The following is a 57671-nucleotide window of genomic DNA, read 5'->3' on the forward strand; positions in this document are numbered from 1 at the left end:
GATGGAATGAGTTGCCTGCATCAACATGATGGCAGCTCTCTCTTCGGCGCAGAGATGGTGATAGCAATGAGTCATGACAACACCTTAGCTAACAGTTCGGGTGTTGCACTTGGTTATCGAGACCGCCATAGGTCGGATTACGCCGAAAGCACGCAATTTATGTCGGAGAATGATGTTCGGGGCATCGTTGATGAACAGGCTTTGAGCGAGGAACTGGAAGGACTTCTCAGTGATGAGGATTTTGCTGAGCTCTCAGAAAAAATGATGTCGGATGCCACCGACAAGCTGAAAGATAAAGATGCACTTGTGGATAAAATCTACTCTTCGATGACTGGTGAGAAAGGGGATGAGTATCTTCTGGCAATAAAGGATCTGGACGATGATGGTTTGCAACAGCAGGCCCAGGACCGGATGCACAACGACCTGAGTGTGTTGGCAACACTGGACCCAGAGAAGGCGGAGGAAGCTCAGAACCAGATTACCGCCAAGAGCCTGACCATGGACGTTGGCGGCGCCATGGACGAGATTGACGACGAATATGGTAGCGGGGATATTAGCGCGGAGAGTGAGGATCGTGCAGAGCAGGTTGCCAGCGATCTCGTCAAACCGATGCTGACTGGCATTATCTACTCCAATTTTGGCCTCCAGGCGAGTACGCGCGTCTGGCAGGCGATCGATTCCCTGAAGGCTGGTGATGACGGAAAGCCGGCTGGCTTCGATAAGTTGACCGATAAGGAAAAGGAGCAGTTCAATAAAATAAAGATCGTCAAAGACGTTCTGACGGATGCTTTGAAGGAGGAAGCGCTGAAAGGGACGAAGGCCGGTAAGCTGGACTTTGGTGATGTCAGCGATCGTGTCGACAAAGCCGTGAAGGATGCAGGCCTGAAAGATTCGGATAAGATTACGAAAGAGCTAAAATCGGGTTTTAAAACCTTCATTGACCGAGAGGCAACCTTTGCCCTTGGCGGGCTGGTGGCGTTGGCAAATGCCATCTACCGACGTTCCGGAGATGATTTCGGCGATTCTCCCGAAGAGCGCATGGCTGTTGCGCGCGGAATACTCGTTTTCATTGGCTGTACACCGGGTACTCTGAATACGCTTGATTATATGGGCAATGGTTTCAAGTCGCTCTTCGGTCAAAAGGGTATGATCGAAGCGCTGGGACTGGATAAGGAACTCTTCGATACCTATCAGAAAAATACCGGTACCGAAGAAAAATTCGTTCCCGACGAAAGAGTGGAAGCTCGCCAGAAGATCGACAAGGGTTGGTCTGAGCTCTCGGCACTCATGGAGATAAAAGAAGACCTAAGCGATGAACAAAAAGAAAAGGTTCAGGATGCCATCGACAAGATACAAGATGGTATTTCCGAAGAGAGAGCGCTGATTGAAAACGATCCTGATCTGACCGATGAGCAGAAGCAACAACAGCTCGATCGGAGGGATGACATTGACAAGCGTATGGACGAGGTGTCCGAAGACGTATCGAACGGAAAAGACACGGAGGCTCAAAAGGCGTTTACAGAAGCCGACGAGAGAAGACAGTTTCCCCTAAAGGCAATCGAACTCTATGATGACAGTTTGGTGAAGCAAGAGAAACTCAAACAGATTCTTTCCGCAGCGGAGTTAGAAGGTGGGCTTGATGAGTCTGATAAAAGCCGTGTGAATGGTTTGCTTAAAGATTGGAAAAAGGGTACTTCAGAGATTAGAGATCTCTACGAGAGCGCTTCACATCTCAGCGATGCCGACCGGAAGTTCTTCCTTGATGGAGTGGATGAAAAAATCAAGTACATCAATAACGTGATTGACGATATTAACGCTGACGACCTTTCCTTCAAGTATAATCAAGAGTACTTTGACGAACTGCAAAATCAAACCACAAGTGACATCCGGGATCTTGACCCGCTGAGTGATACGGCTTCCAAAGGTAGCGGCAGTGGTGACGGTGTATACGATGGTTTCAACCAAACGCTTGATAATGCCAGTGCCGCGGGACGCGGTGATCAATTCGCCATGAGTGGTGCACTGCCTCCGGGTACGGAAATACCGGAGGTTGAGGACATTGATGGTATCAATGACGACGTCAAACGCACTTCGACACCGACCGAGACCGACAAGGTCAATCTCTTTGGGCCGGCTCTCAAGGGGATCGGCTATATGACCAATTTCGGCGGTGGCATACTCGATGTCGCCGTGGCGGGTATGGGCCTGGATGCCGCGCTGCAAAATGGCGATGCGATGGACAAGGCCAACGCTTCTCTCGGTATCGTATCGGGAGCTGGATTCACGGCGGCTGGTGCCGCCGAGATTGCTGGATCGACCATCAGTCCCGGGGCGCGCTTTACACCCTTGCGGGCACTGGGTGCGGTGTCACGACTGGGCGTTGTGCCTGGATTGAATGTGGTTGGCGTGGCAGTGGGGACTGTTAGTCTCATTTTGGGTTTGGTTATCGGACAGCAAAAAAATCGAGAAAAAGCAGAGGAAGTTCTCGGTGGTTTTCAGGATCTCGATAATTATGGCGTATTGGAGGAGGACTGGGGAGGGAAACTCAACTTCCTGATTCACTCCGCCGCTGCTTTTGAAGGCCAGGAGGGCGCCGGCGATCCACCGGATTATCTTTACTATGATGATAGCTTTTACGAAGATAATAAGGATGTCATAGATCATATCGTTGACAATTGGGATGATGGAAGAGAAGGCTTGCCATCGGTATTCAAACTCGAGGATTGGCTGATAGGTAACTGGTCAGCTGGCGACGATATTGTCAGCAAGAATGACTTGAACTTTATCGCTAAATCATCTGCTGCTAGCGATATGGAGAGAAAAGCGGCACGGTTTCTGCTGGAGAACGAGGGTTTTTTCAATATGCTTGACACATTTAATAAAGGTGGAGGTGCCGACAACAAAATTAGTGGCAAGGATATTGACTCTTGGATGCAGTTCATAGGTGAACGTTCCGTCACCGACGATGATCCTATCTTTGATCGGGAAGAGCCAAGCCCACTTTATGAGGAGTTCTTTTCCGAGGATGTGCCCGTGTGGGAGGCTCAACCGGAGTTCTACGAAGCATTTCTCGAAGAGATCACGGAGAACGATAGTATCCCCGAGAATTTCTTCGAGGATCATCTTGATGAAATGGATTTGCAAGTTCACGGTAAAGACTTCTTTGAAAAGCATCAGGAAGAGATCAGTACTATTGCCGAGAGGTGGAACGACTGGAATGGTGGGGATGATATCGTAAGCAGGAAGGATCTCGAGAAAATCAGAGACGATGATGAACGATCCGATGCTGAAAGGGAAGCGGCAAAATTCCTTCTCGAGCATGAGGAGTTCTTCGATCTACTCGACACATTCCACAAGCAAGACGGTTCGGATAGCAAAATCAGCAATGCCGACCTCGATAGCTGGTTCCAGATTATCGGAGAGCGCCAAATCACAGAGGATAATCCAGTGTTCGAGCTTGAAGGTGATGATCCTCTTGATGGTCTTATTATGAACCGCAAGGGACCGTGACGCCCCCTGACCAGCCAGCTCTATCCGTGTGGCGAGCCAGGGCCCAGCAGAAAGCGAACAGGCTTGAACTGAAGCAGGCGCTGGCTCACCATTGTCAGACGCATGATCTTCGAGATTCTGGGCGAGGAGGGCCAAGGCTTCCGTCAACGCGCTTGGTCCGATGCCAAAAGCACGCATGACCTCGAAACCCTTGATTGTCGCATAGGTGTCGGGTTCTGTGTGATTGACTACCCTTTTGGTAACTCTGGCTTTTGGTTTGCCATTCTTTCATTGCCGCAATCGGTGATTGATGATGCAGCGCCTTCTGCGAGATATGGTGATTGTACAGCCAGCAGTAACGCTTCAGCGTCTGCTCCTGAACTCATAACGCCGAGTGGCCAGCACGTCGCTGATGCCGGCAGGCGCGGATCTCGGCGTCGTGGTTGCTTGTTTTATGCAACTGGACATCCATGTCCTTGCTCCCGAATGAACTGAAGTAGAAGCCCTCTTGTCGCCAGTAGAGGATAACTTCTATAGCTCATCTGATCATCCGAGACCCTACAAGTAGCCGTGTCACATTCAGCGCCTGCATCCGCCATCTCTTATTTTGCTACCCAATGGCTACAAGAGTTACGGTGCAACACAAATATATTGTTAAAATGTTACGCAGTACGGTGTGCCCATGATGTAATAAATGACATCGCAGGCAACTGCTGAAGAACTGACAGTCAGAAGGCTGGTGGCAGCGATTCCGAGTGTCATCGCAAGCAGGGTCTTCTTTATCTTATTCATTTCAATCTCCTGGGTGATGTAGTCGATTGTAATATAGAGTAGTGTCGCAAAACATACCACGACACCAATACAAGCTAGCATGGTAAGCAGGGATTGCACAAACGGCTTGCGCTATTCTGAAGCTCTTTCACCCGTCTTATTGATTCATGAAACAGGTCTGACAACGAAGATGGGTTCTTTAGCGGAATCAGTGTATTTCGACAAGAACCTGATTCCAGGGGAGGGCTGGCACCCACTACGAGAGAAACGGTATCCACCATAACGCTCTCCTGCTTTTGATGGGGTTTTATGTTTCATTTTGAAACCCACCCTTGTGGGTGCGTTGGATTTTATGGTTATTTGAGATTCGAGTTTCAAAAAAACTCATGAGGGCACTACTGATTTTTATGTCAGTAGGGCTGGAGTTCGTTCTTGACTACTAATAAGGAGAATAGCGATGAAGTTCCGAAAGGCGGGCTTGGCGGCTATAACGGCAGTGTTATTTTTCAGCGTCAGTGTGAGTGCGATGGCCCTTGAACCTGCGCACCCTGTGACTCCCGGCGGTGGTGCAGGTATTGGTGGTGGCGGTAGTCTCCAGGACCTGTATTGCGTGTTATACGGCTGTTAAAAAATTGGTTCTTCGCAGAACGGGCTGGGCTTGCGGCGTAGGCAGGATAGAGAAACGGCGGCGCAGTCGCGAGGCCGCCGTTGCTGATCATCGAGTGAAATCGACATCCCGGTTCGACGTCTGCACTGCCCGGTCTGTGGCCCGACACGAGCGCGCATCGACTGGTGGTTACCCGAGCGCTGCTTCTCGGCCTCCGATCTGGAAGTGAAGAAACACTAACCTAATGCCGGGATGGTTTACGGCTGTTTCCATGTGGTGGCCAAGTACGGGCGCGAGATATTAGACCGGGTGCGCGTCGATCATAATGTCCAGTAATTTCTCGGCGAGAAAATCCATGAATAGCCGCGCGCGTTGCGAGAGCGCGGTCTGACGATAGTAGACGACATTGATGTGCTGGGTTCGGAACCGGGTTTGCTCGGGGAGTACGTCGACGAGGGCACCGCTTCGGCGTGGGGCGAGGGTCATGTAGTCGGCGAGACAGGCGATCCCCGCACCGGACATGACAAGCGCCAGCAGCGTGGGACCGCTGGACGCCGAGAGCGAGGGTTTCACGTGAAACGGCTCGCCGCGGGCGTCGAGCAGCGGCCAGTCGTTGAGATGGTCGAGCTGGCTAAAGCCGAGCAGGCTGTGGTGCGCGAGATCACCGACGCCGCGGGGCGCGCCGTGACGCTTGAGATAATCCGGGCTGGCCAGAAGACGCAGTGGACTGTGGCCCAGCGGCCTGGCATGCAGCGAGGAGTCCTCGAGTTCGCCGATACGGATGGCGAGATCGACGCGCTGTTCCAGCAGATCGATGAAGCGGTCGTGGGTGTCGAGTTCTAGGGTGATGCCCGGATAGCGGTCGCGGAATTCGCCGACGATCGGCACGATCACGAACTGCATGAAGCTCGGTGCCGCATTGATGCGCAAGCGGCCGCGGGGCCGGTCATGGCGGTTGGCGATCGCCTCCTCGGCGTTGTCGACGGCGGCGAGAATCGAACGGGCGTGACCCAGGAACGTCTCCCCCTCCTCGGTCAGTTCCAGGCGTCGCGTGGTTCGTCTCAGCAGCGTCGTCTCGAGCTTCCGCTCCAGCCGGTTGAGTGCGCGGCTGACGCCGGAGACGGTCAGGCCGAGCTGTTCGGCGGCGGCGGTGATGGAGCCGCTGTCGACCACGGCGACAAAGGCTTGCTGCTCTTCCAGGGTGCTTTTCATCGTGTTGCTGCGTTGCGAGGTTTTGTTGATTTTAAATCAAAAGTGACTTGCTGGCAGAGTGGTTTATCGGTGGCAGTTTCTCTTCACAATGGGGTCCATCCTGCCGTGCTCGGTCATTGCCGAGTGCCGCCTAATCTACATTGATGGAGAACCATTCGAGATGAAGATCCTGTTGATCAACGGTGGCAAGCCGTTCGCCCATTCCGGCGGTGAACTCAACAATACCTTTCACGCCGTCGCCGTCGCGCAACTGATGGAGCTGGGTCACGAGCTCCGCGAGACGGTGATCGAGCAGGGCTACGATATCGACGCCGAGGTGCAGAACTATCTGTGGGCGGATGTCATCGTCTACCAGATGCCGGGTTGGTGGATGGGCACACCCTGGAGCGTGAAGCGCTACATCGATGAGGTCTTCACCGCCGGCCACGGCTCGCTCTATGCCAATGACGGCCGTTCGCGGCAGGACTCTTCCAAGCAGTACGGCAGCGGCGGCCTGCTTCAGGGCCGGCGCTACATGTTGTCGTTGACCTGGAACGCACCGCGGGAAGCCTTCGACGAGCCGGGCAACTTCTTCGACGGCAAGGGCGTCGACGGTGTCTATTTTGCATTCCACAAGTCACAGGCCTTCGTCGGACTGGAAGGGTTGCCGACGTTCATCGCCAACGACGTCATGAAGATGCCGGACGTCGAGCGCCACACCGCAGAATATCGTGAGCACCTGGAGCGGGTGTTCGGCGGGGCGAACGCGCCGACTGCCGACGCCGTCACGGAGGCCGTCGCCAACTGACCCTGGCTGAACCGCCGTGGCCGCAGCGCGAGCGGAATCGGGTATGCTGGGGTGATCGATAGCTTGCTCACTGTCGATCATTCCTGGTCTACTCGAGGTGTCTCTCATGTCTTCCGCCGCCGCACATCCTGCCGAACGGTCTTCACGTCCCACTGCTGGCGCGCTTCGGGCGCTGATCGCCGAGCTCGAGCCGATCCTCGGCGACCGGATCACCACGGGGGCGGGCATTCGCGAGCAGCACGGCCACGACGAGTCCTGGCACCATCCGGCCGCGCCGGACGCGGTCTGCTTCCCGCACTCCACCGACGAAGTCTCCACCGTGGTCCGCGCCTGCGCGACGCATCGAGTGCCGGTAATCCCCTACGGCGTCGGCACCTCTATCGAAGGCCAGGTCATTGCCGAACATGGCGGACTCAGCGTCGATCTTTCCGCCATGAACGCCATTCTCGAGGTCCGGCCGGAAGACATGGACGCCACCGTCCAGCCCGGTGTGACTCGCACTCAGCTCAACACGCATCTGCGCGCGACTGGGCTGTTCTTCTCCGTCGACCCAGGTGCGGATGCCAGCATGGGTGGCATGGCGTCGACCCGGGCCAGTGGTACCAACACCGTGCGCTACGGCACGATTCGCGACAACGTGTTGTCGATGACCGTGGTGATGCCGGACGGACGTATCGTCAAGACCGGGACGCGGGCTCGCAAGTCCGCCGCCGGCTACGATCTGACCCATCTGATGATCGGTGCCGAGGGTACGCTAGGCATCATCACCGAACTCAACGTCAAGCTACACGGGCTGCCGGAGGCGATCTCGTCGGCGACGGTGGCGTTCGAGGACGTCGCCGGTGCGGTCAACGCGGTGATCGCTTCGATCCAGTACGGCATTCCCATGGCGCGGATCGAGCTGATGGATGCGCTGGCGATGCGGGCGGTCAACCGTTTCTCCGGATTCGACTACGCCGAGAAGCCAACGCTGTTTCTGGAGTTCCACGGCACCCACGCCAGCGTGAAGGAGCAGGCTGAAACGATGCTGGAACTGTGCCAGGAGCTCGGCGGCAGCGATTTCGCCTGGGCGACGAGGGAGGAGGAGCGTCAGGCGCTATGGCAGGCGCGCCATGATGCCGCTTACGCGGCCAAGGCGCTGCGTCCGGGGATGGAGTTTCTCGCCACCGATATCTGCGTGCCGATCTCGCAGCTAGCCGAGTGCATCGAAGCGACCCAGGCAGATGTCGCCGAAAGTAGCCTGATCGCGCCGCTGCTCGGCCACGTCGGCGACGGCAATTTTCACCTGGTTGTCGCGGTGGATCGCAATAGCAAACAAGAGCTCGAGACGCTAGCGGCGTTCAACCGGCGTCTGATCGAACGTGCCCTGGCCGCCGGCGGCACCTGCACCGGCGAGCACGGTATCGGCACCGGCAAACGCGTGTACATGAAAGCCGAGCATGGCGAAGGTTGGGCGGTGATGCGAGCGATCAAGCAGGCCCTTGATCCACTCGGCATCATGAACCCGGGCAAGCTGGTGTAAGACTCGATGACCCAAGCGACACAATAGCGTGACCTGAACTAGGTGATGTCCTTTATGATATCGATAAAACACGCGAGGGCTTGGGAAAAGCCAACTCTCGCATTCCACACTAACTCCATCGGTGTGGAAATAGGAGGGTTGGCTGCCAGCAATGGTGCCATACGCCGCTGTTCAACATACTGCCTAGCGTAATGATGCGGTAAAACTCCGACGTAAACACCTGAGAGAATAAGCATGGCCACGGCTTCGACCTGCGTGGCAGATGAGAGATTCTCGAACTGACTGATCAGCTGCCGACGTTGTTCGCCGCTGACGTAACTATGCGTAACGAATTTATGAGCTTTTAAGGTTTCTAAAGTCTGCTGGTCGGCGCTATTGAATATCGGATGATTCAGGCCACAATATAGCCCGCTATGTTCTTCATAGAGCGATGCTGTCTGGAATTGATCCGATCTTTTCGCCGACGATTCTATATCGTAATTTGGCACGATAGCGCCATGAAATCTTCCAGATTGCAGTCCTTTTTCAATTTCTTCGAGAGAAAAAATGCTCAGTGAGACTCGCACCCTGGGTGCGCGAAGATTGAGTTGATGTAACGCTGCGACGACGGGAGATTCGGGGTCGCTGATGGTGTTGTCGATCACCGCAAGACTTAGCTCACCCACGATCTCGTCCGAGGCAGTTATCCGGTCACTGAAATCTTCGAGTGTGCGGAAAAGAGCAAGGGTGTTGCGATAGACGATATCGCCTTCTTCACTGAGTTCAAAACCGTCGCGCCCTCGGGTGCATAGACGCATGCCCAGCCTGACTTCCAAATCTGAAATCTGCTTGCTGATCGATGCGAGACTGATCCCCAGCGGATGCTGCGCTGACGAGAAGCCGCCGGATTCCACCACCGTCTTGAAGACTCTCAGAAGTTTTAACTCCATCGCACCGACGCGGAAACCCGCTCTGGGTCCATTGCGGGGGCCGGCACTTTCCGTTTTTGAAAGCTCACTTTCCATCTTTGATATTCCCCCATGGCGTCTTCTCGTGAGATAGCTGTTATTAGTCGCTTGGGTAAGCCCGGTGAAGGAGTCGCTGCCAAGATATTGTTATCGAGATCGATCGGTGGCGACCGACCAAAGACAACTACAAACAGCAGGAATATTCAATGAGCCACACTAGTGATCGACTCTGGGGCGCCCGGTTTTCGTCCGGCCCCAGTGATGCCATGTCGCGTCTGTCACGCTCTCCCGTCCGCTATTTTGATCTTCTTCCTTATGACGTAGCAGGCTCTCGGGCTCACTGCGTGGAGCTGCATCATGCCGGCATTTTGACGGCCGATGAGGCTGAGAGAATCCAGGCTGCGCTGGTTGAAATCGATCAGGATTTCCGCGCGGGCAGCATTGAGCCCATCGAGGCGGATGAGGACGTGCATACGTTTCTCGAAAGGCTTCTGACCGAACGCCTTGGCGCGCTGGGCGGAAAGCTTCGTGCCGGACGCTCGCGCAATGACCAGGCAGCCAACGACATGCGACTGCTGCTGAGGGATCGCATTCGTCAGCTCGCGGTACAGATTCACGAATTGATGGGGGCACTGGCTCAGCAGGCGCAGGTGCACCTTCACTCCGTGGTGCCGGGATTCACGCATCTGCAGCAGGCCCAGCCGATCGTTTTCGGCCATCAACTATTGGCGCACGCGCAGTCGTTGCTGCGAGACGTGCAGCGAATCATCGACTGGGATCGGCGCTTTTCGCTCTCTCCGCTAGGCGCGGCCGCCATGGCCGGATCTGCCGTGGCCAAGGATGGCCAACGGGCCGCTAAGGTCATGGGATTCGAGGGCGCCTGCGAGAATTCGATCGATGCGGTGGCAAGCCGCGATCATGTGGCCGAGTTTCTATTCATAGCCGGCATGGTCGGCGTCAATCTTTCACGCCTGGGCGAGGAAGTCTGTCTGTGGACGTCGCGGCAGTTCCAGTGGGTCGTGCTGGATGACGGCTATGCCACTGGCAGCTCGATCATGCCGCAAAAGAAAAACCCGGATATTGCCGAACTGACCCGGGGCAAGTCCGGCCGCCTGATCGGCAATCTGACCGGCTTGATGTCGACACTCAAGGCCCAGCCGCTCTCTTACAACCGCGATCTGGGCGAAGACAAGCATCAGGTGCTGGATGCGCTCGAGACATTGGATCTGGTGCTGCCGGCAATGGCGGGCATGATCGCCACGATGACGGTCAACGTCGACGAAATGCGCCGCCAGGCACCGCTGGGTTTCACGCTGGCTACCGAGATTGCCGACTGGCTATCGATGCGTGATGTCAGCTTCCGTGAAGCGCATGAGATTACCGGCCAGGTGGTGCGTCTGTGCGAGCAAGAGGGTATCGAACTCAGCGAGATCTCCGCAGCACAGCTGCAGTCCGTGGATTCGCGTTTGGAAGCTGGTGTGCTCGATTCGTTGACGCTCGAGGCCGCGCTCGAGGCGCGGGATGGATATGGCGGTACCGCGCCAGAGCAGGTTGGCAGCCAGCTCGAGCGGTTGCGGGTGGCGATTCAGCAGCAGCAGAGCGCGCTAAGTGACTACCGCGGGCCTCGCGTCGACTGAACGCCGCGTTTCGTCTTCCGTCCACCGCTTTATCGTGCAGGACCTTACGATGCAGACAACGACTCAAACACCGCCAACTTCGTCGACGGAGCTTTCCGATTACAAAATCGTACCGCGGCGACATTATGGACGCCTCCTTTCTTCGCTCATCATCCTGGGACTGTTGGGTGCGCTGATACACGCTTTTGCCAATGGCGATATCGAGTGGAGCGTCGTTGGCCGATTTCTCACTGCCAAGGCGATCCTGTGGGGATTGGGCAACACCGTGTTGATGTCGATTCTGGCAATGATTCTCGGTGTGGTTCTCGGGGTGGTATTCGCGATCATGCGAATGTCGAGCAATTCGGTTTTGCGCTATGTCGCCAAGGGATATATCTGGTTCTTCCGTGGCACGCCGATCATTCTTCAGCTGTTGCTGTGGTTCAATTTGGCGCTGGTCTTTCCCACTTTGGGCATCCCGGGCGTGTTCGAAGCACGAACGGTTGATGTCATGGTGCCGTTCGTTGCCGCGCTGCTCGGCTTGGGGATCAATCAGGGCGCATACACGGCGGAAGTCGTCCGTGGTGGTTTGCTATCGGTAGATAACGGCCAGTACGAGGCGGCCATGTCGATCGGCATGACTCGACTCAAGAGCCTGCGCCGTATCGTGTTGCCTCAGGCGATGCGTGTCATCCTGCCGCCGATCGGTAACGAGACGATCAGCATGATCAAGATGACCAGCCTGGCCAGCGTCATTCAGTACTCTGAAATTCTCCACAACGCCCAGAACATCTACTACGCCAACGCCCGCGTCATGGAACTGCTGATCGTGGCCGGAATCTGGTATCTGGTGGTGGTGACCATCATGTCGTTTGGCCAGCGGATGCTTGAACGACGTTTCGCCCGTGGCTCTGGCCGCGTCGATCACTAAGGAGCGAGACAATCTATGAGTTTCATTGTCCAGGGAAAATCTGTCGTCAAGAAATTCGGTGATTTTGTCGCCCTCGACCATGTCGACATTGATATCGAAAACGGTGAAGTCGTCTGCATCGTCGGTCCGTCGGGTTCGGGAAAGAGTACGTTGTTGCGCTGTATCAACCAGTTGGAAAAGATCGATGGCGGCGGGCTGTGGGTCGACGGCGAGCTGGTCGGTTATCGCATCGCGGGCAGTGCCCTGCATGAACTGGATGACAAACAGATCGCTCGCCAGCGACTGGCGACTGGCATGGTATTCCAGCGCTTCAATCTGTTTCCGCACATGACCGCGCTGGAAAATATCATCGAAGGCCCGATCCAGGTTCTCAAGCGCTCCCCACAAGAGTGTCGTGAACAGGCCCTCGAACTGCTTGAACGTGTGGGGTTGTCGGATAAGGCCAATGCTTATCCAGTGGAGCTCTCTGGAGGCCAACAGCAACGCGTGGCGATTGCGCGGGCATTGGCGATGCGGCCGCGCTTGATGTTGTTCGACGAGCCGACCTCAGCGCTGGACCCGGAGCTGGTCGGTGAAGTGCTTCAGGTCATGCGTGATCTGGCCCGCAGCGGAATGTCGATGATCGTGGTTACCCATGAACTGGGGTTTGCACGTGAAGTCGCCAATCGGGTGGTGTTCATGGACGCCGGGCAGATCGTCGAGACCGGTGCACCGGAAGAGATTCTGATGTACCCGCGCAATGAGCGGACTCGCGGTTTTATTTCCGCAGTGCTCAATTAGTGTGATTCATCACCTAGCGTCACAAAACGCATCATTCACAATCCCAAGATCCATCAACGATAACCACAAGAGATGATCCCATGAAGAAATCCCTACTGCTGATGGCGTTGACCGCGGCCTCCGTTTGCCAAGTCGTACAGGCGGACGAGCTGCCCCAGGACATCATTGACCGTGGCTATATCAGCGCGGCGATCGTTCCCAATTATCCGCCAATGGAATTCAAGGATCCGGCAACCAACCAGATAACCGGCTTCGATTATGACCTCGGCGTGGCCCTGGGCGAAAAGCTGGGTATCGAAATCCGGTGGGAAGAGACCGCCTTCGAGCAGATGATCAGCGGCCTCAAGACGGGTCGCAGCGAGCTGGTGCTATCGGGCATGACCGATACCCCGGAGCGCCAGAAAGTCGTGGACTTCATCGACTACCTTCAAACCGGGCCGCAGTTCTACACCATGCTGCGTAACGATGGCATCGAGGCACCGTTGGATCTTTGCGGCAAGAACGTCGGCGGCAGCCGCCGCACTACGTATCCCGATGAGGTAAAGGCCTGGAGTGCTGCCAACTGCGAGGCTGCCGGCAAGCCGGCGATTACCTTCGTCGGCACCGAAGGCTCGGCTGATGCGCGTGCTCAGTTGCGCCAAGGTCGTCTGGATGCTGCAGTGCAGGGCAGCGAGACCCTGCCTTATTTCTCATCCAATGAGCCGGACACTTATCGTATTCTCGGCAAGCCACTGAGCCGCCAGTACACCGGCATGGCCGTGTCAAACGAGAACGAGGCGCTGCGCGACGCACTGGCATCGGCACTCGATTCGATGATCGAGGATGGCACTTATCAGCAGATCATCGAGAAGTGGGGGCTGCAGGAGTCCGCCGTCGAAAAAGTGAGTATCAACGCGGGAACCTGAGCCATCGGCGCGGGGGCCTCGACGCCCGCGCTGCCCTGCCCCTTCCTGAGGTCAATCTCTTGCAACCTTCCATTGCCTGGCCGGGCGGTGCGCGGTCCTGCGTCGCGCTGGCTTTCGATCTCGATGGTCCCACCGGCGATGCCATGCTCGACGGCTCGCTGAAGGGCAATCCCGCCTATTTCACGTTGGGCGGCTATGGTCCGTATTGCGCGCTTCCCAGAATTTTAACGATGCTGGAAGCCTATCGCTTGCCGGCCACCTTCTTCGTACCCACCTGGATTGTCGAACACTGGCCACATCGGTGCCGAGCCATCGTCGAGGCAGGGCATGAAGTCGCTTATCACGGGCACCGCCATGAGCCCTTCTGGGCACTCGACGAGACGCAGCAACGCGAGATCATGACTCGCAGTCAGGCAATATTTCGTGATGTGTTGGACGTCAGTCCTGTTGGCTTTCGTACCCCGTCTGGCGATTGGGACGCACGAACGCCCGCGATCTTGGGCGAGTTTGGCGTGCGCTATTCCAGCAGTATGCGAGGTGACGATCGGCCTTATCGCATCGAAGTCGACGGTCATCCGGAAGGGCTGATCGAGATTCCCGCGCGCTGGGAGCTCGATGACTACGCGAGCCTGGCTTATCAGCGTGCGCCGGATTTTCCGCGTGGGCTCGACCGCACCGCACCCTACTCCCAAGTACTCGCCAACTGGTGCGCGGAATTCGACGGCAGCTATGAAGAAGGACTGTCGCTGACCACGCTGCTTCATCCCAAGGTATCGGCGCGACCCGGGCGCATGGCTCTGCTGGAGGCTTTCCTCTCCCATATGACGGCGCACGGCGATGTCTGGTTCGCGCGCTGTAACGAGGTCGCCGAATTCTGGCATCGGCCGTCGATGCAGCCTTCCAATCCGGAAGTCGGTCATGCCGGATAATATCGATCAGGTGTGGCCAGGCGCCATGCGCAGTGCGGTTGTCCTGACGGTCGACTACAGCGATGTGTTGGGCATTTTGGCTCAGGTGCCGGCGATGGCCGGGCGCGAAAAAAGCTTGTCGGTTTGGCGCTACGGCAGCCAGCGCGGGGTCGAACGCCTGCTCGCTCGCCTGGATGACGCTGGGCTTCGCACCAGCTGGCTCTTGCCCGGTCGACTGGCTGAGACACATGGCACATTGGTGGATGACATCGCCACTGCAGGCCATGAAATAGCCTGTGCCGGTTACGAATACGAGGATTTTTCGGCGCTGACACCGCAGGACCAGATTCAGGTGTTGTGGCGAGGACGCGATGCACTCGCGGCGCGGACCGGCATCTCGCCGACCGGTTTCCGTCTCCCGTTAGGCGCCTGGGCGCCGGGCTTCGAGCTTGAGCTGGTGCGAGCCGGCTTTACCTGGTCTTCCTCCTGGCGCGGCGATGATTTGCCCTACCGGCATCCGGAGGCCGGGGGTCTGATCGAGCTACCGCTGCACTACGAGCTCGATGACGATGCCTATCTGGCTTTCAACCTGTCACCGCCGGTACCGCCCGGGCAGTCACGTATCGCCGGCTACCGTGAAACGCTGGCCAACTGGCAAGCCGATCTCGACGGATTCCATCGATTGGGTCTGTGCGCCGTGATGCGCCTGCATCCCGAGCTCATCGGTACGCCGGGGCGCGCCGGGTTGCTTCGAGAATTGCTGGCGGGCTTACGTGACCAGCCAATGCGTTGGGTGGCTACCGGGCACGAAGTCGCTCGTTGGTGGGCCACCAACGGTCCGGACATACCGTCGGATCATCCCGCTTGCGTATTCCAGCACTACCGGAGTGAGCCACAATGACGACTCCCGAACTCGATCCGTTGATCGTTTTTTCGCGTGCTCTGCGTTTCGAAGACATTCCTGAGTCCGTTGTCGCGCAGGCCAAGAGACATTGGCTGGATACGCTAGGGGCTGGTTTGGCCGGCGCTACCAGCGATATCGGACACAAGGTGATTGACGGTCTTCACGAGCCCGGCGGTGAGGCTGTCGTATGGGGCACGGAGCAGCGTCTGTCGGCGCGAATGGCGGCGTTCGTCAATGGCGTTTCGGCGCATGCGCTGGAACTGGACGATACTGGCGGCTGCGATCACTCCGGCGCGGTCGTGATACCGGCGCTACTCGCGAGTTTGCCGCTGATCGAGCGTCGCGTCAGCGGGCAGGAGCTGCTGACTGCCATGATCGTCGGCTATGAGGTTGGACGGCGCGTTTTGGAAGCCTGCGGCGGTTATTCGCGGCACAACGGCGATGGTTGGCACTCCACCGGCACTTGTGGGGTATTCGGCGCGGCTGCCGCCTGCGCCAAATTGATGAATCTGGAATTCGAGGCGTTGCGCTCGGCCATCACGCTGTCTGGCAGCTTCAGTTCCGGGCTCTGGGCGTTCAGTCACGATGGCGCCGAGAGCAAGAAGTTGCACGCCGGACACGCCGCGCAGGGCGGTGTCAACGCCGCCTTGATGGCGCGGGCTGGCGTGGTCGGGCCGAGTCAGCTTTTCAGTGACGTCTGGGGTGGGTTCTTGTCGACCGTGGCGCCAGGACACGCCGAGCCTGCTGCGCTGACGGTGGGACTGGGCCAAATCTGGAAACTATCGCGCTGCTCACTCAAGCCTTACGCCTCTTGCCGCGGTACGCATGCGGCGATCGATGCGCTATCGGTTCTGATTCGCGACGCCGAACTCGACGCGGAAGCCGCCAAAGCAAGCATCCAGCGAATCCAGGTTCGACTCAGCCCCTTTCTGAACGACATGTGCGGAACGCGTGACATCGACTCACTGGCCAGCGCTCAGATGAGCCTGCCCTATGCGCTGGCGGCCATGGCGACACTGGGTTCCGCGGGCCTTTCCGCCTACACGCTCGAAAATCGGCAAGCGACGGCGTTACGGGATTGCATGCTGCGGGTGGAATTGATCGTCGATGACCAATGCCCTCGCGATGGTGAGCCGGAGGTGACGTTGATTACACAAGACGGCCGACACCGTACTCTGCGCGTCGATACAGCGCTGGGTAACCCGCTCAATCCGCTAAGCGATGACGCCTTGTTCAGAAAATTTCTCGAAGGCGCCGAACTTAGTTTGTCGCCACGACGCTGCGAGACGCTGATGAGACTGAGCATGGGAATGGAGATGCTGGAAGATGCCGGCGTCTGGAGTCAGGCCCTCGCGAAGTAGCAAAGACGAAAGCAGATCAATATCGATGTTTGGACCCTGGCCAATCCACTCAAGGACCAATTGGGCACCGTGTGACTTGCCATCCAGTTGCCTGGATCAAGACCGCGCCCGACCCGCTCGGCCCATGAACCCGGGCAAGCTGGTGTGACATTACCGCATACCGCCAGCTGCGCTCAGGCGTTGGTGGAACGAGTCTCGGGCTCCAGCACCTGGGTATGCAGCGTCCTGCCGTCGCTGTCTTTCAGCCGGACGGTCAGTGTCTCGCTCTCGGCGTCCAGATCGGCCTGGCCGAAGAACTGGTAGCCCGCCGAGGGCGGCAGGTTCGACTGGCCCTCCGGCGGGGCCTTGAAGAAGGTCACCTCCGGGCCGAAGGTGGCGTCCATCTCGCTGGGGCCGAAGGTGCCGGCGTGGAGCGGTCCGCTGACGAACTCCCAGAATGGCTTGAATGCCTTGAAGCTCGCTTGCTCGGGGGCGTAGTGATGCGCGGCGGTGTAGTGCACGTCGGCGGTGAACCAGACCACGTTGCGGATATCGTCGTCGCGAATGGCCTGCAGCAGCCGGGCGAGTTCCAGTTCCCGCCCGAGCGGCTGGCCGTCGTCGGCGTTGGCGATCGCCTCGAACCGATCGCCATCCGGCACCACCATGCCGATCGGCATGTCGGCGGCGATGATCTTCCAGGTCGCGGTGGACGACTTCAGTGCCTGGTGCAGCCAGCGGAACTGGTTCTCGCCCAGGAAGGCGGTCGCCGGTGACGCCTCGCGCTGCAGGTTGGCGCTGTTGGGGCCGCGATAGCTGCGCATGTCGAGCATGAACACTTCCATCCCCGGCCCGTAGGAGAAGCGGCGATAGATCCGCTGCGGGTCGGAGGCGGGCAGGCGGATCGGCATGTATTCCAGAAAGGCCTGGCGGCCTCGGGCGGCGAGCAGCGCGACGTTCTTCTCCCGGTAGCGGTCGCTGTCGAGGATCTCCTGCGGATACCAGTTGTTGGTGGTTTCGTGATCGTCCCACTGGGCCAGCATCGGCACTTCGGCGGCGAAACGGCGGAAGTTGGCGTCGAGATGATTGTAGGCGTGCTGGCCGCGATATTCGTCCAGCGTCTCGGCGACCTTCTGCTTGGCCGGCGTGACGATGTTGCGCCACACGCCGCCATCGGGGAGGTCCGGCTTCGCTTCCAGCGGACCGTCGGCGTAGACGCTGTCGCCGGAGTGGATGAAGAAATCCGGCCGGACCTGACGCATCGCTTCCCAGGTGCGCATGCCGCCGCGCGACTCGTCGATCCCCCAGCCCTGACCGACCACGTCACCCGACCAGACGAAGCGCAGGTCGCGCGGGGTGGATGGCGGCAAGCGCAGGCGCCCGACCACCGGCTCGCTCACCGCGCGCGAGTCGCCCAGCGCGGCGAAGCGCACCCGGTAGTGCACGGTATCCATGCCTGTCAGGCCGGTGGCGTCGATCTTGCCGATCAGGTCGGTGCTGGGCAGTACATCGACCCATGGCAGCTGGCGCGCACCGCGGAACTCCGGGTTGTCGGCGACCTCGACCAGCATCCGCGACGGCATGCTGGCACGCCCCCACAGCATCGCGCTGTCCGTCAGTGTATCGCCGCTCATTACGCCGCCTTTCACCGTCGGACGTCGCCCTTCGGCCAGCACGATCGCCGGCGCGCCCAGTAGTCCGATTCCCGCCACGCCAAGCCCGACGTGGGCGCTGGTGACCAGGAAATCTCGTCGGGTGAATGGCTTTCGCTGTGTCGGCATTTCTCGTCTCCTCGCAGAATTGTTGTCGATGACCGGCAGACTAGTACCGTTGAATGACGGCCGAATGAAGCGAAGATAGAGATATGTGAAGAGACGTAATCGGGGGCAATGACGAGGGGGATGGCTATCGGTTCGACGCGATGACCGGGAGCAGAGCTTTCGCGCCAACGGCAGTCTCTGCACCCATCACCGGCGGCGTTCGAATCCGAATCGATACGGCTTCGACATCGGCAGTCTGGAGGGCATCGATCCCTGAGATCCGGGCGAAGTTGAGGTGAGTGGTGGCGTGAATCACCCGGCCGATCGGTGATAGCCGGGCGATTCGCACGGGGGCTCAGGCATGGCGGGCGCGTGCCGCATGCAGCTTCTTGTAGCTTTCGAGCAGGCGCTGGTGGCGCTCGATGCCTTCGAGTTCCAGGCTGGTCGGCGTCAGTCCGGGGAAACGCACCGAGCCCTCCACCGCGCCGATGACGTCCGCCATCTTCGCCTCGCCGAACATTCGGGTCAGGTTGTGGCGGTAGTCGTCGAGGCCGAGATCGTCGTCCAGCGCGATTTCGAGCACCGCCGACAGCGCCTGATAGAAGAGCCCGCGGTCGACGGTGTTGTCGTTGAACTGGAGGAACATCTGCGCGCCATCCAGCGCGTCCTCGAGACGGCCCAGCGCCAGTTGGATCAGCAGCTTCAGTTCGGCGATGGTCAACTCCGACCAGACGGTGTTGTCGTCGAACTCGATCCCGATCAGGGTGACGATCTTCATCTGCTCGTCGAGCTCGCTCTCTTCCAGCCGTTCGAGCAGATCGGCCAGTTGCCCGTCATCCAGCGCGTGCAGATCGAGGATAGCCTCGCGAAAAGCCAGCGCCATGTTGGTGTTGTCCCACACCAGATCCTCTACTGGATAGACCTCGGAGTAGCCGGGTACCAGGATCCGGCACACCGGCGCGCCGAGATCATCAAAGATGGCGACGTAGGCCTCCAGCCCCTCCTCTTCGAGAATGGCGAACAGGCTGGCGGCTTCCTCGTCGTTCGAGCCGGAGAAATCCCACTCGACGAAGTCGACGTCCGCCGTGGCGCTGAAGAAGCGCCACGAGACCACGCCGGAAGAGTCGATGAAGTGCTCGACGAAATTGTTGGGTTCGGCCACCGCCTGGGAATTGAAAGTGGGTGGCGGCAGGTCGTTCATGCCTTCGAAGCTGCGTCCCTGCAGCAGCTCGGTGAGGCTGCGTTCGATGGCGACCGACAGGCTGGGATGCGCGCCGAAGGAGGCGAACACGCCGCCGGTGCGCGGGTTCATCAGCGTCACGCAGGCGACCGGGAAGCGCCCGCCGAGGGAGGCATCCTTGACCAGCACCGGGAAGCCCTGGGCCTCCAGCGCCTGCACGCCTTCCACAATCGTCGGGTACTGCGCCAGCACCGCCTCGGGCACGTCCGGCAGCGCGATCTCCTGCTCGATGATCTGACGCTTCACCGCCCGCTCGAAGATCTCGGAGAGACACTGCACCTGCGCTTCGGCGAGGGTGTTACCCGCGCTCATGCCGTTGCTGAGATAGAGGTTCTCGATCAGGTTCGACGGGAACCACACCGTCTCGCCGTCCGAGTGGCGCTGGAACGGCAGCGAGACGATGCCGCGGTCGGTGCGTCCGGAGTTGGTGTCATACAGATGCGAGCCTCTGAGCTCGCCCTCCGGGTCGAAGATCGCCCGGCAGTGGTCGTCGAGAATCTCGCTGGGCAGCGCGTCGTTCGGCCCCGGCTGGAACCAGCGCTCGTTGGGGTAGTGGACGAACTCGCTGGCGGCGATCTCCGTGCCGAAGAACTGATCGTTGTAGAAGAAGTTGCAGGAGAGGCGCTCGATGAACTCGCCCAGTGCCGAGCAGAGCGCCGCTTCCTTGGTCGCGCCCTTGCCGTTGGTGAAGCACATCGGCGAGGCGGCGTCGCGAATGTGCAGCGACCAGACGTGGGGCACGATGTTGCGCCAGGAGGCGATCTCGATCTTCATGCCGAGACGCTCGAGGATACCCGTCATGTTGGCGATGGTCCGCTCCAGCGGCAGGTCCTTGCCTTCGATCCAGGTCTCCTGGTTTTCGCCGTCCTTGTCGAGCGAGCCGCCCATCAGCAGCGCCTGGGCGTTCTCGTCGATGTTCTCCACCGCCTCGATCTGGAACTCGGGGTTGTTCTGGATCACCCGCTTGACCGAGCAGCGCTCGATGGAGCGCAGAATGCCGGTGCGATCCTTGTCGGAGATGTCCGCCGGCAGCTCGATCTGGATGCGGAAGATCTGGTTGTAGCGGTTCTCCGGGTCGACGATGTTGTTCTGCGACAGCCGGATGTTCTCGGTGGGGATCTCGCGGGCGTTGCAGTAGACCCGCACGAAATAGGCCGCGCAGAGCACCGTGGAGGCGAGGAAATAGTCGAACGGTCCCGGCGCGGAGCCATCGCCTTTGTAGCGGATCGGCTGGTCGGTGATCACCGTGAAGTCGTCGAACTTGGCTTCCTGGCGCAGGTTGTCGAGATAGTTGACCTTGATTTCCATGGGGCGGACCGGGTTGCTGAATGGCGTGGCCCGGGCGTCGGCCGGGCGAATGGCGGCCATTATCCGGGTTTGGGGGCGCTGCGTCTTGGGGGCTTGCTGAGAATGCGACGTTCAGAACGTGAGATCCCGGGGGTATTGAGTTCCGAGAGCTTGGCTAAAGAGGAGAGTGACTAAAAAAGGGGCGTGACGACAAGGCCCGAACCTCAGATTTGAAGGGCTCGGGCCTTGCCTCTTGTTCAACGGGCTCGCTGTGTGCGAAAGCGCCTACGAGGCGACCTGAAAGGCCATGGTGGCCTGAACGGCCCGCTTCCAACCGTCATACAGCTCATTGCGTCGATCTTTACCCATGCGGGGTTCGAAGCGGCGTTCGATCGCCCATTGCTCGGCGATCTGCTCCCGCGACTCCCAGAACCCGAGGGCGAGACCGGCAAGGTAAGCGGCGCCCAGCGCCGTCGTTTCGCTGATTTCGCTACGCAGCACGTCGACGTTGAGAATATCCGCCTGGAACTGAGCCAGGAAGTTGTTGGCGATGGCGCCACCATCGGTGCGCAATTCAGTCAGGTCAATTCCCGAATCGGACTGCATCGCCTTGAGGACGTCCGCCGTCTGATAGGCCATGGACTCGATGGCTGCGCGAATGAACTGTTCCTTGCTGGTACCCCGCGATAGGCCAAACATCGCGCCGCGCACGTTCGAATTCCAGTAGGGCGCCCCGAGGCCGGTGAAGGCCGGCACCAGGTAGACGCCGTCGTTGCTGCCGGCGCGCTCCGCATAAGCTTCGGAGTCCGAGGCCTTGCCCAGCATGCGCAGCCCGTCGCGCAGCCACTGCACCACCGAGCCGGCGACGAAGATGGCCCCTTCCAGGGCGTACTCGACCTCGCCGTCGATCTCCCAGGCGATGGTCGTCAGCAGTCCGTTGTCCGAAATCGTGGCTTCTGTGCCGGTGTTCATGAGCGTGAAACAGCCGGTGCCGTAGGTATTCTTGGCCATGCCGGGCTTGAAGCAGGCCTGACCGAAGAGGGCCGCCTGCTGATCGCCGGCGATACCGGCGATCGGCAGTTGGGTGCCAAAGAAGAACTTCGGCAGCACGTGACCATAGACTTCGCTTGAGGATTTGACCTCGGGCAGCATCGATTCCGGCACGCCGAACAACTCGAGCAGTTCCGGATCCCATCTGCGCTCACGAATGTCGAACATCATCGTGCGCGAGGCGTTGGTCACGTCGGTGACATGTTCGGCGCCGCCGGTCAGGTTCCAGATCAGCCAGGAGTCCATCGTGCCGAACAGCAGATCGCCTTTGTCGGCCTTCTCCTTGACACCGTCGACGTTATCGAAGATCCACTTGATCTTGGTTCCTGAAAAATAGGCGTCGATCACCAGGCCGGTCTTGTTGCGGACCATGTCGGCGTGGCCCGCTTCACGCAACTCGTCACAGATTTCGGCGGAGTGTCGCGACTGCCATACGATGGCGTTGTAGACCGGTTGGCCTGTGTTCTTGTCCCAGATCACCGTGGTTTCACGCTGATTGGTGATGCCGATACCGGCGATCTCTTCAACATCTACCTGAGTGTTGTTGATCACTTCGGTCAGCGTGGTCAGCACGCTGGTCATGATGTCGCGGGGATTGTGCTCGACCCAGCCCGGACGCGGGAAAATCTGCTCGAACTCTCGTTGGGCGACGCCGACGATCTTGCCGTCGTGATCGAACAGCATGGCGCGCGAGCTGGTGGTGCCTTGGTCGATGGCCAGGACGTATTTCTTTTCGTCGCTCATGGAGGTTGCTCCTTGTATTCGTTGCGGAAGTCGATCAGTCAGACGGGTTAATAGATATAGGCCAAAAGCGCAGCCAGTGTGCTACCGATGACAGGGCCGACCACCGGAACCCAGGCATAACGCCAGTCGTTAGGGCCCTTGTTCTTGATCGGCAGTACGGCATGGGCAATGCGGGGGCCGAGGTCGCGCGCTGGATTGATGGCGTAGCCTGTCGGCCCACCCAGCGAAGCCCCGATCGAGACAACCAGCAGTGCGACCGCCAATGGCCCGAGGCCGGATGGCGTGTTACCAAACATGATGATCACGAAAATCAGTACGAATGTGCCGATGATCTCGCTCATCAGATTCCAGCCATAGGATCGGATGGTCGGTGCCGTGGAAAACGTAGCCAGTTTGATGGCGCCATCTTCGGTGTCATCGTACTGCTTTTTGTAGGCGAGGTAGCAAACGACCGCCCCTAGAAAGCCGCCGATGAACTCGGCCACAAAGTACGTGACAGTCGTGACGACATTGATTGGAATACCCTTGGCGTACTCTTGGGCCGGGCCGATGAGTAAACCGAGGGTCACTGCTGGGTTGAGATGTGCACCGGTATCGTAGGCAACGTAGACACCGCAGAATACGGCAAGCCCCCAACCGAAGAAGATCACGATGCCATCGCTGCCGTTGCCGTTCGTCCTGTTCAGCAGGACGTTGGCCACGACGCCGCAACCCAGTAGTGTCAGGAATGCCGTTCCAGCAATCTCGTGAACCAGTATCGTTTCTATGACTCCCATGGTCTTCCTTACTGTGAGTGATGTTACGGCAGGCATGGCCTGAGTGGCATGCGCCACAATGGTGATTCGATTGGCCGTCGAGTCGCGGCACGTTGGTCGGTTGCGTTCACCCTCCCGCCGCTGCCGGAGCCTGGCAGGCTAGGTAATCGGCGAGCCGACGTTTTTCACTCTCGTCTAGACGAAGACCGAGCTTGGATCGTCGCCACAGGATGTCGTCCACCGTCCGCGCCCATTCGTGCTCGCGCAGGTAATCGACTTCGGCAGCATAAAGATCGGCGCCAAAGTGTTCGCCGAGGTCGGCAAGGCTTCGTGCATCGCCGACGATATTCATCACCCGAGTGCCGTAGTTGAAGACCCATCGATAGGCCAGGCTCGGCGAAATGAAGGAACGGCTGGCCTGTAGCGACTCGACCAGATCCTGGGGGGTAGCGTTCTCGCCGCCGGGCAGCGGGTGGCCGTTACCGGTCCAGGCTCGCTCACGATTACCCAGTTCAGGGGCCAGCTTGTCGACGGCGTCCTCGGCCAGGCGCCGGTAGGTCGTCAGCTTGCCGCCGAAGACGTTGAGCAGCGGGGCGCCGCCGGAGACATCGAGCTGGATGCGGTAATCGCGGGTGATTTCGCTGGCGTTGTCCTCGCGATCGTCGAGCAGGGGTCGTACGCCGGAATAGCTCCAGACGACATCGTCGGGACCGATCGACTGCTCGAAATAGCGATTGGCCGCATCGCAGAGATAGCGAATCTCGTCTTTCTCGATGGCGATTTTGTCCGGCTCGTCCTCATGCTCGACATCGGTCGTGCCAATCAACGTGAAATCGTGTTCGTAGGGAATCGCGAACACGATGCGACCGTCGGGCTGCTGGAAGATGTAGGCGTAGTCGTGGTCGAACAGCTTGTTCACCACGATATGGCTGCCCTTGATCAGGCGTAGAGAATACGGGTGATCCTGAAAGGCGATATCGTCCAGGAAGCGTACGGCCCAAGGGCCGGCTGCGTTGACCAATCCGCGCGAATGCGCCTCGATCGCCTCGCCGTCGGTCGTCTTGAGCATTACCTGCCAGCCGTCGTCATGGCGCACCGCAGACTCGGCACGAGTGCGCGTCATGATCCGCGCGCCGCGGCTGGCCGCATCCATGCAGTTGAGTACCACCAAACGGGCATCCTGAACCCAGCCATCCGAGTAGGCGAAGCCCTTCGTGAATTCGGGCTTGAGCGGGATGCCGGCCGCATGATCGGCGAACTTGACGCCGTGTGAACTCGCCAGCGTTTGCCCCCCACCCAGGTGGTCATACATGAACAGACCGATTCGGATCATCCAGGCCGGCCGCAAATGCTTCTGGTGGGGCAGGATGAAACGCATCGGCCAGATGATGTGCGGCGCGGCCTTGAGCAGTATCTCGCGCTCGGCGAGTGCTTTGGCCACGAGCTTGAATTCGTACTGCTCCAGATAGCGCAGGCCGCCGTGGATCAGCTTGGTCGAAGCCGAAGAGGTATGGCTGGCAAGATCGTCGGCCTCGACGAGCAGCACTGAAAGGCCACGACCCACGGCGTCACGAGCGATGCCTGCGCCGTTGATGCCGCCGCCGATGACAATCAGATCGTAATTTTCGTTGGCCATGTTCGGATCTGCTCATTCGTGTTCGATTGAGATCATTGTGGCGCGAAATCGAACATTATTAACTAGGCAGAAAGTCGTAGATGTTATGCTTTTTAGTACCTGGGTTTATAAAATATAATAAAAATCAAATAGATATGATTTTTGTCTCTTGCCGAAGATGTTCGCCAGTGAAAAGTTTATTCGGTATGTGCGAATGCCCACTATTCGAATCAGAACATGAAGGCTATTTTGGGCCGGTCGGGGCGGGGACGGGCAGGTATTTGCTGGGTAAGGCAGTGGCACACTTCGTCGTTAGTGCCGGCTGGTTGGCAAGGGCGAAGCGGTCGGGGTGATTCGGCCTTGCCCCGTGGCTGCACTTTCCTCCAGCATCTCGTCGATCAACGCGACGAAATCGTCGAAGGCGGGATGCATCAGGCTCGGGGAACGGTGCACTTCGATCACGGCGGGGGGCAGCGGCGGCAGGCCGTCGCTTTCCCCCAACGCTCGCCAGTTCTCGGGTAGCGAGCGGCGGTCGGTCACGGTCAGTGTCTGGCCTTGATTGACGATGACGCGCAAACCACTCGGGCTCTGACTGGTGGAGTCGAGCTGCCAGTCACGACCGATATTGGCCAGTGCGGCCAGCGCCCGGCGCCGGTAAATGCACTGCTCCGGAAACAGCGCCAGCGGGATCGGCCGCCCGGCGTCTAGCGTGAAACGCCGATGCGCCGCCCAAACCACCTCCTCCGTGGCCACGGGCCGCCCTCCACTGTCGGCGGCGTGCTGCACCGCCAGCACGACATCCAGCGATCCTTTCTCCAGTTGCTCCAGCAGCTCCGTCGACATGCGGCAGTGAATATGCACGTGGACCTCGGGATGCCGAGCGCCGAAGCGTTCGAGCAGTGCCGGCAACCAGGTATCGGCGTAGTCCTCGGGGAGCCCGAAGCGCAGCGTCACCGGCTGCGAACGCCCCAGCGCTGCGATCGCTTCGCGTTGCAGCTGCAGCAGACGCCGCGCGTAGACGAGAAAGGTCTCGCCATCGCCGGTCAATGTGAGCCGACGGCTACCACGCTCGATCAGCAACGTATCGAGGCGCGACTCGAGGGTGCTGATACGCAGGCTGATGGTCGATTGGGTCTTATGCAGATAGCGCGCCGCAGCGGTGAAGCCACCGCTATCGGCCACGGTGACGAAGGCCAGCAGCAGGTCGCTGTCCAGCGCCGCCAATTGCGCGATATCGGGGTTTCCGATGGCTGCCATTGAAATGACTCGTTTTACTGATGGGAGGGTTCTGTCCAGCATAGAGGACATCGACGGGCCGCCCAACCTTCACGGCGGCAACGTCCTGTCACCTGACACCTTGCTGATCGAGAGGACACTTCCCATGCCGACGACCGCTGCCGCGACTGACCCCGACATCGACGCCAAGCCGACCCAGCGCCGGCTCGCCGATGCCGAGCGCACCGACCTGAGCGAACTGGTCGACACCGACCGCTATCCGATGCATGACGTCGACGACCCGCGCCTTCAGGCCGAGATCGCCCGGGTGCGCGAGGACCTGGACCGCGAAGGCTGCGCCGTGCTGCGCGGCTTCCTGCGCCCCGAGGCATTGGAGCAGGCCCGCGACGAGGGGCGTGAACTCTCGACCAAGAGCTATTACTCCAGCTGCCGCGTCAACGCCTGGTTCACCAGCGACGACGAAAGCCTCCTCGCGAGCGACCCTCGGCGGCATTTCATGGAGCGCACCAGCGGCTTCGTGACCCGCGACATGATCCCCGCCGATACGGTGATCCAGCAGCTTTACGTCTCGCCGGCGATGAAGCGTCTGGTGGCCGAGTGCCTGCAGGAGGACGAGGTCTACGAGTATGCCGACCCGTTCGCCGGTCTGGTACAGAACGTGCTTCCGCCGGGCACCGAGCAACCCTGGCACTACGATACCAACGAGTACATCGTCACGATGATGACCGACGCCCCGGAAACCGGTGGCGAGTTCCAGTATTGCCCCAACATCCGCACCCCGGCGGGCGAGAACTACGCCGGCGTCGGCGCTGTGATCCGCGGCGAGGACACCACCACGCCCCGCACCCTGCTGCTGCGTCCCGGCGACCTGCAACTCTTCAAGGGCCGTTACTCGCTGCACCGCGTGACACGCGTCGGCGGCCAGCGCGAGCGTCACACCGCGATCTTCGCCTACTCGCAACAGCCGGGTGTGGTGGGACGTCTCGAGCGCACTCGCCAGCTCTACGGCCGGGTCTCGGAAGCGCACATCGAGGCGGAGAAGCGCCGTGAAGTTCGCGCCGACGGGCTGCTCGACTGATCGAAATGCCTGGAACGGGCTGATTCAATTTCCATGACGGGACCGACGACCATGACCCGCTTGTCATCCACGCTGCCTTCCCTGCTGGAAGGCACCGATATACTGGCGCCGACGCACGATCCCGCCGAGTGCGAGCCCACTCAGGCCGAGAGCCGCCAGATTCTGCTCGACCGCCTGGCCCGCACCCGGGCAGAGCTGAAAAAACGCGATATCGTCGCCGCCGTGCTGTTCGACCCGACCCATGTGCGCTACGCCACCGGCGCCCGCAATATGCAGGTCTACTCGGCGCGCAACCCGGCGCGGTACGCCTTCGTGCCGGCCGAGGGCCCGGTGGTGATGTTCGAATTCTCCGGCTGCAGTCACTTGACCGAAGGGCTGCCCGGCATCGACGAGACACGCCCGGCGACGGCGATCTCCTATTACTTCTGTGAAGATAACCTGCAGCAGACCACCCAAGCCTGGGCGGACGAAATCGGCGAATTGGTGCGCCAGTGCGGCGGCCAAAAAGGCGACAAGGTGGCCATCGAAAGCGCCACCTCGCACGCCGCCTTCGCGCTGGTCGAACGCGGCTGGCAGATCTGCGATGCTCAGATTCCGCTGGAGCGGGCACGCGCCATCAAGGTGCCCAATGAAATCAAGATGGTACGCAGCTCGCTGCGTGCGGTGGAGGACGGAGTCCGCAAGCTGGAAGCGGCGATTCGCCCCGGCGCCACGGAGAACGAGGTCTGGTCGCAGCTGCACCAGCACATCATCGCCACCGACGCGGACTACGTCGAAACCCGGCTGATGAACTCCGGGCCGCGCACCAACCCCTGGTTTCAGGAGTGCTCCAATAGAGCAATGCAGGCCGGCGAGCTGGTCGCGCTGGATACCGACGTGGTCGGCCGCTATGGCTACTATGCCGACTTTTCGCGCACCTTCCTGTGCGGCAATGGCAAGGCGACGTCCACCCAGCGCGAGCTCTATCGCATGGCCTTCGACCAGGTGCGCCGTAACATGGCCCTGATCGCACCGGGCATGTCGTTCAAGGAGTACGCCGAGAAGGCCTGGCAGATCCCCCAGCCCTACAAGGCGCGTCGCTATTTTGCGCTGGCGCATGGCGTCGGCATGACCGGCGAATATCCGTATATCGTTCACCGCGAGGACATCGACGACAAGGGCTACGACGGCATCATGCAGCCGGGCATGACGCTCTGCGTGGAGAGCTACATCGGCCACGAAGACGGTGGCGAAGGCGTCAAGCTCGAGGAGCAGCTTTACATTCGCGACGACGGTCAGGTCGAATTGCTTTCCGACTATCATCTCGATGCGCGATTGCTGGCCGAGTGACACGCCAGCCAACGCCGCCGGAGAACCGCTTCGTCCATTCGTCACAAGGGGCCCTCATGAGCCAGACGCTGATTCCGCATATTGACCTGACGCCGCTGCTCGCCGGCGACCCGGCGCGCGACGAGACACGCCAGGCCATCGTCGATGCCGCCTGCGACTCCGGCTTCATGACCGTGGGCATCGCCCCGTCGCAACTAGGGCTCGCCGCTGACATTCACGCCCGCTTGCTGCGTTTCTTCGAACTCGATGCGACGCACAAGCAGCAGCTGGCGCGGCACAAGTTCGAGCCAGCCAACCGCAATGTCTATCGCGGCTACTTTCCGCCCCAGAACGAGGACCCAACCTGGAAGGAAGGCATCGACCTCGGCCCGGACGTTGCTCACCCCGAGCGAGCGGATACCCAGAGCGGCGACCCACTGCGCGAACCCACGCCGCAGCCGCCGGAATCCGAACTATCGGGTTGGTCGGCGGATGTCGCCACCTACTATGAAGCCATGGAATCGCTCGGCGGCGTGATCGCCGGGGCGCTGGCCGAAGGCCTCGGTATGCCGCGCGAGACACTCACGCGGCCCTTCGCCCACGGCAACTCGACGCTGCGCCTGATCCATTATCCCGAGCGTCCGGCCGAGACGCTGGACGCCATGCCGGCCGTCGACGGCAGCGGCGATACGCGGCGCTGGCTGGTCGGTGTACCGCACTGCGACAACGGCTTCATCACGCTGCTGTGGCAGGACCAGGTCGGCGGCCTGCAAGTGCGCACCCCAAGCGGTGACTGGGAAGAAGTGCCGCCCCGTGAAAACGCCCTGGTGCTCAACTTCGGCCGCCTGCTGTCGGACTGGTCCGGCGGACGCATTCAAGCCACGGAGCATCGCATCGTCGGCGGCACCCGCTCGCGGCACTCGATCCCGTTCTTCTTCGAACCCGCGGTGGATGCCCATATCGACACGGCCGGCGACGGCGGCTATGTCTACGGCGACCGACTGTGGGAGCGGATGCAGGCCTTCGTCGAGTTCCAGGGGGTGGAACGAGTGCCTCGTACTGAAGTTTGAGGACCTGCAGTATGCCAATGCTCATATCCGAAGCTGAAAACTCTCGCGATGTGAGCGATACTCATAACGATTTTTTCTTGAATGATACAATAAATAAAGGGTGTATATTATGAGAAAGATTTTTTTCCCGTTAGCCACCACGGTCTTCACTGTGGTGTCCATCTCACCGATTCAATCCTTAGCGCAGGAAAAAACACTGACCATCGGTACCAACAACTGGGCGGAAAACGTTGCCGTCGCCAATCTGTGGAAGCTGGTGCTGGACGATCACGGCTACGACGTCGAGTTGTCGGCCGTCGGCAAGAGCGCGCTTTACGCGGGGATGGCCGCCAATGATATCGATCTGTCGCTGGAAATATGGCTGCCGCATACCGACAAGGAATATCTCGCACCCTACAAGGACACGCTCGAGGTCCATGATGCCTGGTACGACAAGACCGGACTGGGTCTGGTAGTGCCGAGTTACGTCGATATCGACACTATTCCGGAGCTCGCCGAGCAAGCCGAAGTGTTCGAATATCAGGGCAGCCCGACGATCCTGGGTATCGATCCGGGGTCCGCTATTGCCGGCATGACCGACGACGCGATCGAAACCTACGATCTGCCGCTGGATCAGGTGAATAGTTCCGAACCGGCGATGATGTCCGCGCTTGACAGTGCCTACAAGAGTGAAGAGCCGATCGTGGTGACGCTGTGGAATCCGCACTGGGCGTTTGCCGACTATGATCTCAAGTATCTCGAGGATCCCGAGAATATCTACGGTGATGGCGACACCATCTACTGGTTCTCGCGCCAGGGCTTTTCCGCGGATGATCCGTGGCTCACCGCCGTACTCGATGCCTGGCACATGAGTGACCAAAGCCTCGGCACGCTGATGTCGGAGATCGAATCTCAAGGCGATCCGGTGGCTGGCGCACGGACCTGGCTCGAGGAAAACCGGGGCCAGGTCGACGAATGGCTGGCCGCTGGCGAAGAGGCTGGCTGAACTTGCGGCATTGGCGGGTATCTTGACTCGCGAGGCTGCGTGACAAGCCTCGCGAGGTACAGAGCGCTCCCGGTGCTGGAGAATGGGTATCCACTCACCGCTCTCTGAGCCAATAGCGGACGCGTCTCTAGAACCAGGTCTCCGCCTGCATGCCAAAGCTCCACTGACTGCCGGCATAACCCTTTTCGCCGAAGGCGTCGTCGCTGGCGAAGTCATTGAGTTCGTCGTCCCAGGTGATATAGGACGCGAAGACGCGAAGTTCCGGACGCTGGAAGAAGCCGCCCACGAATGGCTTGAAGGTCGGAGCGATGGTCAACTTGCCGAAGTTACCCTGTACCTTCTGGCGTCCCTTGTAGCCTTGGGGGTCGAGGTCCATGGTCTGGTAGCTGGCTTCATACTGCATCTCGAAGTTTGCGGTGATCTCGTTGGCAAGACGGGTGTTGAAAGAGGCCCAGAAGTAGTCGTCGTCATGGACGAAACGATCCTTGCTGACCTCGGCCAGCAGAGACGGTGCGATTCGCCAGTGAGGGGAGAGGTAGGTGGTGCCGTAGACGGCCAGGCGTGTCGCACGGGCGTCGTCGAGCAGCTCGCCGTTGGCGCCGATCTGCTTGACCTCCGCGCCGAGGCCCTCGCCGTGCAGCAGCGCGGCCATGAAGGTTCCTTCGCCCAGGCCGAAGAAGCTGTCGCCGCGGTAGGCCAGCATCCCGTGCACGCCGCTGTCGGCAGCGGTGCCGCTGCCATCGACGATGCGCTGGTCGTTGTCGTTGGCGGAGAGCGCGCTGAGCATGACCTGCCAGGGGCCGACGTAGTTGTTGGCGGTCAGCACCACGCTATCGGTGTCGGCGCTGATCTCGGTGTTTTCCGGATCGACGTTGAAATCGTCGAAGCTGCGGCCGTAGAGCGTGAAGTTACCGCGCCAGTCGTCGCCCAGCTCGACGTCGTAGACGCCTCCGCCGACGCCCGCCAGCTTGACCACATCGCTGTCGATCCAGTGGACGTCGAAGTTGTTGCGGTCCAGGCGCTTGCCGGCCCAGAGCGTGGCGTTCTCGAATGCGGTGCCCTCGAAGCTGGGCAGTTCGGAAAGCTCGACAAACACCTGGCGGACATTGAGGCTGGACTCATCGGCGGTCCAGTCATTGCTGGTGGTGACCGAATCGGCGAGGGCGAGCTGGAAACGCTGTTTGGCGCCGTTTTCGTAAGTCTTCAGGTGATTGAAGCGAGCGTGGACGTAGGTGTCCGGCTCATTGCCGAGCCGGCCCACCGCGCCACCCACCGAGCCCGCCGGGGTCACGTAGGGGCCGCCCGGAATACTCTTGCCGTCGTTACCCAGCAGTAGCCCCGAGCGGGCGTAGGCGCTGAAGGAGAACTCGTCCCCGCTGTCGATCTCCTTTTCCAGAGCGGCAAGGCGCGTTTCATAGTCGCTGCTGTCGTCAGGGCGACGCTCCGACTCGAGTCGCGCCACGTGCGCCTCGGCGTCCCGGGCACGCTGCTCGGCGGCGGCTACCCGAGCCTCCAGCGCCTCGAGACGAGCTGCCAGGTCGGCATCGTCCGCAATGGCCGATGTGCTGGTACCCAGGGACAGGGCCAGGGAGGAGAGAATCAGCCGGGATGAATTGTTCATTCTAGTATCCTTCGTACCTTGAGTGAGCCGTTGTTATTGGTTTTCGGGCATGAGTGCTCCCCGGGAGGGGAGAGCCGATGCTCTCCCCTCCCTCGAGAAGCGGACTTCATGGGGGGGATCCGGGCTAGTCGGCGAGCAGTTCGCGCTGCCCCGCCAGGGTGAAAGCGTCGGGATCGATGAGGCGCCCTTCGGCCTCCACCCGCCCGTCGTCATGGAACAGCACGCGGCCATACTCCGGGTCCTCGACGACCCAGGCTTGCTGCTCGCGCACGAGGGGGAGTTGATAACGCGCGAGGAACGCTTCCGCCGAGAAGCCGCGTCCCAGCCGCACGACCCACCAGCTGCGCTGCCCGGGAACGCGCAGCTCGTGGTGGGCCGAAGCGCCGCACTTCATCAGCTTCGGGGCTTCGCTGGTGGTCAGCGCCAGCACGCCGAGCCCTGAGCGGGCGGCGGCGCCACGCTCGTTGAGCCGCCACTCGTCGAACGCCGGGGTGGGGAACCAGCAGTGGGTGAAATCCGGCTGGCTATCGTGGCCTTCGAACACCACGATGGCCAGGCTGCGGTACTGCTGGACGCGGGGAATGCTGGCCGAGCCACCCCAGAACGAGGGTCGACCGAACCCCGCCTGTACCCGCTCACCAGGATGATTGATCCAGATCTGGGCGTGCGGGTCAGTGCCGATACGCGCGTGAATCAGCGTCTCCTGATAGCCCCACTCGAACCAGCGGTAGCGGGCGGTGCTGCCCATGGCAGTGTCGCGGGTCTTGTAGTGGTAGAGCCGGGCAAAGCCGTTCTCGCCCTGCTGATAGGCCCACTCCTGGCCCTCGTCATCCTGCCAGCACGCCTGCTGGCCCAGTGACTCCGGCAGCGTCAGGCCATGATCGCGCAGGCACAGCGCCAGTTGTGCCAGGCAGTGGACATGGGCGCCGAAGCTGCCGGTGCGCCACAGCAGACGCGCCAGCCCGGTCAGTTCCAGGGTGTCGGCGACACACAGTGAGTGCTGGTAGCTGCGCCCCTGGGCGCCGGTGAGAACGCCCTGATGCGCCGAGTTGGCGACGATCGTGGCCAGCCGCTCGATGGCCCGCGCCGCCCGCTGGCGCAGATCGTCGTCGGGGCCGAGGGCGAAAATCGCGGTGAACCCCTTGAGGTCGATCGGGAAGTAGGGCGCTGAGTTGAACTCGGCCATCTCCGCCTTCTCGAAATGGTCGAACCACGCCATCAGCCGTTGGCGCCCCGTCTCGCGCTGCTCGGCGCCGGTGCGCCCCGAGCGCCGGAAGCGCGCTTGCGGGTGCAGATGGCCGGCCAGGTAGCAGGCGGTGTGGAAGAGCAGGGCGTGGTTCTCGGAGAAGTACCACTGCACGTCGTTGCCCGGTTCGTCCATCCAGTAGCGGTAGTCGAGGATGGCGGCATCGATGCGTGCCACCAGTGCCGGCGCCAGCCGGTGCCCGTGTTGGGTTCGCGCCCACAGCAGCGGTACCAGCGAGAAATCGGCGCAGTCGTAACACTGCTCGATGGCCGGCAGCTCCGCCTCGATGATCCTTTCGGCGGTGGCGCGCATCGCCTCGCTGCCCTCGTCAAGGCAGGCCAGGGCGCGTTCGGTATCCGACTCGGCGTTGGCGGCGATCCAGGCCAGCGTCTCGTCGATGCGGTCGTGCAGCTCCGCGGCGGGCGCGCCCAGCGCGGTACGCCGGGTGATCTCCGCCCCCAGTCGCAGGTCGGTGACAAAGCCATCGTGGTCGAACGTGATATCGAAATAGCGGTAGTCGGCGGGCAGTTCACGAGACTCGCAGAGAGATGCCCGCTGCGCCCCGGCGGGGAGTTCGAGCTGATATCGCTGGAGGCCGTGGGACATGAAGTGCCCGGCGACCTCCACCCTGGCCGTCACGGACCGTGTGAACGGCTGGGGGCAGACCAGTTCGATCGCCTCGCCGTCGTAGACGGCGCGATCGAGGTGCATGGCCTCCAGGGCGCGCTCGACCTCGCGCACCGTCTCGGGGTCGGCCGTGAAGGGGTAGCCGACCTGGGCATCGGGGCCGTCGAGCCAGACCAGCGAGAGGCGAATCACCGCGTCGCGTTCGCACAGATCCTCGAACTGGAAGACGATGTCGTTATCGCCGGCCTGCAATTCGGCCTCGAACTCGGTCTCGTCCATGGCGTTGCGGGTCGCCGGCGACAGCCAGCCGGCGCTGTCGCCATTGACGTAAATGCGTGCCGCGCCGCAGATTCCCGCGCGCAGCCGCGCCTTGCCCGCTTGTTCGGCCCGTATGGCGGTCCGCGCCCAGCCGCGGATGCGGGTGGGGCGGAACCAGAATCCCGACAGGTCCAGCCACGGTGAGCCCATGGGCAGCACGTTGCGGGCCGCGCGCCAGTCTGGCAGCGGCTGCGGCTCGAGCGGTCGATCGCGACGTTCGGCGATATAGGCGGTACGGCAGGGGTAGGTGTGCGGAATCCAGTTCTTCTCCTTGGTCAGGAAGAAGGTGGAATCCATCTCGCCCTCCATGGTGGTGTCGGCCACGTCGTAGGCCGCCTCCACCAGCGGCAGTACCTGCCAGTAGGTCAACGGTTCACCAACTCGCAGGTTCATCAGCGCAGGCTCTCGATGGCAACGGGATCGACGTCTTCGTAGGCCTGGTTTTCCCCGGTCATGCCCCAGACGAAGGCGTAGGGGCCGGTGCCGGCGCCCATGTGGATCGACCAGGCCGGCGACAGCACCACGTCGCCATTGGCCACCACCAGGTGGCGAGTGTTGTCGGGGCGCCCCATGAAGTGCATGACGCGATCCTCGGCGGCCAGATCGAAGTAGCAGTAGGCCTCCATGCGGCGCTCGTGCAGGTGCGGCGGCATGGTGTTCCACAGCGAACCGGGGGCCGGGTCGGTGATCCCCATCAGCAGCAGGCACGAGGGCGCCACCTTGGGGTGCACGTACATCGCCAGCGAGCGCACGTTGCTTCTGGCCGCGTCGCCCATGGTGATGACCTTCGCTTCCGATTTGGGAATCAGGCGATGGGGGATGTCCGCGCCGGCGGGCACCGAGTTCATGTAGAAGCGGGCCGGTGCGTCGGCCTCGTCGCTGCCCAGGGTGATCTCCTTCGCCCCGCGACCGACGTAGAGCACATCGCGGTTGGCCAGCGCATGGCGCTCCCCGTCGATCTCGATCCAGCCCGGCTGGCCCAGGTTGGCAATGCCCATCTCGCGCGCATCGAAAAAGAACGGCGTACCCACCTCGCTGCCGTCGCCGAAGGTCAGCGGAGACTGAAGAGGCACGGCGCCGCCGACGATCATCCGGTCCAGATGGGTATAGGTGAAGGCGATCTCACCGGGGGTGAAAAGCCCCTCGACCATGAAGGTGTCACGTAGTGCGGTGGTATCCATGGCGTCGATCTGGTTGGGGCCGGCGCCGTAGCGTGTGGTCATGCTCATGGTGTTGCTCCCTGAGGGATGGAAGAGAAAGGACTCAGCGCGCCAGCCAGCCGCCGTCCACGTTCAATACGGTGCCGTGGATGTAGTCGGCGGCCGGCGACGCCAGAAAGACGGCGCTGTCGGCGATATCGCGGGGCTCGCCCCAGCGGCCGGCGGGAATACGCGCGAGGATCGTCTCCGAGCGCTCGGGGTCGTTGCGCAGCGCTTCGGTGTTGTTGGTGGCGATATAGCCCGGCGCGACAGCGTTGACGTTGATGCCGGAGGCCGCCCACTCGTTGGCGAGCAGCTTGGTCAGCCCCGCCACGCCGTGCTTGGAGGCGGTATAGGAGGCCACGCGAATACCGCCCTGGAAACTGAGAAGGGACGCGATATTGACGATCTTGCCCGTGGCCCCACGCGCCAGCAGCGCTTTGGCGAACGCCTGGGAGGTGAAGAAGAGCGCCTTGAGATTGACGTCGATCACGTCGTCCCAGTCCGCTTCGGTGAAGTCGACGGCGTCGGCGCGGCGAATCATGCCGGCGTTGTTGACCAGCACGTCGATACGGCGGGACTGAAAAAGATCCCTCGCCGCCATGGGGTCGGCGAAGTCGATGGTCATGACTTCGGCGGTGCCACCCTTCGCCGTGATGGTGTCCACGGTCTCCTGCGTCGAACGACGCCCGGCGCAGATGACGCTGGCACCCGCCTCGGCGATGGCGATGGCGATGGCGCGGCCGATGCCGGTGTTGGCACCGGTCACCAGCGCCACGCGTCCCGTGAGTGAAAATCGTGACATGGGAACTCCTCTGATTCGTCAGTCTTTCCAATTGATCGGGCTGTCGTTCCCGCGGATTACATCAGCCCGAAGAGGCGCGGCAGCCCCAGCGACAGCCAAGGGATGTAGGTGACCATCAGCAGGGCGATCACCAGCGCAAAAAAGAACGGCAGAATCGGTTTCACGACCTGGTCGATACGCAGTCCGGCGATCGAGCAGCCGACGAACAGCACGCTGCCGACCGGTGGTGTCATCGAGCCGACGCCCAGATTGAAGATCAGCATGATGCCGAACTGCACCGGATCCATGCCCATCTGCTGGGCGATGGGCAGAAAGATGGGCGTGAAGATGAGCACGGCGGGGGTCAGATCGATGAAAAAGCCGATGACCAGAAGACACAGGTTCATGATCAGAAAGACCACGATCAGGTTGTCGAACTGCAGAATCGTATCGGCAATCATGTCGGGGATGCCCGCGATCGTCATGACGTAGGACATGACCCCCGAAGAGGCGATGAGAAACAGGATGGAGGCTGTCAGGATCGCCGAGCGGCAGAAGATCCGCAGGTATTCCCGGGGCGTGGTCATGCGGTAGGCCAGCGAGAGGATCAACGCGTAGAGCACTGCGACCGCCGCCGCCTCGGTCGCGGTGAAGACGCCGATGACGATACCGCCGATGATCACCACGATCATTCCCAGTGCCGGCAAGGCGCGAAGAACGATCTGCAGCGCCTCGCCAGGCGTGCTGCGAACGCTGCTCCGGTAACCGCGCTTCCTGGCGATGATGCCCGCCACGATCATGACGGTCAGGCCCATCAGCATGCCCGGGATATAGCCGGCAATGAACAGTGCCGAGATCGAGGTCCCACCGGAGACCAGCGAAAACAGAATCAGTGGACCGCTGGGGGGAATCAGAATGCCGGTGGGAGCGGAGGCGATATTGACGGCGGCGGCGTAGTCGGGCGCGTAGCCCTCCTTGCGCTGCAGTGGCCCCATGGTGCCGCCCACCGCCGCTGCGGCGGCGATCGACGAGCCGGAAATCGCGCCAAAGAGCATGTTAGCGATCACGTTGGTATGGGCCAGGGAGCCCGGCAGCCGCCCGCCTACCAGACGGGCCAGATCGATCAGGCGAATGGCGATACCGCCCTTGTTCATGATGTCGCCGGCCAGAATGAAGAAAGGAATGGCCAGCAGCGTGAAGCTGTCCAGCCCGGAAAACATCTTCTGCGTCGAGATGAAAAGCGCAGTTTCCGGAGGCAGATAGGCGATACCCACCAGCAGCGAGGAGGAGACGATCGCCACCGCTATCGGCGAGCCCATGAAAAGCAGCAGGAAGAAGATACCGAACAGGACGAACGCGGCGTTGAGCGGATCCGCCATGAAGTTCATGTAGGCAATCATGTCAGAGCTCCCCGGCGCCGGATTTGGCATAAGGCAAGCGCAGGCGACCGGTCATGATCAGAAAGACATTCAGGATCTGGAGGATGAAGATGATCACTGCCGATATCGGCAGGATTGAATAGGCGTACCCCATCGGAATCTGCATGATTGGCGACATCTGGGTCAGCGCCGATAGGCTGGCTTTCCACCCGCCCAACAATAGGACGAATCCTGCAAAAACCAGCACGACAACAGAGTTGATGAGATAAAGAACACGCCCGGCCTTTTCCGGCAGCAGTGAAGGAATCAGGTCCAGAGCCAGGTGCCTGTTGGTGCCAAAGCAGTAGGCCGCACCTGTCAGCGCCATCCATATCATCAGAAAGCGCAGGGTCTCCTCAGTATAGAGGGCGGGAACCCCCAACAAGTATCGTGTCGTCACCTGCCAGAGCATCAGGCAGACCATGGCGATCAACATCGTCGCCATCAAAACCAGAAGAACTCTTTCCAGCCATCTCTTGAACGAAAGCATAAGATCACTCCGGGACCGAACCACGGAAATAGAAGCGTGCCGTTTTCTGAATGATGATTAATGGGTCGGTATTTAAAGATTGAATATCGAAACTTAATTTTGCAATATGAAAAAAAATTTCATTAGTTATACGATAGTCATAACTATCGGATCCGCGAAAGGGCAATGCGAAAGGGCAATGCGATGAAGAAAAAGGGAAGGCGGCTGAAGCTTGCCGATGTGGCGGCTCACTGCAATGTTTCGATCAGCACCGCGTCGCGAGCGCTATCGGGGACGCCGGGGGTGCGGGCCGACCTGCGCGAGCGCATTCTCGCCACCGCGCGGGAGCTGAATTACCAACAACCCAGTACGCTGGCCGGTCAGCGCATCGTGGTACTGGCCAGCGCCAGGGCGATGGTGGACTACCAGCGCAACCAGTTCACGACCCATGTGCTCTACGGGATCAAGGCGCAGGCCAAGCTGCTGGACATGGAACTTGAGATGCAGAGCGCGCCGGATCGCCAGAGCGAACTGGCGCTGCTGAAAGAGGCCGAAGCATCGAAAGAAGTGGCCGGGCTGCTGTTCCTGGCGGTGGACGACGAAGTCGTGCTGGCGCAGGCGCGAACGCTGGCCAAGCCCATCGTGCTGGTCAATGGCGACGACCCGTTGATGCAGCTTTCCAGCGTGGCGCCGCACAATCGCGCAGCGGCGGCGGCCGCCACCCAGTATCTCGTCGACCTGGGGCATCAGCGCATTCTGTTCTGCACCAACCCGGGGCGTCGCACCATCGAGCGGCGCCGCGAAGGCTGGCTCGAATCGCTGCCCGTCGAGGTGCAGGCAGATCGGGACGACCTCGTCGTCGAGGTCGAGGAGTGGACGCCGGAAGCGGCGAGGGTGGGAATCGCGGCAAGGCTCGATCGGGGCGACGATTTCACCGCCGTGCTGTGCGCCGGCGACAGCCTCGCCATCGGCGTGGTGCTGGAACTCCGCGCCCGCGGACTGCGGGTCCCGCAGGATATCTCGGTGGTCGGTATCGACGGACTCCCCCAGGGCGAATTCCTGGCACCCGCGCTGACGTCAGTACACGTTCCCATGCACAGTATCGGTCAGGCCGCGGTCAATCTGATGCGCGAACATGTGCTCGATGAAAGTTTCATTGCCCGTCGTGTCGAGCTCGCCTGCGAACTCGTCGTGCGCTCCTCATCGGGACTAAAGTCCTAGTTATGAAAATTTTTTTCATATAGATATTGGTTTTCATCCCGGGCAGAATCGATCCGAACCCTGCGGAAGCGTTGCGATAAACGATCGCGGCTGCGGATGGATAGACGGGAGAAAACCATGAAATTATCTACAACGGTTGTCACCGTATTTTCGGTGGTAACTCTGAGTATCGCCAGCGCTAATGCCGATGTACGAATGAGGCTGGCCAACGCGTTGTCAAAGGATCATCCGAGCAGCGTCGTGCTTCAACAGTTCGCCGATGAAGTTCGTGAAAAAACGGATGGCGAGGTGTCGATCCGTCTTTTCGTCAATGGCGTGTTGGGCTCCGAACGGGAAGTCCTCGAGCAACTTCAGAATGGTGCCGTTGATATCACCCGCGTCAGCGCGGCAAGTCTGGAAAACTTCGATCCCGTTTTTCGCGTTTTTTCACTCCCTTATATTTTCGAGGATGAAGACGATTTCTACGAAAAAATGAGGGGGCCTGTCGCCTCAACCGTTTACCAAGCGACAAAAGACGATGGTTTCCAGGGGCTGACCTTTTTCGACAGCGGTGCCCGCTCTTTCTACACCATCTCCAAGCCGATCGAGACGCCCCAGGATCTGCAGGGGCTCAAGCTTCGGGTGATCAACTCCAATACGTCGATCCGCATGGTGGAACTGATGGGGGGGACACCGACGCCGCTTCCCTACGGAGAGGTCTACACCGCGCTGCAGTCGGGCGTGATCGATGGTGCCGAAAACAATCCCACCGCCCTGACCATCGGCCGCCACGGTGAAGTGGCGAAATACTACTCCCTCGATCAGCACCAGCGTATTCCCGACTTTCTGGTGATCTCCAACCGTGCCATGGAGAAGATGACGGGCGAGCAGCAGGAGATTGTCCGCGAGGCGGCTGTCCACGCCACTGAGGCCTATCGCGGGCTGTGGGACGAAGCGGTGCGAAAAGCCCTTGCCGATGCCCGCGAGATGGGGGTGGAGGTCAATCGGCCTGACAAGGAGCCGTTTCGTCGCGCCGTTCAGCCGCTGATCGACGAGTATCGTCGAGACGACACCGTCGGCCCCCTGCTGGAACAGATCGTTTCGGATTGAACTCTCCCCGACGTGAGTGGGCTGTCTAGCGAGGCATGCGCCTTGATCCCGTGGATCGTGAAGGCGTCGCGTCAAGCGGCTTGCTCACCCTCGTTCAGCTCAAAGTGTTCCCGGTTACATGGATGGTTGTGTCATGAGCGCTCTGCCAGAAATTTCGAAAGATGGACTGAAACGTCATATCGCGCTTGTCATCAGAGGGCTGACCGAACTGCGCCACGACGGTCGCTTTCACGAACCCAATCTCGATGGCACCGCGGGCGATTACGTCAGTTTCAACAGTTGGGAGTGGCCCCAGGGCGTCGGACTCTACGGGATCGCCAGGCTCTGGCAGCATACCCATGATGAAGAGGCGAAAAAGCTGCTGGAGAACTGGTACGAGACCCAGTTGTCCTCCGAACTGCCTCCCCTCAATGTCAATACCACCGCGCCGATGCTGGCCCTGTCGATCCTGTGGTCGGAAACCGGCGATCCCCGCTGGGAGGAGGCCCTCGCCAGTTGGGCCGAGCGGTTGATGGCGGAGATGCCACGCACACGCTGCGGCGGGTTTCAGCACAATGTCTCGGACAAGATCAACGACGACGAGCTCTGGGACGACACCCTGTTCATGGTTGCGCTTTTCCTGGCCAACTATGGCCGGGCCGCCGACCGTCCGGAGCTCTCCGAAGAGGCCTGCCTTCAGTTCCTGGTGCACACCCACTACTTGAGCGAGCGCGAAACCGGCCTGTGGTTCCACGGCTGGACGTTCGACGGCCATCACAACTTTGCGCGGGCCCGCTGGGCGCGGGGCAACTCGTGGATTTCCGCCGGCCTGCTGGATTTCCTCGAAACCGCCGACCTGACACCGTCGCTCGAGCGTTATTTCGGCTGGGTACTGCGTGCCCAGATGGAAACCCTGCTCGACTACCAGTGCCCCAACGGCGCTTGGCGAACGCTGGTCGACGATGAGATCTCCTATGAAGAGATCTCCGCCACGGCGGCGTTCGGCTACGCCTTCCTGAAAGGGGCGCGTCTCGGTTACGGCGACGAACGTTGGGAGCGTGCCGGCAGATTGGCGCTGCAGGCGGTGATCGACAACATCGAGGAAGACGGCACGGTTGCCAACGTCTCCTACGGTACGCGGATGGGAAACACGCTGCAGTTCTACCGGGACATCCCGATCCATCCCACCGCCTACGGGCAGTCGATGTCACTGCTGTGCCTGGTGGAGGCGCTCCAGCACTGAGTCTTTCTCAGCGACATCGATGAAGCTGGCCTGACGTTGCGCAGGCCTGTCCCATACGGCCACCACAGCCTCCTAGACTGAATGCCCCCTCGCTGCAACCACCCCTTCTCACGCTATTGGACAATTGATTAAACGCTGCTTCACGCTCTAGTCTGTGCCGATTGCCGGCTGTCTGACAGGCCGGCATCACAACGACAAGCGGCCACAAGCCGATATCACAAGAACAGCGATAGCTGTGCAGGAGATGGATAATGAAGAAGACGCTGCTTGCGGCTGGCATCGCCGCCATGATGCTGGGCGCGACCCCGGTCATGGCCAAGACGCTGGTCTACTGCTCCGAAGGCTCGCCGGAGGGGTTCGATCCCTCGCTCTACACTGCTGGCACCACCTTCGATGCGTCGAGCAAGACGATCTACAACCGCCTGGTCCAGTTCAAGCCGGGTACCACCGAAGTCGAGCCGGCCATCGCCGAGAGCTGGGACGTGTCGGACGACGGCCTGGAAGTGACCTTCCACCTGCGCGACGACGTTAAGTTCCAGACCACCGACTATTTCACCCCGAGCCGCATGCTCGACGCGGACGACGTCATCTGGACGTTCGAGCGTCAGATGGACGAGAACAATCCGTACTACAAGCTGGCCAACGGCAGTTTCGAATACTTCAACTCGATGTCGATGGGCGAGTTGATCAAGTCGATCGACAAGGTCGACGATCACACCGTGAAGTTCGTGCTCACGCAGCCCAACGCGCCCTTCGTGGCAAACCTGGCGATGGATTTCGCCTCGATCCACTCCAAGGAGTACGAGCAGCAGCTGCTCGACGAGGGCAAGCCGGAGCTGGCCAATCAGCAGCCGATCGGTACCGGTCCGTTCCAGTTCGTCAACTATCGTGAAGACGCGGCCATTCGCTACCAGGCCAACCCGGACTATTTCCGCGGCAAGCAGCCGATCGACAACCTGGTCTTCGCGATCACCTCCGATGCCCAGGTTCGTTATCAGAAGCTGATGGCCGGCGAGTGCCAGGTGATGCCGTTCCCGAACCCGTCCGATGTTCAGGAAATGCAGCAGAACGACGATATCAACGTGCTCGAGGAGGCCGGTCTGAACGTGGCTTATCTGGCCTACAACACCCAGATGGCGCCGTTCGACAAGCCGGAAGTGCGCAAGGCACTGAACATGGCGATCAACAAGCAGGCGATCATCGATGCGGTGTTCCAGGGTGCCGGCCAGGTGGCCAAGAACCCGATTCCGCCGTCCATGTGGGGCTACAACGACGCTATCCAGGACGATCAGTACGATCCCGACAAAGCCAAGCAGATGCTCGAGGACGCGGGGGTCGAGAACCTGAAGATGAACATCTGGGCGATGCCGGTCCAGCGTCCGTACATGCCCAACGCGCGCCGCACCGCCGAGCTGATGCAGTCGGACCTGTCCAAGGTCGGCGTCGACGCGCAGATCGTCACCTACGAGTGGGGCGAGTACCTGAAGCGCTCGTCGGACACCAAGCGTGACGGTGCGGTCATCCTCGGCTGGACCGGCGACAACGGCGACCCGGACAACTTCCTGGGCGTGCTGCTCGGCTGTGACGGTGTCGGCGGCGCCAACCGCTCGCAGTGGTGCTACCAGCCGTTCGACGATCTGATCCAGAAAGCTCGCACCCTGGATAGTCAGGAAGAGCGTGCCAAGCTCTACGAGCAGGCCCAGGAGATCTTCAAGGAGCAGGCACCTTGGGACACCCTGGCCCACTCCACGGTCTTCATGCCGTTGCGCAAGGAAGTGACCGGCTACAAGATCGATCCGCTCGGCGGCCATAGCTTCGAAGGCGTCGACATCGAGTGATTCTCTCCTAGCGAAGACGCGGGGCGGCCCTGACAGCCGCCCCGCGTCTTAACGCGTGACTAGCCAGTACTCCAAAATGTTCAAATTCTTTCTGGTCAAGCTGGCGCAGCTGGTCCCGACGTTCATTGGCGTCACCATCGTTGCGTTCGCTTTCATTCGCCTGTTGCCGGGCGATCCGATTCTGCTGATGGCGGGGGAGCGCGGCATTTCCGCCGAACGCTACGCCCAGCTCGAATCTCAAATGGGCTTCGACCGCTCTCTGGTCGTCCAATATCTCGATTTCCTGAAGGGATTGCTTCACGGCGATCTCGGTAACTCCCTGGTGACCCACGCGCCGGTGATGGACGAGTTCATGAGCCGCTTCCCGGCGACGCTCGAACTCTCGCTGTTCGCGCTGGCGTTCGCCGTGATCATCGGCCTGCCGGCGGGTGTGCTGGCGGCGGTCAAGCGTGGCAAGACGCTCGACCACACCATCATGGGGGTCAGCCTGACCGGCTATTCGATGCCGATCTTCTGGTGGGGCCTGCTGCTGATCATGCTGTTCTCGAGCACCCTGGGCTGGACCCCGGTCTCCGGGCGCATCTCGTACATGTACTTCATCGAGCCAGTCACCGGCTTCATGACCATCGACAGCCTGATCGCCGGCGACTGGGGCGCGTTTCTCTCCTCGCTGCACTACCTGATCCTGCCGTCGATCGTGCTGGGGACGATCCCGCTGGCGGTCATCGCCCGTCAGACCCGCTCCTCGATGCTCGAGGTGCTGGGCGAGGACTACGTGCGCACCGCGCGAGCCAAGGGATTGTCCAACTTCCGCGTGATCATGGTGCATACCCTGCGCAACGCGCTAATTTCGGTGGTGACGGTGATCGGGCTTCAGGTCGGCCTGCTGCTGGCGGGGGCGATCCTGACCGAAACGATCTTCTCGTGGCCGGGCATCGGCAAGTGGATGATCGATGCGATCTCGCGACGTGACTACCCCTCGGTGCAGGGCGGCCTGGTCCTGATCGCGTTCATCGTGATGATCGTCAATCTGCTGGTCGATCTCGCCTATGGCGTCATCAACCCGCGCATTCGCCACTAACAGGGGGCTATCATCATGAGTACCATTTCTACCCCCGCCGCACCCGGTTCGTTCCGCTACCAGCTGGCCTCCTTCTGGAGCGACTTCAGCGCCAGTCGCGGCGCGCTGGTCGGCCTGATCTTCATCGTCTTCATTCTGCTCGTCGCGCTGTTCGCGCCATGGGTCGCGCCGCATGACCCGGCGATGCAGGATCGTGCCGCGCTGCTGGTGCCGCCGGTGTGGCATGCCGAGGGTAGCTGGAACTACGTCCTCGGCACCGACGCGGTAGGTCGCGACATCCTCTCGCGACTGATCTACGGCGCGCGCTATTCGCTCTCGATCAGCGCCATGGTGGTGGTGATCTCGATGGGCGTGGGCATTTTCCTCGGCCTGCTGGCCGGGTATTTCCGTGGCTGGATCGAGACTGTCATTACCCGTGTGATGGACGTGGTGCTGGCGTTTCCCAGCCTGCTGCTGGCACTGGGCCTGGTCGCCATCCTCAGCCCCGGTCTGACCAGCGCCATGATCGCCATCGCGCTGGTGCAGTTGCCTTACTTCGTGCGGCTGACGCGGGCCGCGGTGATTGGCGAGAAGAATCGCGAGTACGTCATCGCCAGCCGGCTCTCCGGTGCCGGGCATCTGCGCCTGATGTTCAACACCTTGCTGCCCAACTGCATGGCGCCGCTGATCGTGCAGGCGACGCTCTCTTTCTCCACTGCGATTCTCGATATCGCGGCGCTGGGCTTCCTGGGCATGGGTGTCCAGCCGCCGACGCCGGAGTGGGGCGCGATGCTGGCCAACGCCCGCGAGTTCATGGGTAGCGCCTACTGGGCGGTGACATTTCCGGGGCTGATCATCCTGCTGACTGTGCTGATGATCAACCTGATGGGCGACGGCCTGCGCGATGCGCTGGACCCGAAGATGAAAAGATCGTGAGCGCTTCGCTCGCCCTGGCGCATGGCGTTCGGGGCGGGTGCGGCGACGCGATGAGGAGTTGTCATGGCATTACTAGATATCGAAGGGCTCAGCGTTCGCTTCAAGACCAGTAGCGGCCTGTTTGCCGCCGTGGAAGGCGTCGACATCAACGTCGACCGTGGCGAAGTGTGGTCGATCGTGGGCGAATCCGGCTCGGGCAAGTCGGTGTCCATGCTTGCCACCATGGGCCTGCTGCCGTGGACGGCGCAGGTCACCGCCGACAAGATGACATTCGACGGCCAGGATCTGCAGCAGCTGAGTTCGCGCCAGCGCCGGCGCATCGTCGGCGGCGAGATGTCGATGATCTTTCAGGAGCCGATGAGCAGCCTCAACCCCTGCTTCACCGTCGGCACCCAGATCGACGAGATGATCAAGCAGCACCTGGGAGGCTCGCGTAAGGAGCGCCACGAACGAGCGCTGGATCTGCTGGCGCAGGTGGGGATTCCCGATCCGGCGCGACGGATCAAGGCCTACCCGCATCAGCTATCCGGCGGCATGAGCCAGCGGGTGATGATCGCCATGGCGATCTCCTGTAACCCGCGGCTGCTGATCGCCGACGAGCCGACCACCGCGCTCGACGTCACCATCCAGGCGCAGATCCTCGAGCTGCTGCTGCGGCTGCAGGAAGATACCGGCATGGCGCTGATCCTGATCACCCACGACATGGGCGTGGTGGCGGAGACCGCCAAGCACGTGGTGGTGCAGTACGCCGGCCGCCAGGTCGAGAAACAGGACGTGAAGTCGCTGTTCGCCAACCCGCGCCACCCCTACACCGAAGCGCTGCTGTCGGCGCTGCCGGAGCGCGCAGGCAATCAGGCGCGACTGCCGACCATTCCCGGCGTCGTTCCCGGCCAGCACGATCGGCCGAGCGGCTGCCTGTTCAATCCGCGCTGCCAGTACGCCACCGAGCATTGTCGCGAGGTGGAGCCGGTACCAGCCGCGGACGATCCCGCCCGTACGTTGTGTCACTATCCCCTGGAAGACGGGATCTCGCCGTCGCCGGCTGCGGCGGGCGCTGCGCGAGACAACCCGCAATCCAGCCCGCATAGAGAGGTGCGCCCATGAGCCGCGATGCCGTATTGAGCGCCGTCAATCTCACCCGTCACTATCAGATCAAGGGCAGCCCGTTCTCCAAGCCGGCGACGGTGAAGGCGCTCAACGAAGCGACCTTCGAGCTCTATCCCGGCCAGACGCTGGCGGTGGTCGGCGAGTCCGGCTGCGGCAAGTCGACCCTGGCCCGGGTATTGACGATGATCGAGCCGCCCACCAGCGGCAAGCTGACGATCAGTGGTCACGAGGTGTCGTTGAAGGAGGGGCAGCGGCCGCCGGCGGCGCTGCGCCGCGAGGTCCAGATCATCTTCCAGAATCCCTACGGGTCGCTCAATCCGCGCAAGACCGTGGCGACCATGCTGGAAGAGCCGCTCAAGCTCAATCGCAAGGAGATGAGCGCTGCCGAGCGCCGCGAGGCGGCGCTGGAGATGATCGCCAAGGTGGGCCTGCGCCCCGAACATGCCGATCGCTATCCGCACATGTTCTCCGGCGGCCAGCGCCAGCGCATCGCCATTGCGCGGGCGCTGATGCTCAACCCCAAGATCCTGGTGCTGGACGAGCCGGTCTCGGCGCTGGACCTGTCGATCCAGGCCCAGGTGCTCAACCTGCTGGCGGATCTGCAGGAGGAGTTCGGGCTGGCCTACGTGTTCATCTCCCACGACCTGTCGGTGGTGCGCCGCATCGCCGACGACGTGATCGTGATGTACTTCGGCCAACCGGTGGAGACCGGGCCGGCGGAGGAGGTGTTCACCACGCCGCGCCATCCCTACACCCAGGCGCTGTTCTCGGCCACGCCGGTGGCGGATCCCAACCGCCGCCGCGAGCGCGTCCACCTCAAGGGCGAACCGCCGTCGCCGCTGGCGCCGCCGCCGGGCTGTCCGTTCGCGCCGCGCTGCCATCTGGCGACCGAGGAGTGTACCCAGCTCGATCCGCCGCTGGATCCCGTCAACGACCGGGTCGAGGTGGCCTGTATCCATGTCGATCAGGCCGCCGCCAAATACGCCGTGGCGGGCTGACGCGACGCGGGATACGCGGGCGTGGATCTGCGCCGGTCGGTGGGCGAGAAGATCAGACGGCGAAGAGGGATGACAGCGGCGTCAGCCTTGCCGCATGTTCGAGGCGGCGATCCTGGTCGTCGAACAGGTGCAGCGGGCCGTCGACGGCCAGCCGGATCGCGCCCTGCTGTCGAATGCCGGATGCGGCGAGCGCCGTCACCGGCAACCTGGCTGTCAGCGGCTCGTGATGTTCCGGCAGCCGGCAGTGAACCAGGGCATCCACGCCCAGCGGTTCGATCATCTCCACCGTGCCTGCCAGCTCTCCCTGCGGGTCGAGTCTCAAGTGCTCCGGGCGCAGGCCGAGCGTGGCCGCCCCAGGGTCGCCGGAGAGCTGGAGCCCAGCACACAGGTGGGCGCCGTCGCGAGCCCGTTTGACGGGTATCAGGTTCATCGCCGGCGAGCCGATGAAGCGGGCCACGAAGCAACTGATCGGCTTCTCGAACAGTGCCATCGGCGTGCCGATCTGTTCGATGCGACCGTCGCGCATGACCACCAGCCGATCGGCTAGCGTCATCGCTTCTACCTGATCGTGGGTGACGTATAGCATGCTGGCCCCCAGCCGCTGCTGGAGGCGCCGAATCTCCAGGCGCATCTGGACGCGCAGCGCCGCATCCAGATTCGAGAGTGGCTCGTCGAACAGGAATACGGTTGGCTCGCGGACGATGGCGCGCCCCATCGCCACGCGCTGGCGCTGTCCGCCGGAGAGTTGGCGGGGACGACGCTCGAGCAGGGCATCGATACCCAACAGTGTCGCCGCCTCGTGCACCCGACGCTCGATCTCCGCGCGGGGGCGCCGCTGCAGCTTGAGCGCGTAGGCCATGTTGTCGAACACGCTCATGTGCGGATAGAGCGCGTAGTTCTGGAACACCATCGCTATCCCGCGCTCGGCCGGCTCCAGGGCGTTGGCGACGGTCTCGCCGATGATCAACTGGCCACCACTGATGGCTTCGAGACCCGCCACCATGCGTAGCAGCGTGGACTTGCCGCAGCCCGATGGGCCCACGATGACCATCAGCTCGCCCGCTTCCAGGGTCAGGTCCAGCGCCTCGACGGCTCGATGGCCGCCCGGGTAGGTCTTGGACAACTGGCGGCAGGTCAGTGTGGCCATGGTGGTTCTCCACGGTTGGAAATCATTTCTCAGTATCGGTCAGGCCACGCACGAAGAAGCGCTGCATGGCAATGATGACCGCCACCGGCGGCAGCACGGTCATCACCGCCATGGCGGTGGCCAGTTGCCATGGCGGCAGGGTGTCGGTGGACTGGACGAGATTCTTCAGACTGATCACGGCGGTGGCGTGTTCCGGCGAGTTGGCCGCCAGCAGGGGCCACAGGTACTGGTTCCATCCGTAGATGAACATGATCACGAACAGCGCCGCCAGGTTGGTCTTCGACAGCGGCAGCACGAAGTCCTTCAGGAAGCGCAGCGGCCCGGCGCCGTCGAGCCGGGCGGCCTCGAATAGCTCTTGCGGCAGACTCATGAAACTCTGGCGCAGCAGGAAAGTGGCGGTGGCGGAAGCAATCAGTGGCAGGATCATGCCGGCATAGGTATCGATCAGCCCGAAGCGCGCCACCACGCCGTAGGTCGGCACGATGCGCACTTCCACCGGCAGCATCAGGGTGATGAAGATCAGCCAGAAGCAGAGCGTGCGGCAGGGGAAGCGGAAGAACACGATGGCGTAGGCGGCCAGCAGCGAGATCGCGATCTTGCCGATCGCGATGCCGAGTGCCATCACCAGTGAGTTGCCCAGCAGCCGCAGGGCGCTGACACCGAGTCCCGCGATCGGCTGTGACAGCAACTGCCAGTAGTTGGCCAGCCCCTCGCTGCCGAACCACAGCGGGGCGATACCGCTCTGCAGGTCGCCCGCGCTATGGGTGGAGGCGGTGAGTGCCAGCCACAGCGGCAGTCCGAACACGATCACGCCGAGCAGCAGCAGCAGATGGGTCAGCCGGTCGAGATGAGGGCGGTGGTAGCGCATCAGTACTGGACCCGTCGTTCGAGATAACGGAACTGGACGAACGTGAGCGCGCCGACCAGCACCATCAACAACACCGACTGGGCGCTCGAACTGCCCAGATCGCGTGCCACGAAGCCATCCTCGTAGAGTTTGTAGACCAGCGTGCGGGTCGCGCCGCCAGGTCCGCCGAGGGTGGTGTTGTCGATGGTGGCGAAGGTCTCGAACAGCACGTAGACGCTGTTCATGACCAGCAGGAAGAAGGCGGTCGGCGAGAGCAGCGGCAGCGTGATGCCGACGAATCGCCGGAACGGGCTGGCGCCGTCGATGGCCGCTGCCTCGAGCAGCGAGGCCGGGATCATCTGCAGCCCGGCGAGAAAGAACACGAAGTTGTAACTCATCTGCTGCCAGATCGAGGCGATCACCACCAGCAGCAGCGCCTGCCCGGGATTCAACTGGGCGTCCCAATGGATGCCGAAGCCGGCCAGCGCATGGGTCAGCACACCGAGTACCGGGTCGAACATGAACATCCATAAAAGGCCTGCGACCGCGGGCGCGATGGCATAGGGCCAGGTCAGCAGGATGCGGTAGAGTCTGGCGCCGTGCATCACGCGATCGGCGAGCACTGCAAGCAGCAATGCCAGCCCCATGGCGCCGACCGCCACCAGCACGCTGAACAGCGCCGTCACCCCCATGGCTTGCCAGTACTCCGCCGAGGCCATGACCCGCTGGAAGTTCGCCAGGCCCACGAAGCGTTCGCCGAGTCCGAAGGCATCCTGAACATAGAACGCCTGACGCAGCGATTCCGCGGCCGGCCAGAAGAAGAACACGGCCACGATGGCGAGCTGCGGCGCCAGCAGCAGCCAGGGCGTGAAACGGTGGCGTTCGAATGTGGTCATCGATGGTTAGGCGGGTGGCTTGAGCCGCCCGCCGCTAGCGTGGGGAAAATGAGAATTGGCGCCAACGTCAGTGCGCCACGCTCTGTTGGAACTGCGCCAGCTCCTGGTTGCCACGCCGGGCGGCCTCGTGCAGCGCCTCGGCAGCCGGCTCGTCACCGTTGAAGGCTTTCTCCAACTGCTCGGCGATGATGTTGCGGATCTGCGGCATGTTGCCCAGGCGCACGCCACGGCCATTGTCATCTGGCGTACCGCGGGTCAGCTGATCGATTGCCACGCTGGCCCCCGGGTTGTCCGCGTAGAAGCCTTGGGATTTCAGGCGCTGGTATGCGGCGGTGGTGATCGGTACGTAGCCCGTGAAGCTTGCCCAGTCGGCCTGAATGGCGGGGGAGGAGAGGAAATTCAGGAACTTGGCCACGCCGCGGTAGACGTCGTCGGAGTGTCCCCGCATGACCCACAGCGAGGCGCCGCCGATGATCGAGTTCCTGGGCTGGTTCACCGCCTTGGCGTCATAGGGCAGCGGGGCGATGCCGAAGGTAAACTTGCCCTTGGCGGCCTCCTGGATGCCGGCCCGTGAGGCGGAAGAGGTAGTCAGCATGGCGCAGCGGCCCGACTGGAACCGCTTGGTGCCGCTGTCGGCGCGGCCGCCATATTCGAAGGCGTGGCTCTTCTGCCACTCGGCCAGGTTCTGGATGTGTGCCACGGTCGCCTCCTGCTTGTCGAACACCAGGCGAGCGTCGGTGCCATCGAAGCCGTTGGCATGGGTGGCGAAGGGCAGGTCATCAATGGCGCTGAAGTTCTCGAGTTGCGTCCAGCTTGGCCAGGCGGTGGTCAGCCCGCATTCTGAGGCGCCGCTTTCGACCAGCTTGTGGGCCGCCTCACCCACCGCTTTCCAGGTCGCCGGTGGCGTCTCGATCCCGGCCTTCCGGAACGCATCCTTGTTGTAGTAGAGCACCGGGGTGGAGGAGTTGAACGGCATCGACAGCATTTGGCCGTCGCTCGAGGTGTAGTAGCTCTTGACCGCGGGCAGGAAGGCGTCGGGATCGAACGGCGTGTCGGTTTCCTCCATCAACTGATGGATCGGATAGATCGCGCCCCGCGCGTTCATCATCGTCGCGGTGCCCACTTCGAAGACCTGAGTGATAGCCGGGGCCTGATTGGCGCGGAAGGCAGCGATGGTCGCGGTGAGATTGTCGCTGTAGCTGCCTTTATAAACGGGCTTGACCACATACTCGTCCTGCGAGGCGTTGAACTCGTCGGCGATCTCGTTGACCTTCTCGCCGAGCACGCCCTCCATGGCATGCCACCAGGTGATGGTGGTCGCCGCCTGGGCCGAGGAGGAGAGTGACAGGGTCGCCAGAGCGGCGTAGCAGAACAGGTGATGAAGTCGCAAGGCAATATCTCCGGGCAGTCGAGCGGGGGAAATGGAGCACTGGTGGCGTACCTTAGAAGAGAAAGATGTCAGTCCGATGGCCGTGCTGTGACGGTGCCGCACTTACGCGTCGAGTCGGAGGCGGGCATTCACACGGCCCTGCGACCTTTTGCGGCCTTTCGCTCGGCGCTGGATTGGCTACGCTGAGTGGGAGTTCGGTGTCCTGCCTGGCGAAACACTGGCGTTTACCGCGGCTGGCAGTACACGGTCTTCTAGCGACCAGCGAGTCGATCGCCAACCAAGGGGGTAGCGACCATGTCTCAACGGATTCTGGTACCGATCGACGGTTCCACCAGTGCGCGCAAGGCGCTGGAGCATGCATGCCTTGTCCGGCGCGCGACCCAGGCACGGATTCACCTGCTGCACGTTCCCGAGGTGCCGATAGCCAAGGATGCGCTAGGCGCGAAAGTCGGTGCTGCGCCGGCCGACTATACGCCGGAGAAAGGACGCCTGGCGGGAGAGCGCCTGCTCGAGGAAGCCTGGCAGGCCGTGGCCGGTGATGCGGAAGACGTGACCTATCACGTCGTGGAAGGGAGACCCGCGCAGGTGATCGTCCAGCAGGCGACCGACCTCGGCGTCGACATGATCGTCATGGGCAGCCGCGGTCTCAGCGATCTCAAGAGCCTGGTGGTCGGCAGCGTGTCGCACAAGGTATCGCATATCGCCCCTTGCCCGGTGATCACACTGCACGTACCGGATTAGGCGCTGCCGGTCAGGCGCCAGTTGCCGAGTCCGAGCGCGCCGGCGGCGCGTCTTGGCCCTCGATCACGGCCTCGAACGTGCGTAGCCGTTTGACGATCGAGAGCAGCTCGATGATCGTCGACCACGAATTGACCAGGTACTGGAACGATTCGCGAACCTGGCCGAACACGTTGAGCACCTGCTGCAGCAGACCCAGGGTCAGCTTGCCGGCGACGATCGACGGCGTCAGCACTACGAACGCGAAGATCGTGTCCGCCTGCAGGTAGAAGATGCGGGCGATGTTGAAGTAGGCGTAGTGCCAGTAGAGGCGGAAATAGTTGTGACGCACGCGGGAAAAGAGCCCGGCCACCGCGGTCGGCTCGGCGCGCGAGGGGTCGTCTTCGCCATAGACCAGCTCCTTGCGGTAGGCCGCCTCCACGCGCTGATTGCGAAACTCGAGCCCCGGCAGCTTGATCCCCACCAGTGCCAGAAACAGCGTGCCGAACACGGACCAGACGATCGCCGCCCATACCAGCGCATCGGAGACATGGCCGACCAGCGGCAGTTCGGTGATGTTCTTCGACATCGCCACCAGCAGCGGTAGAAAGGCGATCAGCGTCAGCACCGCCTTGAGCAGGTTGACGCCCAGACCTTCCAGCGTGGTCGAGAAGCGCATGGTGTCTTCCTGGACACGCTGGGCCGCACCTTCCACGTGCCGGAGCCGCGGCCAGTGCGCCATGTAATAGTCGTTCATCGCTGTACGCCAACGGAAGATATAGTGGCTGACGAAGAACAGGTTGAACACACCCACCGTCACCGCGACGAAGGCGATGCCGGCGAAAGTGAGCATTTCCCGGTAGAGATCCAGGGCGGTCACGCCGCTGCCACCGGCGAGCGCTTGCTGCACCATGTCCCAGAACGGACCGTACCAGGCGTTGACCGCAACGCTGGTCTGCACGGAGAAGTAGGTCAGGAACACGATCAGTGCGGTGCCCAGGATCGACCAGTACTGCCACCGGTGCGGGGCGAAACGAAACCACCCGGCGGCGAACAGCCCAACACAGAGCGCGTAGTAGAGATAGAACCAGAGAAACGGCGCCGACCAGAATCGAGAGACGCCGATCGGCAGGGAGGCCTCATCCGCTGGCGGCAGCCCGATGGCTGCGCCCCAGGTGCTGGCGGCGAACTCCCACAGGACGATGGCGAATAGTGCCCATCCCAGGGCAGTGAAGAAGAACAGCGACGGCTTGGGAAAGAACGATCGGAACACGGTGACGGCCCTGCGGTTGTCGGTGAACGGCGAAGCAGCACCACGACGGCGCTGCTGCGGTCACTCATCGACCTCGAACCGATTGTTACGTTCCCTTACCTGCGTGGCGGCCCCGGCCAGTCGCCTCAGAGGGTGTCTACAAAATGCCTGCGCTCGGCAATACGGTGTTGAAATCGACCTCGTACGCGAGCCCGGTCAAAATACTCATTTACCCCGCGTAAACTGGAACGCCAGCCCGGTCCTTTTTTCGACCGATTTCGCCTTGTCTTGCCTTCGCTCGTCGGATTTGTAAACACCCTCTCAGGAAATGTCGACCTGGTAGCGGAACGTGCTGGCGGCGCCACGCGAACGTCGATACTCCAGTGGCGTGCGATCGTAGCCGAGCGCCAGCCGCTCCACCATGACGACCGGCTGTCCCGTGCCGATGCCCAGGATGTCGGCGATCGTCGCCTGGGCCGTCTCGACGGTCAGCGTTTCCCGCGCCGATCCTATCAACTGGCCGCAATGCGATTCATAGAAGGGGTAGAGCAGGTTGCCAAAGTCCGCGATGTCGATGTGCATCAGGGCATCGAAGCGGGTGGCCGGCAGCCAGATCTCCTCGTGCAGGAGCGTCGCCCCGTCGAGTTGGCGGATTCTCTCCAGCCGAATCGTCTGTTCGGTCTCCATCAGTTCCAGCGCCTCCGCGATATCTCCGGGGGCGGGCTCCAGATGGCGCGAGAGAATACGGCTCCTGGGAATCCGGCGGTCGCCGTGGGCATCCACCTGACGGAAGAAGCGAAACAGCGAGCCCTCGAAATTGGGACGAAGAATGAAAGTGCCACGCCCCTGGCTACGCTTCATCAGGCCATCCTGGACCAGTGTGTCCACGGCTTTTCGCAGCGTGCCGACGGCGACACCATAGTGCCTGGTCAGTTCCGCCTCGGTAGGTATCGCGCCGCCGGGTGTCCACTCTCCCGCAGCGATCTTGGCAAGCATATCGTCACGTAAACGTTGATAGAGCGGTAGGCGTTCGTCCGTCATCGAGTTTGTTCCCTTCATGAGTGTTCCCCTCTCCACCCTGCTTCAAACAAAGGTATCACTTTTGTTGTCGTCTTTAGTCGTAGGCTACATGGATTGCAACGCATTAGGTGTATGCTTACATTTGATCTATTCATCTAGTTGAATAGATGTTGAGAATAGACCGAACCCTCCGTTCGCTGTCACGTGTTCACGCCACTTACCAAGGGCCGTCCATGACGCAACTCGCTACCGTCGCGCTGACCGGTGTCGATACCCATGCGCATATTTTCCAGCACAATCTGAAACTGGCGGGCAACCGTCGCTACAGTCCGGACTACGACGCCACCATCGAGCAGTATCTGGCGCATCTCGATCATTGCGGCCTCTCCCACGGCGTGCTGGTACAGCCCAGCTTTCTGGGTACCGACAACAGTCACATGGTCTCGGCGCTACGCCGGTTCCCACAGCGTCTGCGCGGTACAGCGGTAGTGGAGCGGGACGTGGACGACGAGACGCTCGATGAGCTGGCCGAAGCCGGCGTCGTCGGGATCCGGCTCAACCTGATCGGGCAACCTCTGGAAGATTATCGTAGCGCGGCGTGGCAAACGCTATTCGCCAAAGTGGCACGTCGCGGGTGGTCGGTGGAGATCCAGCGGGGCATGGAAGATCTGGATATGGTTCTGCCGCAGATCCTGAAAGCCGACGTGGCAGTGGTGATCGATCATTTCGGGTTGCCCTCCGGCGAGATCGATCCGGTCAACTCCCACCATCAGGCGCTGTTGTCTCTGCTTTCGAGCGAGGAGATCTGGGTCAAACTGTCGGCGACCTATCGCAGTCGCTCGAATCCAGCACAGGCGTTGCGTTCGATCGATCGACTGCGCAATGCCTATGGCCATAGCGAGCGCTTGCTATGGGGAAGTGACTGGCCGCATACGAGATTCGAAGACCAGACGGATTACGACGACCAGTTCTCGATGATGCAGACGCTGTTGCCGGATGCCGACGAGCGCCGGCAGGTTCTGGTCGACAACCCGGCCAGGCTGTTCAAGATCGGACCTGCGAACTGAAGGCCGGCGGACGATACGACAAGCACGCATGAAGAGTGCATGACAAGTACGAAAGGGGAACAGGATTATGATGAGTCTACTGGTGGTGGGGGCGATCGTCGTCTCCATCATTCTGGGATACCGCACCAGGATCAATATCGGGCTGTTCGCGATCGCCTTCGCCTACCTGCTCGGTTGCTTCGGATTGGGGCTGAGTCCCAAGGAAGTGATCGCCATGTGGCCGCTGAAGATCTTCTTCATCATCTTCTCGGTCTGCCTGTTCTACAGCTTCGCGATCGTCAACGGCACGCTGGAGAAGCTGGCCGAACACCTGATGTATCGTTGTCGGCACTTTCCGCATCTGCTGCCTTTCGCCATCTTTCTGGCGGCGGTGGTGATCTCGGCATTGGGCGCGGGCTACTACACCGTGCTGGCGTTCATGGCGCCGATCACGCTGCTGCTGTGTAGTCGTACCGGGCTGAACCTGATCGTCGGTGCCATGGCGGTCAACTATGGGGCGCTGGCGGGCGCCAACTTCGTTTCCAGCCAGAGCGGCATCATCTTCCGTACCCTGATGACCAGTTCGGGCATCTCCGACAACCAGGCCTTCATCAACAGCTTTGGCATCTTCGCCAGCACCATGATCGTGCCGATCGTCGTTCTATCCGGACTGATCCTGTTCGGCCGCAAGCGCGGCACGGCCATGGCGTCTCTGGAGCATGTCGAGCGTCCCAGCCCGCTCGACCGTGACCAGCGCGCCACCTTGCTCCTGACCCTGGTGATGATGGCTAGCGTGCTGCTGCCGCCCATCGCCAGCCTGATCCTGCCCGACAATGCCGCCGTGACGTTCGTCAATTCCAAGGTGGACATCGGCCTGATCGCCAGCGTGTTCTCGGTCATCGCGCTACTGATGAAACTGGGCGACGAGCGCAAGGCGATTGCCTCGCTGCCGTGGGGCACGATCATCATGATCTGCGGTGTCGGCATGCTGATCTCGGTGGCGATCAAGGCGGGCACCATCGATCTGCTCGGCTCCTGGATCGGTACCAACATTCCGCCAGTGCTGATTCCGGTCGCGTTCGGCGTCGTTGCCGCATTCATGTCGCTGTTCGCGAGTACGCTGGGCGTGGTCACGCCGGCACTATTCCCGCTGGTGCCGTCGCTGGCCGGTACGCTGTCGATCGATCCGATGATCATCTTCATTGCCATCGTGGTCGGCGCGCAGGCCACCTCGATCTCACCGTTCTCTTCCGGGGGCAGCCTGATTCTCGGCTCCTGTCCGACGGACGAAGCGCGCTCGGGACTGTTGCCCAAGCTGCTGTTCCGTGCCGCACCGCTCGGCTTCATCGCCGCGCTGGT

At 61.2% G+C, this 57671-nt stretch carries 45 protein-coding genes and 1 pseudogene (1 of these 46 running past the window's edge); 25 read left to right on the top strand and 21 right to left on the bottom strand.

Annotated features, from left to right (window positions below):
- The first annotated feature begins 66 nt into the window (after nt 1-66).
- On the top strand, nt 67-3510 hold the full coding sequence (locus F0A16_RS18295) for a hypothetical protein (RefSeq protein WP_149436919.1): 3444 nt from the start codon (nt 67-69) through the stop codon (nt 3508-3510).
- A 204-nt stretch (nt 3511-3714) separates the two neighbouring features.
- Here the strand turns inward: F0A16_RS18295 and F0A16_RS22335 are convergent.
- Both F0A16_RS22335 and F0A16_RS18315 read right to left on the bottom strand, forming a co-directional pair.
- Nucleotides 3715-3903 (bottom strand): annotated as a pseudogene (locus F0A16_RS22335) (IS481 family transposase); the annotation flags it as partial.
- Between the two features lie 1264 nt (nt 3904-5167).
- On the bottom strand, nt 5168-6079 hold the full coding sequence (locus F0A16_RS18315; RefSeq protein WP_149436921.1) for a LysR substrate-binding domain-containing protein: 912 nt from the start codon (nt 6077-6079) through the stop codon (nt 5168-5170).
- 160 nt (nt 6080-6239) lie between these two features.
- On the opposite strand from F0A16_RS18315, the gene F0A16_RS18320 reads away from it, so the two are divergent.
- Together F0A16_RS18320 and F0A16_RS18325 are read left to right on the top strand one after the other, a co-directional pair.
- Entirely contained in the window at nt 6240-6866 is a 627-nt protein-coding gene (locus F0A16_RS18320) for an NAD(P)H-dependent oxidoreductase (protein ID WP_149436923.1), read from the top strand.
- A 106-nt stretch (nt 6867-6972) separates the two neighbouring features.
- Nucleotides 6973-8388 carry an FAD-binding oxidoreductase gene (locus tag F0A16_RS18325; protein WP_149436925.1) on the top strand — a complete coding sequence of 472 codons (1416 nt, stop codon included), beginning with the start codon at nt 6973-6975 and terminating at the stop codon, nt 8386-8388.
- A 38-nt stretch (nt 8389-8426) separates the two neighbouring features.
- On the opposite strand, the gene F0A16_RS18330 is transcribed toward F0A16_RS18325, so the two are convergent.
- Nucleotides 8427-9392, bottom strand: coding sequence for a LysR family transcriptional regulator (locus F0A16_RS18330; RefSeq protein WP_149436926.1), 966 nt, complete (start codon nt 9390-9392; stop codon nt 8427-8429).
- Nucleotides 9393-9601: 209 nt separating this feature from the next.
- Here F0A16_RS18330 and argH point away from each other — a divergent pair, with 209 nt between their 5' ends.
- From argH to F0A16_RS18365, 7 genes are all read left to right on the top strand, one after another.
- Nucleotides 9602-10972 (top strand): argininosuccinate lyase, encoded by a 1371-nt coding sequence (gene argH, locus F0A16_RS18335; RefSeq protein ID WP_239023886.1) that lies wholly within the window; start codon nt 9602-9604, stop codon nt 10970-10972.
- Nucleotides 10944-11882 (top strand): amino acid ABC transporter permease, encoded by a 939-nt coding sequence (locus F0A16_RS18340; RefSeq protein ID WP_223119823.1) that lies wholly within the window; start codon nt 10944-10946, stop codon nt 11880-11882. The genes argH and F0A16_RS18340 overlap by 29 nt, the downstream gene beginning before the upstream one ends.
- 15 nt (nt 11883-11897) lie before the next feature.
- Complete coding sequence (locus tag F0A16_RS18345; protein ID WP_149436930.1) at nt 11898-12662, top strand: amino acid ABC transporter ATP-binding protein; 765 nt, start codon at nt 11898-11900, stop codon at nt 12660-12662.
- A gap of 80 nt (nt 12663-12742) precedes the next feature.
- Complete coding sequence (locus F0A16_RS18350) at nt 12743-13567, top strand: ABC transporter substrate-binding protein (protein ID WP_149436932.1); 825 nt, start codon at nt 12743-12745, stop codon at nt 13565-13567.
- Nucleotides 13568-13626: 59 nt separating this feature from the next.
- On the top strand, nt 13627-14496 hold the full coding sequence (locus F0A16_RS18355) for a polysaccharide deacetylase family protein (RefSeq protein WP_223119824.1): 870 nt from the start codon (nt 13627-13629) through the stop codon (nt 14494-14496).
- Nucleotides 14486-15376, top strand: a complete 891-nt coding sequence (locus tag F0A16_RS18360) for a polysaccharide deacetylase family protein (protein WP_149436934.1) — start codon at nt 14486-14488, stop codon at nt 15374-15376. Before F0A16_RS18355 ends, F0A16_RS18360 begins: the two co-directional genes overlap by 11 nt.
- Entirely contained in the window at nt 15373-16740 is a 1368-nt protein-coding gene (locus F0A16_RS18365; RefSeq protein ID WP_149436936.1) for an MmgE/PrpD family protein, read from the top strand. Before F0A16_RS18360 ends, F0A16_RS18365 begins: the two co-directional genes overlap by 4 nt.
- Before the next feature lie 173 nt (nt 16741-16913).
- On the opposite strand, the gene F0A16_RS18370 is transcribed toward F0A16_RS18365, so the two are convergent.
- The 6 genes from F0A16_RS18370 to F0A16_RS18395 all read right to left on the bottom strand — a co-directional run bounded on the left by F0A16_RS18370 (nt 16914) and on the right by F0A16_RS18395 (nt 26424).
- Nucleotides 16914-18497: an alkaline phosphatase D family protein gene (locus F0A16_RS18370; RefSeq protein ID WP_149436938.1), complete on the bottom strand. Its 1584-nt coding sequence runs from the start codon at nt 18495-18497 to the stop codon at nt 16914-16916.
- 334 nt (nt 18498-18831) lie between these two features.
- On the bottom strand, nt 18832-21024 hold the full coding sequence (locus F0A16_RS18375; RefSeq protein WP_149437071.1) for an OsmC domain/YcaO domain-containing protein: 2193 nt from the start codon (nt 21022-21024) through the stop codon (nt 18832-18834).
- A 264-nt stretch (nt 21025-21288) separates the two neighbouring features.
- Nucleotides 21289-22797, bottom strand: a complete 1509-nt coding sequence (gene glpK, locus F0A16_RS18380) for a glycerol kinase GlpK (protein ID WP_149436940.1) — start codon at nt 22795-22797, stop codon at nt 21289-21291.
- A gap of 47 nt (nt 22798-22844) precedes the next feature.
- The gene (locus tag F0A16_RS18385) at nt 22845-23573 is read right to left on the bottom strand and encodes an MIP/aquaporin family protein (RefSeq protein WP_149436942.1); all 729 of its coding nucleotides are present in this window, start codon (nt 23571-23573) and stop codon (nt 22845-22847) included.
- Between the two features lie 106 nt (nt 23574-23679).
- Entirely contained in the window at nt 23680-25188 is a 1509-nt protein-coding gene (gene glpD, locus F0A16_RS18390) for a glycerol-3-phosphate dehydrogenase (protein WP_149436943.1), read from the bottom strand.
- 291 nt (nt 25189-25479) lie between these two features.
- Entirely contained in the window at nt 25480-26424 is a 945-nt protein-coding gene (locus F0A16_RS18395) for a LysR family transcriptional regulator (protein ID WP_149436945.1), read from the bottom strand.
- 124 nt (nt 26425-26548) lie between these two features.
- Between F0A16_RS18395 and F0A16_RS18400 the strand changes: the two genes are divergently transcribed.
- From F0A16_RS18400 to F0A16_RS18415, 4 genes are all read left to right on the top strand, one after another.
- A complete protein-coding gene (locus tag F0A16_RS18400; RefSeq protein WP_149436947.1) occupies nt 26549-27481 on the top strand; it encodes a HalD/BesD family halogenase in 933 nt (310 codons plus the stop codon).
- Nucleotides 27482-27532: 51 nt separating this feature from the next.
- Nucleotides 27533-28810 (top strand): M24 family metallopeptidase, encoded by a 1278-nt coding sequence (locus F0A16_RS18405; RefSeq protein WP_223119825.1) that lies wholly within the window; start codon nt 27533-27535, stop codon nt 28808-28810.
- A 56-nt stretch (nt 28811-28866) separates the two neighbouring features.
- Nucleotides 28867-29859, top strand: a complete 993-nt coding sequence (locus tag F0A16_RS18410; RefSeq protein WP_149436949.1) for a 2OG-Fe(II) oxygenase family protein — start codon at nt 28867-28869, stop codon at nt 29857-29859.
- 109 nt (nt 29860-29968) lie between these two features.
- The gene (locus F0A16_RS18415) at nt 29969-30844 is read left to right on the top strand and encodes a glycine betaine ABC transporter substrate-binding protein (protein WP_149436951.1); all 876 of its coding nucleotides are present in this window, start codon (nt 29969-29971) and stop codon (nt 30842-30844) included.
- A gap of 127 nt (nt 30845-30971) precedes the next feature.
- Here the strand turns inward: F0A16_RS18415 and F0A16_RS18420 are convergent, their stop codons facing one another.
- The 6 genes from F0A16_RS18420 to F0A16_RS18445 all read right to left on the bottom strand — a co-directional run bounded on the left by F0A16_RS18420 (nt 30972) and on the right by F0A16_RS18445 (nt 38547).
- Nucleotides 30972-32465 carry a carbohydrate porin gene (locus F0A16_RS18420; RefSeq protein WP_149436953.1) on the bottom strand — a complete coding sequence of 498 codons (1494 nt, stop codon included), beginning with the start codon at nt 32463-32465 and terminating at the stop codon, nt 30972-30974.
- Between the two features lie 124 nt (nt 32466-32589).
- Nucleotides 32590-35049: a hypothetical protein gene (locus tag F0A16_RS18425; protein WP_149436954.1), complete on the bottom strand. Its 2460-nt coding sequence runs from the start codon at nt 35047-35049 to the stop codon at nt 32590-32592.
- Complete coding sequence (gene kduI / locus F0A16_RS18430) at nt 35049-35885, bottom strand: 5-dehydro-4-deoxy-D-glucuronate isomerase (RefSeq protein ID WP_149436956.1); 837 nt, start codon at nt 35883-35885, stop codon at nt 35049-35051. Before kduI ends, F0A16_RS18425 begins: the two co-directional genes overlap by 1 nt.
- A gap of 34 nt (nt 35886-35919) precedes the next feature.
- Nucleotides 35920-36660 carry a 2-dehydro-3-deoxy-D-gluconate 5-dehydrogenase KduD gene (gene kduD, locus F0A16_RS18435; RefSeq protein ID WP_149436958.1) on the bottom strand — a complete coding sequence of 247 codons (741 nt, stop codon included), beginning with the start codon at nt 36658-36660 and terminating at the stop codon, nt 35920-35922.
- 56 nt (nt 36661-36716) lie between these two features.
- Nucleotides 36717-38039, bottom strand: coding sequence for a TRAP transporter large permease (locus F0A16_RS18440; protein ID WP_239023883.1), 1323 nt, complete (start codon nt 38037-38039; stop codon nt 36717-36719).
- 1 nt (nt 38040) lies between these two features.
- On the bottom strand, nt 38041-38547 hold the full coding sequence (locus F0A16_RS18445) for a TRAP transporter small permease (RefSeq protein WP_149436960.1): 507 nt from the start codon (nt 38545-38547) through the stop codon (nt 38041-38043).
- A 165-nt stretch (nt 38548-38712) separates the two neighbouring features.
- On the opposite strand from F0A16_RS18445, the gene F0A16_RS18450 reads away from it, so the two are divergent.
- The 8 genes from F0A16_RS18450 to F0A16_RS18485 all read left to right on the top strand — a co-directional run bounded on the left by F0A16_RS18450 (nt 38713) and on the right by F0A16_RS18485 (nt 47997).
- A complete protein-coding gene (locus F0A16_RS18450) occupies nt 38713-39747 on the top strand; it encodes a LacI family DNA-binding transcriptional regulator (protein ID WP_149436962.1) in 1035 nt (344 codons plus the stop codon).
- A gap of 96 nt (nt 39748-39843) precedes the next feature.
- The gene (locus tag F0A16_RS18455) at nt 39844-40836 is read left to right on the top strand and encodes a TRAP transporter substrate-binding protein (RefSeq protein WP_223119826.1); all 993 of its coding nucleotides are present in this window, start codon (nt 39844-39846) and stop codon (nt 40834-40836) included.
- Nucleotides 40837-40969: 133 nt separating this feature from the next.
- Nucleotides 40970-42058, top strand: coding sequence for a beta-galactosidase BglB (bglB, locus tag F0A16_RS18460; protein ID WP_149436964.1), 1089 nt, complete (start codon nt 40970-40972; stop codon nt 42056-42058).
- A gap of 251 nt (nt 42059-42309) precedes the next feature.
- On the top strand, nt 42310-43896 hold the full coding sequence (locus tag F0A16_RS18465; RefSeq protein ID WP_149436966.1) for an ABC transporter substrate-binding protein: 1587 nt from the start codon (nt 42310-42312) through the stop codon (nt 43894-43896).
- A 76-nt stretch (nt 43897-43972) separates the two neighbouring features.
- Nucleotides 43973-44977, top strand: a complete 1005-nt coding sequence (locus tag F0A16_RS18470; protein WP_149436969.1) for an ABC transporter permease subunit — start codon at nt 43973-43975, stop codon at nt 44975-44977.
- A gap of 15 nt (nt 44978-44992) precedes the next feature.
- Nucleotides 44993-45892 carry an ABC transporter permease subunit gene (locus F0A16_RS18475; protein ID WP_149436971.1) on the top strand — a complete coding sequence of 300 codons (900 nt, stop codon included), beginning with the start codon at nt 44993-44995 and terminating at the stop codon, nt 45890-45892.
- 63 nt (nt 45893-45955) lie between these two features.
- Nucleotides 45956-46996, top strand: coding sequence for an ABC transporter ATP-binding protein (locus tag F0A16_RS18480; RefSeq protein ID WP_149436973.1), 1041 nt, complete (start codon nt 45956-45958; stop codon nt 46994-46996).
- The gene (locus tag F0A16_RS18485) at nt 46993-47997 is read left to right on the top strand and encodes a dipeptide ABC transporter ATP-binding protein (RefSeq protein WP_149436975.1); all 1005 of its coding nucleotides are present in this window, start codon (nt 46993-46995) and stop codon (nt 47995-47997) included. Before F0A16_RS18480 ends, F0A16_RS18485 begins: the two co-directional genes overlap by 4 nt.
- A 52-nt stretch (nt 47998-48049) precedes the next feature.
- Here F0A16_RS18485 and F0A16_RS18490 read toward each other — a convergent pair whose 3' ends face one another.
- From F0A16_RS18490 to ugpB, 4 genes are all read right to left on the bottom strand, one after another.
- Nucleotides 48050-49144: an ABC transporter ATP-binding protein gene (locus F0A16_RS18490; protein ID WP_149436977.1), complete on the bottom strand. Its 1095-nt coding sequence runs from the start codon at nt 49142-49144 to the stop codon at nt 48050-48052.
- Nucleotides 49145-49166: 22 nt separating this feature from the next.
- On the bottom strand, nt 49167-50012 hold the full coding sequence (ugpE, locus tag F0A16_RS18495; protein ID WP_149436980.1) for a sn-glycerol-3-phosphate ABC transporter permease UgpE: 846 nt from the start codon (nt 50010-50012) through the stop codon (nt 49167-49169).
- Nucleotides 50012-50887, bottom strand: a complete 876-nt coding sequence (gene ugpA / locus F0A16_RS18500) for a sn-glycerol-3-phosphate ABC transporter permease UgpA (RefSeq protein ID WP_149436982.1) — start codon at nt 50885-50887, stop codon at nt 50012-50014. Before ugpA ends, ugpE begins: the two co-directional genes overlap by 1 nt.
- A gap of 67 nt (nt 50888-50954) precedes the next feature.
- Entirely contained in the window at nt 50955-52277 is a 1323-nt protein-coding gene (ugpB, locus tag F0A16_RS18505) for a sn-glycerol-3-phosphate ABC transporter substrate-binding protein UgpB (RefSeq protein WP_149436995.1), read from the bottom strand.
- Nucleotides 52278-52571: 294 nt separating this feature from the next.
- Here ugpB and F0A16_RS18510 point away from each other — a divergent pair, with 294 nt between their 5' ends.
- The gene (locus F0A16_RS18510; RefSeq protein ID WP_149436998.1) at nt 52572-53018 is read left to right on the top strand and encodes a universal stress protein; all 447 of its coding nucleotides are present in this window, start codon (nt 52572-52574) and stop codon (nt 53016-53018) included.
- A 10-nt stretch (nt 53019-53028) separates the two neighbouring features.
- On the opposite strand, the gene sbmA is transcribed toward F0A16_RS18510, so the two are convergent.
- Both sbmA and F0A16_RS18520 read right to left on the bottom strand, forming a co-directional pair.
- Nucleotides 53029-54267, bottom strand: coding sequence for a peptide antibiotic transporter SbmA (sbmA, locus tag F0A16_RS18515; protein ID WP_149437000.1), 1239 nt, complete (start codon nt 54265-54267; stop codon nt 53029-53031).
- Between the two features lie 300 nt (nt 54268-54567).
- Complete coding sequence (locus F0A16_RS18520) at nt 54568-55287, bottom strand: GntR family transcriptional regulator (protein ID WP_149437002.1); 720 nt, start codon at nt 55285-55287, stop codon at nt 54568-54570.
- 212 nt (nt 55288-55499) lie between these two features.
- On the opposite strand from F0A16_RS18520, the gene F0A16_RS18525 reads away from it, so the two are divergent.
- Together F0A16_RS18525 and F0A16_RS18530 are read left to right on the top strand one after the other, a co-directional pair.
- Complete coding sequence (locus F0A16_RS18525) at nt 55500-56333, top strand: amidohydrolase family protein (protein ID WP_149437004.1); 834 nt, start codon at nt 55500-55502, stop codon at nt 56331-56333.
- 67 nt (nt 56334-56400) lie between these two features.
- Nucleotides 56401-57671: the 5' portion of an SLC13 family permease gene (locus F0A16_RS18530; protein ID WP_149437006.1), read on the top strand. Its footprint extends 31 nt past the window's final position; 1271 of the gene's 1302 nt are visible here — the first part of the coding sequence; its start codon is at nt 56401-56403; the stop codon falls past the right edge of the window.

This window comes from Salinicola corii, assembly GCF_008298015.1.
Classification (GTDB): domain Bacteria; phylum Pseudomonadota; class Gammaproteobacteria; order Pseudomonadales; family Halomonadaceae; genus Salinicola; species Salinicola corii.

What these genes read in the sequence shown, in the direction of transcription:
- F0A16_RS18295 (WP_149436919.1), top strand. Translation starts at nt 67, where the DNA reads ATGAGTCATGACAACACCTTAGCTAACAGTTCGGGTGTTGCACTTGGT.
- F0A16_RS18315 (WP_149436921.1), bottom strand. Translation starts at nt 6,079, where the DNA reads ATGAAAAGCACCCTGGAAGAGCAGCAAGCCTTTGTCGCCGTGGTCGAC.
- F0A16_RS18320 (WP_149436923.1), top strand. Translation starts at nt 6,240, where the DNA reads ATGAAGATCCTGTTGATCAACGGTGGCAAGCCGTTCGCCCATTCCGGC.
- F0A16_RS18325 (WP_149436925.1), top strand. Translation starts at nt 6,973, where the DNA reads ATGTCTTCCGCCGCCGCACATCCTGCCGAACGGTCTTCACGTCCCACT.
- F0A16_RS18330 (WP_149436926.1), bottom strand. Translation starts at nt 9,392, where the DNA reads ATGGAAAGTGAGCTTTCAAAAACGGAAAGTGCCGGCCCCCGCAATGGA.
- argH (WP_239023886.1), top strand. Translation starts at nt 9,602, where the DNA reads ATGTCGCGTCTGTCACGCTCTCCCGTCCGCTATTTTGATCTTCTTCCT.
- F0A16_RS18345 (WP_149436930.1), top strand. Translation starts at nt 11,898, where the DNA reads ATGAGTTTCATTGTCCAGGGAAAATCTGTCGTCAAGAAATTCGGTGAT.
- F0A16_RS18350 (WP_149436932.1), top strand. Translation starts at nt 12,743, where the DNA reads ATGAAGAAATCCCTACTGCTGATGGCGTTGACCGCGGCCTCCGTTTGC.
- F0A16_RS18360 (WP_149436934.1), top strand. Translation starts at nt 14,486, where the DNA reads ATGCCGGATAATATCGATCAGGTGTGGCCAGGCGCCATGCGCAGTGCG.
- F0A16_RS18365 (WP_149436936.1), top strand. Translation starts at nt 15,373, where the DNA reads ATGACGACTCCCGAACTCGATCCGTTGATCGTTTTTTCGCGTGCTCTG.
- F0A16_RS18370 (WP_149436938.1), bottom strand. Translation starts at nt 18,497, where the DNA reads ATGCCGACACAGCGAAAGCCATTCACCCGACGAGATTTCCTGGTCACC.
- F0A16_RS18375 (WP_149437071.1), bottom strand. Translation starts at nt 21,024, where the DNA reads ATGGAAATCAAGGTCAACTATCTCGACAACCTGCGCCAGGAAGCCAAG.
- glpK (WP_149436940.1), bottom strand. Translation starts at nt 22,797, where the DNA reads ATGAGCGACGAAAAGAAATACGTCCTGGCCATCGACCAAGGCACCACC.
- F0A16_RS18385 (WP_149436942.1), bottom strand. Translation starts at nt 23,573, where the DNA reads ATGGGAGTCATAGAAACGATACTGGTTCACGAGATTGCTGGAACGGCA.
- glpD (WP_149436943.1), bottom strand. Translation starts at nt 25,188, where the DNA reads ATGGCCAACGAAAATTACGATCTGATTGTCATCGGCGGCGGCATCAAC.
- F0A16_RS18395 (WP_149436945.1), bottom strand. Translation starts at nt 26,424, where the DNA reads ATGGCAGCCATCGGAAACCCCGATATCGCGCAATTGGCGGCGCTGGAC.
- F0A16_RS18400 (WP_149436947.1), top strand. Translation starts at nt 26,549, where the DNA reads ATGCCGACGACCGCTGCCGCGACTGACCCCGACATCGACGCCAAGCCG.
- F0A16_RS18405 (WP_223119825.1), top strand. Translation starts at nt 27,533, where the DNA reads ATGACCCGCTTGTCATCCACGCTGCCTTCCCTGCTGGAAGGCACCGAT.
- F0A16_RS18410 (WP_149436949.1), top strand. Translation starts at nt 28,867, where the DNA reads ATGAGCCAGACGCTGATTCCGCATATTGACCTGACGCCGCTGCTCGCC.
- F0A16_RS18415 (WP_149436951.1), top strand. Translation starts at nt 29,969, where the DNA reads ATGAGAAAGATTTTTTTCCCGTTAGCCACCACGGTCTTCACTGTGGTG.
- F0A16_RS18420 (WP_149436953.1), bottom strand. Translation starts at nt 32,465, where the DNA reads ATGAACAATTCATCCCGGCTGATTCTCTCCTCCCTGGCCCTGTCCCTG.
- F0A16_RS18425 (WP_149436954.1), bottom strand. Translation starts at nt 35,049, where the DNA reads ATGAACCTGCGAGTTGGTGAACCGTTGACCTACTGGCAGGTACTGCCG.
- kduI (WP_149436956.1), bottom strand. Translation starts at nt 35,885, where the DNA reads ATGAGCATGACCACACGCTACGGCGCCGGCCCCAACCAGATCGACGCC.
- kduD (WP_149436958.1), bottom strand. Translation starts at nt 36,660, where the DNA reads ATGTCACGATTTTCACTCACGGGACGCGTGGCGCTGGTGACCGGTGCC.
- F0A16_RS18440 (WP_239023883.1), bottom strand. Translation starts at nt 38,039, where the DNA reads ATGATTGCCTACATGAACTTCATGGCGGATCCGCTCAACGCCGCGTTC.
- F0A16_RS18445 (WP_149436960.1), bottom strand. Translation starts at nt 38,547, where the DNA reads ATGCTTTCGTTCAAGAGATGGCTGGAAAGAGTTCTTCTGGTTTTGATG.
- F0A16_RS18450 (WP_149436962.1), top strand. Translation starts at nt 38,713, where the DNA reads ATGCGAAAGGGCAATGCGATGAAGAAAAAGGGAAGGCGGCTGAAGCTT.
- F0A16_RS18455 (WP_223119826.1), top strand. Translation starts at nt 39,844, where the DNA reads ATGGATAGACGGGAGAAAACCATGAAATTATCTACAACGGTTGTCACC.
- bglB (WP_149436964.1), top strand. Translation starts at nt 40,970, where the DNA reads ATGAGCGCTCTGCCAGAAATTTCGAAAGATGGACTGAAACGTCATATC.
- F0A16_RS18465 (WP_149436966.1), top strand. Translation starts at nt 42,310, where the DNA reads ATGAAGAAGACGCTGCTTGCGGCTGGCATCGCCGCCATGATGCTGGGC.
- F0A16_RS18470 (WP_149436969.1), top strand. Translation starts at nt 43,973, where the DNA reads ATGTTCAAATTCTTTCTGGTCAAGCTGGCGCAGCTGGTCCCGACGTTC.
- F0A16_RS18475 (WP_149436971.1), top strand. Translation starts at nt 44,993, where the DNA reads ATGAGTACCATTTCTACCCCCGCCGCACCCGGTTCGTTCCGCTACCAG.
- F0A16_RS18480 (WP_149436973.1), top strand. Translation starts at nt 45,956, where the DNA reads ATGGCATTACTAGATATCGAAGGGCTCAGCGTTCGCTTCAAGACCAGT.
- F0A16_RS18485 (WP_149436975.1), top strand. Translation starts at nt 46,993, where the DNA reads ATGAGCCGCGATGCCGTATTGAGCGCCGTCAATCTCACCCGTCACTAT.
- F0A16_RS18490 (WP_149436977.1), bottom strand. Translation starts at nt 49,144, where the DNA reads ATGGCCACACTGACCTGCCGCCAGTTGTCCAAGACCTACCCGGGCGGC.
- ugpE (WP_149436980.1), bottom strand. Translation starts at nt 50,012, where the DNA reads ATGCGCTACCACCGCCCTCATCTCGACCGGCTGACCCATCTGCTGCTG.
- ugpA (WP_149436982.1), bottom strand. Translation starts at nt 50,887, where the DNA reads ATGACCACATTCGAACGCCACCGTTTCACGCCCTGGCTGCTGCTGGCG.
- F0A16_RS18510 (WP_149436998.1), top strand. Translation starts at nt 52,572, where the DNA reads ATGTCTCAACGGATTCTGGTACCGATCGACGGTTCCACCAGTGCGCGC.
- F0A16_RS18520 (WP_149437002.1), bottom strand. Translation starts at nt 55,287, where the DNA reads ATGACGGACGAACGCCTACCGCTCTATCAACGTTTACGTGACGATATG.
- F0A16_RS18525 (WP_149437004.1), top strand. Translation starts at nt 55,500, where the DNA reads ATGACGCAACTCGCTACCGTCGCGCTGACCGGTGTCGATACCCATGCG.